Consider the following 57,671-nt stretch of genomic DNA (forward strand, 5'->3'; position numbering starts at 1 on the left):
TCTTTTGGCGGTAGCTTTGGTTAGAATATAAAGAGGATCAGTTCTCCTAATAAACTTCTTTAAAGTTTATTAGGGGTGACCTATTACGTTTTTTAGAAATAAAATCAAAGGGTCATCTTTTTAGTCCTTATAGCAATTTTCTAGACAAATAAAAACCCTTGTCACAAAAACCATTAGATTTTATATAGTTATATGGCAAAGGGCCTGAACTTCTTACTGAGCACCTTATGGGTTCATTTTTCGATCAATATAATCCAAATACGGCCAATAAGGACTGACATTTTACAACGTAACCTATGCCAACTGCAGCCTGCGGCATGGACGTTTACGACTCATAAAGCCTTCATATGCTGCTCATTTAATTGATTACAATTTGCACGAATTTGTGGCTCTTGCCACAAAGTAACAAATAAAACCATAACTAATGGTCCTACAAACAAGCCCAGTAAACCTAAAGTTTCAACACCACCTAATATACCAAATAAAACAGCTAAAAAGGGTAATTCAATCGCACCCCCAATTAGTGCAGGCTTAATAAAATGATCTGCAACAAACATAACTAAGGTTCCCCAAACAAGAACAGCGATTGCACCAAACATACTACCAAATGCAAACAAAATCATAGCTACCGTAATAAAAACTATAGGCACAACAAAGGGAATCATTGCTGCTAGTGCAGTAATAAATCCTACCAAAGTAGGTGCTGGAAAACCAACTAAACCATAACAAACTCCCATTAAAAAACCAACTCCAAGCCCTACAACTATTGTTCCATTTACTGTTGATCTCAAAGCTCTAGGAAGCCTATCCGCATAGCGAAACCATCTTTTACCCAAACAATTCTCTCCTACAAGATAAATTTGTGTGATTAATTGATCGCCGTCGCGGTAAAAGAAAAATAAGCTTAGTAAGGTAAAACCTACTTGGACACTTCGATGGACTAAATTAGAACCAATTTGTTTTACATAGTAACTGGTTGGTGTTAAAGATAAATGAATATTGGACAACAATCCTTTAATCATTCCGGGTTTGCCAATATTATCATCCCAGTAAACGATCAAGTCATTTCCTATCCAGGGAAAATTTTTCAGGAACTCAGGCGCCATACCGCCTTTTTCATTTAAATTTTGTAAAAAATTGATGAATATTTGTAACTCCTTGATAAGAAGCCCAACCAACCAACTTAGAGGCAGTAGAAACAGTAATCCAATTAACGTTGTGAAAAGTAAAGCCGATAAATCGTCTTTATTTCCAAAAAATCGACGCCATCTTTCGTATAAAGGATAAGTAGCAATAACAATAATAGAAGCCCATATCATAGATGGGATAAAGCGATGAATAATAAACAAGCTAAGAACTATAATCCCTATAGTTAAGCCCATACTAATGAGCTCTTTGTGATTCTCATTCATCCAGCAAAACCCCATGCTAAAATTTGCATAATTATCCAAGCAGGAATCGCTGCTAACACATCATCAAGCATAATTCCTAACCCACCACGAACTTTTTGATCTACATATTCTATAGGTTGTGGTTTCCATATATCGAAAATTCGAAACAAAATAAAACCACAGATCATCCATGATAATCCTTTGGGAGCCATAAACATCGTCAATAAATAACCAACAACCTCATCCCAAACAATTCCTTTATAATCATGTACTCCTAACTCTTGAGAAACTTTCTCACAAACCCAAACACCTAAAATAAATGCGATCAATGTAAAAAAAAGATAAGCCGTGCAATGAGTCCCTATAAGTAACAAATAAAGGGGGACAGCAGCTAATGTTCCCCAAGTGCCAGGAGCTGTAGGCATTAATCCGGTGCCAAATCCAAAAGCGATAAAGTAAATAGGGTTTTGAAATACACATCCCGTTAAATTAATTTGTTTCATCATTTTTCTCAACTTCATTTATCGTCAATGTAGATGATTAAAAACTCTACCTAACGAAAAAAATTTAAAAATGTGTGTAACCTACTGGTTTTAATGTATTACACTGATTGTAACCATTTTTTATCCTTACCCCAGGCGCAGACTCTATTACACCTATAGGATAACAAAGCAAATTCGCTGTCTTAAATTCGTTCATCAATGAAGGCAATTTATTTTCTGGCACTGTAAAACATAACTCATAATCATCGCCGCCTGTTAAAGCTAAGTCAACTGCTTTACCGTGTAAATATTTCTTAAGTAAAGAATGTGTTGGAATTGCATCTTCATTTAGGCAAGCCCCTACACCACTGGCAACACAAATATGATTTAAGTCAGCACCAAGTCCATCAGAAATATCTATAGCCGCAGTTGCATACATTCGTAAAAAACGAATTAAATCAATACGAGGTTTAGGGTGTAACAATTTCTGCATTAACTCCTCTTTCTCTTGTTGAGGTATTTCCCTATTAAGTAATTTAATGGCTAATGCTGCGGCACCTAACTTTCCTGAAACCAAAATAATGTCTCCAGGTTTCGCACCTCTTCGTGATATAGCTTGTCCTTCAGGTGCTTGTCCCAAAACAGTAATTGTAATCGATAAAGGGCCTCGAGTTGTATCACCACCAATTAAAGTCATATTTAACTGATTTAGAGAGTCCTTTAAGCCGTGCGCAAACAAAGTCAGCCACTGTGAATCTAATTCAGGCAAAGTTAAGGCAAGTGTAATCCAACATGGTTTTGCAGCCATAGCTGCCATATCACTTACATTGACCATGAGGGCCCGACAAGCAATATCATAAGCATCCCACTCAGACAAAAAATGGACGCCTGAAACTAAAGTATCTGTACTCACCAGCAAATTTATTCCATCAGAGAGACGCAAACAAGCTGCATCATCCCCGATACCTAATAAAACTTCATCACTTTTTAAATCAAGCGGTTTAAAAAACTGAGCAATAAGTGAAAACTCATTCATTGCTATGGCTGATTTCAATTGAACGAACCTGGCGCGCTAAGTTGTTTAATACGCCATTGACATAACGATATCCATCTTGGGAGCCAAACTCTTTGGTTAATGGGATGGCTTCGTCCAGTACAACTTTATAAGGAATTTCAGGACAATAGAGTAATTCAAAAGAACTTAAACGTAAGACTGTATGTTCAATTGGATTAAGCGCGGAAATTTCTCGATCGAGAAAAGGAGTAATACTCGCCTCTAATGAAGTAACATGCTCAGGGACGCCATGCAATAAACGACAAAAATAATCGACATCTACTTTATCCATTTTATTAATGACACGAAACTGTGCTTCTATTTCATACACATCGGTTCCCGACATTAACCATTGATAAAGCGCTTGAAGTGCTAATTTTCTGGCTTTTCTTTTACCACTTATTGACTGCTTTTCCACCTTAACCTCATCAACTTTCTTAAATAAATAACGATATAAATTGATCAATATACTAATTGTATAAACTGACCCTAGTACTCTAAGTGAAAATCTTGGTGAACGTCCTTATTTGACACATCTTGATACAGAGTGAGTGATAACTCTAATCTTTATTCATCTGATCAATAGTTAGCCTGAAATCACTCACATCTTTAAAGCGTTTATATACCGAAGCAAATCGTACATAAGCTACATGATCCAGACTAAATAACTCCTTCATCACAAGCTCACCTATAATTTGAGAATCAATTTCTCGCTCTCCTCTGCGGCGGATTTCTTGAGTTATTGAAATAATTGCAGCTTCCAATGCATCAATACTCACTGGTCTTTTTTCCAAAGCTCGCAACATGCCCGAGCGCAAATTTTCTATATTAAAAAGCTCGCGCCTACCATCACGCTTTACAATTAATGGCATGATTAACTCAGCTGTTTCAAAAGTAGTAAAACGTTCATGGCATACAAGACATTCTCTTCTTCTGCGTACTTGGGCCCCTTCTGCAACTAAACGTGAATCAACTACTTTTGTTTCTTCTGCATGACAAAATGGACAATACATGATTATTTATAAACCGGAAACTCACGACATAAAAGCAAGACTTGTTCTTTCACTTTTGCTATAGTCGCTTCATTGTTAATATCATCAAGAATATCTGCTATCCAATTTGATAAAAGAATAATTTCTTTTTCTTTAAATCCTCGTGTTGTTACAGCTGGGGTTCCTAAACGCAAGCCACTGGTGACAAACGGAGAGCGCGGATCATTAGGAACAGTATTTTTATTCACAGTAATATTTGCTTTATCTAAAGCAGTATCCGCATCTTTACCTGTAATATTCTTATCAATCAAATCGACCAAAAGTAAATGATTGTCTGTACCACCAGAAACAATTTTATAGCCTCTATTCATTAATACAGACGCCATTTTTTTTGCATTTAATAAAATTTGTTGTTGATACACCTTAAATTCTGGGAGCAAGGCTTCTGCAAAAGAAACAGCTTTAGCCGCAATAACATGCATTAACGGTCCGCCTTGAGAACCAGGAAATACAGAAGAATTCAGTTTTTTCTCAATTTCTTCATTAGCACGACATAAAATCATTCCACCTCTTGGTCCTCTTAATGTTTTATGCGTAGTAGTTGTAACGACATCTGCATAAGGTATAGGAGAAGGATACAGACCTACAGCGATTAATCCAGCCACATGCGCCATATCGGCCATTAGATAGGCACCTACTTTATCTGCTATTGACCTAAATTTTTGCCAATCAACCACACGTGAATAAGCAGAAAATCCAGCAATAATTAATTTAGGTTTATGCTCTAAGGCTAAACGCTCAACAGCATCGTAATCAATTAAACCAGTCTGAGCATCTACACCATAAGATACGGATTCATACAGCTTACCCGAGAAGTTAACCTTGGACCCATGGGTTAAATGCCCTCCATGAGGTAAGGCCATTCCTAAAACCACATCGCCAGGAGCGATTAACGCCATCATTACCGCCGCATTGGCTTGGGAACCAGAATGCGGTTGGACATTAACATAATCAGCATCAAAAAGTTTTTTGGCGCGAGCAATCGCTAATTGCTCAGCGACATCAACGTACTCACATCCACCATAATAACGCTTGCCGGGGTAGCCTTCAGCATATTTATTGGTTAATACAGATCCTTGAGCTTGAAGAACACGTGGACTGACATAATTTTCTGATGCGATAAGCTCAATATGCTCTTCCTGTCGCTGTTGCTCATTAACAATCGCTTGAAAGAGTTCATCATCAAAATTTTTTATGGTATAGCTGTCATCAAACATAAGTCATCCTAAAGAAAAAAGTTAAGATCGAACAATGATGTCATTGCGCACCCTTCTCACACCATCTACATTTGCAACAATTGCCCCTGCACGTTGTTTTAATCGTTCAGTAGCCACAAAACCACTAAGTTGTACTTCATCTTTAAAGGTTTTTACTTGTATTGCTAAACCAGTAGTTCCTAATTGATTCACTAACGTGGCTTTTACCTTAGTCGTTGTAGTGGAACTATCGAGAAATTCTCCAGTGCTTTCTCTACCTGGAGAAGCGACGCATGCTATAACTAGTATAGATAAAAGCACTACAACCATCATTTTAAGTGAGTTACGCATCTCAAAACTCCCTAAAGAAAAAACCCCATTAGACTACCACAAAATTTAATGGTATACGAATTGTGAATACACATTACAACGAATCATACTCACGAGGCTCGGGATTGCTCCTGTTTTTGAGTATTTTTAGAATCAGAATTTACTTTTTTAACAGCTGGGGGATGACCATGCTTAGGATTTCGGTAATCATGGGGATGCTCATCAAAACCATATATTTCTGATCGGGGAGGAACAGAATGAAAATAACCAGCATCATAATATTCAGGCTGAGTCATTTTACAAGAAATCAAACTTGAGAGTAGTAAAAAACAAAGCATCAAACGTTTCATGAGCAATTTACCTCATACAAAAAAGGGAAGTTGCACTAAAATGCAACTTCCCCATCGCTAATAAGTAGTCTTAATGCTTACTTATTTTGCTGTTACTTCAACTTTAACATTTTTATCATTTTCGCTCTTATTAAGGCCATTAGCCAAGTAAGGTACGATTCGAACTGTAGAATTTACAGTAGTAAATTGATCATAAATTACTACATTATATGGGAAGCGTATTGACTCAATTGTAACACGCATACCAGAGTGGCAATAGCCATAGTAAAATAAATCAATATAATGAGGTGAATCGAAGCTAGGAACCATAAAAGCAGGTAAACCTATGCCATCATCGAAAATACCATATACGTAAACATCATCATAAGATCTGTTTATCACTTCAATTTGGCAGTAACCTGGAAGCATGGAGGGTCTGCTAACAGAATTTTTATTATTGTCAACTTCATTAGCTTTTGGATGCATATGTTGATTTGCTGCAACAGCATGACCAAACAATCCAAAACAAATAGCAAACAACAAGGACTTCAACTTCATGGTTTCTCCTTTGATTGATGAAAGCCGCATAGTAACAAAGTGTTGAATTTAGTCAATAGGATATTTTTATAACCATGAAATTTATTTTTATAAATCCAAAATCGATGAAATTGAATCACATAAAGACAATTAAGAGTAATAAAATTTATCTTTCGTGTTATATTTGGCAGACTTGAAAATTTGCCGTTTTCTAAAAATTCAGGAGAGCATTGATGAAGTTAGTAAAAAAACGAATGACCATTATGGGAATAATCTTACTGATTGTTTTCGGTGGAATCATTGCGTTTAACTTGATAAAAGCATTCTTGATCAAACGCTTTTTTGCAAACTACCAACCACCGGCTGTTTCTGTAGCTTCAGCTGTTGCAAAAGCAGTAGATTGGCAACCAACAATTAATGCTGTAGGTAATTTCGTAGCGATTAACGGGGTAGATGTAAACTCACAAGCCTCAGGAAATGTTATTAAAATTGATTTTGAGTCTGGACAGTATGTTGATAAAGACGCATCATTGATCACAATTGATGACAGTGTTGATCAAGCGGTACTAAAGTTTAATCAAGCTGAATTAGCCATTAAAAATTTAAATTATCAACGCCAAAGTGATTTATATAAACGTGGCGCATCCCCCATATCTAATGTGGATGAGGCTAAGGCAAATCGCGATCAGGCCCAAGCTAAATTAGAACAAACTGAAGCACAAATAAAACAAAAACACATTACTGCTCCTTTTGCAGGAAAATTAGGCATACGTCAGATCAATTTAGGGCAATTTATTAGCCCCGGACAAACATCAATTGTTTCCTTGCAATCACTGGATCCACTGTATTTGCAATTCTATCTTCCCGAACAGCTTTATAAAAAGATAAAACCACATCAGACCATTACATTTTCTGTGGAGGCATTTCCTAATGCTCTTTTTGAAGCAAAGGTGACGGCAATTAACTCCAAAGTGGATCAAAACACTCATAATGTGCTCGTACAAGGGACTCTTGCCAATTGTCCTACTTCAGCAATTAAAAATCCTGCAAAATCATCCCTAGTAAAAATTCGAAAAGAACATTTGGGAAAGAAATTGATTGTTTCTTGTAATTCTGACCTTAATGCTCAAAATAAAGTCCATAGTTTTACATTTGTTCCAGGGATGTTTGCTTCGATTGAAATAAGCCAACCACCAATACCAAACACAATCATAGTTCCCTCTACCGCAATTTCTTACAGCTTATACGGCAACGCGATCTATATTATCGAAAAGAATGCAGAGGGTAAGAAAAATAAAGATGGATCTGATCTTCTAACCGTTAAACGTGTCTTTGTCACTATAGGTGAACAACAAGGTAATTATACGGTCATTAAAAAAGGGATTAAAGCCGGACAATTAGTAGTGAGCGCAGGAGAAATAAAATTACAAAATGGCACTCCTGTATCGATCAATAATGAAGTCAAACTTGATGAAGTGAGTAATCCAGATATGTTAGGACAATAGACTTAAAATAACTTGTGTTCAATACAAAAGGCATTTTTATGTCTTTTGTATTGAACAGTAATTTTATGCGTGCATCGTCTATTACAGATTTTTTTAATCAGGAAAAGTTATGAAATTTACCGATCTCTTTATCAAACGGCCTGTGCTTGCCATGGTAATTAGTTTGCTTATTTTCCTTTTTGGTATTAACGCCATTTACAATATGCAAATTCGCCAATATCCTCGTATGGATAATACAGTGATTACTATTATGACTGGTTATCCAGGAGCAGATGCGGATCTCATCGCGGGTTTTATTACTTCTCCTATAGAAAAAGCGGTGGCAAGTGCTGAAGGGATCGATTACATGACTTCTTCAAGCACCCAAGGTTTAAGTACAATTACATTAAATGTTAAATTAAATTTCGATCCACAAATTGCCTTTACAGATGTAATGAGTAAAGTGCAACAAACAATCAACCAACTTCCCAAAGAATCTCAGCAGCCCGTTATTCTAAAAACATCTGATGCTTCTACTGCCTTGATGTACATCAGTTTGGACAGTACCCAAATGACACCGCAGCAAATCACTGATTACGCAACTCGTGTGGTACAACCGCAACTGCAAACAGTAGATGGGGTAGCCAAAGCGGACATCCTCGGTGGATCTACTTACTCGATGCGTATTTTTCTTGATCCCAAAAAAATGGCTGCATTGGGTGTTGCCCCTTCTGATGCATCTGAAGTACTTGCTAAAAACAATTTCTTAACTGCAGCAGGGAATACAAAAGGGGAATATGTAGCACTCAGCATTACTGCGAAAACAGATTTAAATAATGCAGCCCAATTCAGTAATCTTATTGTCAAAAGTGATAAAGGCTCTATAGTGCGCTTACGAGATATTGGAAAAATAGAGTTAGGCTCACAAAGTTATGATTCATCAGTAACCTTTAACGGAAAAAAAGCAGTATTCATTTCTATAACCCCCACTCCAACAGCGAATCCTCTAACCGTGATCAGTGCTGTTAGGAAGATGTTGCCTTCTGTAATCAAGGAATTCCCTCCCTCTTTAACAGGAACAATTGTCTATGATGCAACGGCGTTTATCAGGGCCTCTCTGGATGAAGTAACGCATACTATTATTGAAGCTGCTTTAATTGTTATTGTGGTCATCTTTTTATTCCTAGGCTCTATTCGCTCTGTTTTTATTCCTCTTGTAACCATTCCTTTATCATTAGTAGGTGTATGTACTCTAATGCTTATATTGGGATACAGTATTAATTTATTGACCTTACTTGCTTTTGTTTTAGCGATCGGTTTAGTTGTGGATGATGCAATTGTAGTGGTTGAAAACGTACATCGTCACATAGAGGAAGGGAAAACTCCTTTTGATGCTGCAATGATAGGTGCACGAGAGATTGCTACGCCTGTTATTGCGATGACGATAACACTAGCTGCAGTTTATGCACCTATTGGTTTTATGGGGGGGCTGACTGGTGCTTTGTTTAAAGAGTTTGCATTTACCTTAGCAAGCGCAGTAATCATTTCTGGGATCATTGCACTAACTTTATCACCAATGATGTGCTCTAAAGTTTTATCCAAAGACATCGCGAGCGGTAAGTTTGTGCATTTTCTTGACAATTTTTTTAATAAACTTAAATCAAAATATCAAAAAGCATTACATAGTTTACTCGATACTCGCGTGATTATGCTCTATTTTGCTGCAGTTGTGATTCTGATGCTTCCTTACCTCTATACCCATACTTCAGCAGAAACAGCACCCGATGAGGACCAAGGCTTCTTTTTTGTCATGGCAATGATTCCTCAATATGCCACGCTTAATTATGTTGAAGCATTTACCAAACCTTTTGATGAAATTTATAAAAGTTTTCCTGAAACAGAAAATTACTTTACTGTAAATAATAATCAGCCTATATCAGGTATGGTACTTAAGCCCTGGAATGAACGTCAAAAAAGCCAATTTGCCTTGAAACAACCCTTACAAGACAAGTTATCTAATGTCGCAGGATTAAATGCCTTTGCTATTGTTCCTCCTCCTCTTCCTGGTGGAGGGGGGGGGACACCAATACAATTTGTTATCAAAACAACCAATGATTTTCAGAGTTTACTTGATGTATCGAACAAGCTTACTGAAAAGGCTAAAAAAAGTGGCTTATTTATCTATGTAGATAATTCACTTAAATTCAATCAACCTCAAATTGTAATGAACATTAATCGCTCCAAAGCATCAGAAATGGGATTAGACATGCAAGCGGTTGGAAGTAGTTTAACAAGTGCTCTATCAGGTAATTACGTCAACTACTTTAACCTTGAGGGGCGTAGTTATCAGGTAATACCGCAATTAAGCCGCTCGTTTCGCATGAGCCCAGAAGAATTAGGACAAATTTATGTACGAACCATTAATGGCACTATGGTCCCACTTTCAACAGTAGTAACCTTGGTAGAAAAAACGGTACCGAATGCAGCATCACATTTCCAACAAATGAATTCGGCAACCATTCAAGCAGTAATGATGCCAGGAAAAACTTTAGGCGAAGGATTACAATTTTTACAAAAAGAAGCAGATCAAGTATTACCCAAAGGATTTTCTTATGATTATGGCGGCGAATCAAGACAGTTTATGCAAGAAGGTAACGCATTGCTCTTCGCTTTTGTTTTTGCAATCATAATTATTTTCTTAGTACTTTCTGCTCAATACGAAAGTTTTCGTGATCCGCTTATTGTCTTAATTAGTGTCCCTATGTCGATTTGTGGTGCCTTGATTCCTTTAAATTTAGGATTGGCAAGCATTAACATTTATACCCAAGTCGGTTTAATCACCCTCATTGGCTTAATCTCAAAGCATGGAATTTTAATTGTAGACTTTGCCAACCACTTACAACGAGAAAAAAATCTTGATAGGCGAGCCGCAGTAGAAGAAGCTGCTGGAATTAGATTAAGACCAATTCTCATGACTACCGCTGCAATGGTATTTGGAGTTTTGCCACTTTTAATTGCCAGTGGTGCTGGTGCAGTGAGTCGCTTTGACATTGGGCTAGTTATCGCGACGGGATTACTCATTGGAACTGGGTTCACTTTATTTGTGGTTCCTACACTATATACTTATATTGCTGAGGACCATCGCTCAAAAACACCGGAGCCTCAATTTGATGAAGCAAAAATTCCTGATGTACACTTACCTAACCAACATCATTAAATGAGGTCGATTCAGGATAAGGATTTTATGAAATCCAGTATTTCTCTGGTTTCGTTTGAGCTGAAAAGCACTGCATTGACTGAAGAGACACACGACGTCCCGTGGCTTGTCCCTGGAGAGATCCACACAAAATTAAACTACCTACTAGGTGCTGCACTTTATGCGCAGTACTTAGTAATGGGGATAGATTCTAAATCAATGGTAGTGAAGTGATGCACCAGCATCGTCTCGAAGCCGAGCAGGAGCATAGCAAGAAGACTTTGGATGGCGTAAGCCCCCTCAACCCAAACGAACCCGGATAATGATTCGCTTTATCCCATAAAGCGTGCATTTGAGCAACCGTGAAACGCCGATATAACCGCCCCAACTTCACACATCCTTGCTCAACTTATTATGTAATTTGTGATACCATTTCTAGTTTTATCAGTACAGGTTTAATTATGGATAAAATCTATTCCCCAGAAGCAATTGAAAAAGCACGCTATAAGCATTGGGAAAATCATCATTATTTTCAACCTAATGGTGACGGCCAAAAATTTTGTATCATGCTCCCGCCTCCTAATGTCACTGGTAGCTTACATATGGGACATGGTTTTCAGCACACAATTATGGACGCATTAACTCGTTATCATCGAATGTTAGGTGATAAAACGTTGTGGCAACCTGGGACTGATCATGCGGGAATTTCAACCCAACTTGTGGTTGAGCGGCAACTTGAAGCATCAGGCATTTCTCGAAAAGATCTCACTCGTGATCAATTTCTACAACGAGTATGGCAATGGAAAAACGAATCAGGCAATACCATAACCCAACAAATGAGACGTTTAGGTGCATCAGTTGACTGGAGTCGCGAACGATTTACCATGGATGAAGGATTGTCTGCTGCTGTTCAAAAGGTATTTGTACAACTTTATGATGAAGGGTTAATTTATAGAGGTACACGTTTGGTAAATTGGGATCCTAAGTTGGGTACGGCTGTATCCGATCTTGAGGTAATCTCAGAAGAGGAAGATGGCTTTCTTTGGCATATTCGTTATCCAATCGTGAATTCAACAGAGTTTCTGATTGTTGCTACCACTCGACCTGAAACAATGTTAGGTGATACAGCTGTCGCTGTACATCCCGAAGATTCAAGATTTAAACATCTTATTGGACAAGAGGTCCATCTACCTCTTTGCGACAGAACTATTCCCATTATTGCTGATGAATATGTTGATAAAGAATTCGGAAGCGGTTGTGTTAAAATTACACCAGCCCATGATTTTAATGATCATGAGGTAGGTAAACGTCATCAACTACCCCTAATCAATATATTAACTAAAAAAGGCTCTATTAATAAAAATGCGCCAATAAAATATCAAGGCATGGATCGATTTGTCGCGAGAGAGCAAATCATTAAAGATTTAACAGCAACAGGTTTATTACTTAAAACAGAACCACATAAACTAAAAGTCCCCCGCGGCGAAAAATCACATGTCATTATTGAACCGCTTTTAACCGATCAATGGTATGTTAAAACGCAACCTTTGGCTGAACCAGCTATTGCTGCAGTACAAAACGGCGATATTCGTTTTATACCCGAAACATGGACGAAAACTTATTTTCAATGGATGAACAATATTGAAGATTGGTGCATTAGCCGCCAATTATGGTGGGGACATCGAATACCTGCCTGGTATGACAGTAACGGTAATGTATATGTAGGCTATAGTGAAAATGACGTACGCTTTAAGTATAAAATTAAAGATTCCACAGTGCTAAAACAAGATGAAGATGTCCTAGACACCTGGTTTTCCTCAGCGCTTTGGCCTTTTTCAACTCTGGGTTGGCCTGAACGCACCCCTGAGTTGGAACAATTCTACCCAACTTCTGTTCTGGTTACCGGCTTTGATATTATCTTTTTTTGGGTAGCTCGTATGATTATGATGGGCTTAAAATTTACCGGTAAAATTCCTTTTAAAGAAGTGTTCATTACTGGTCTTATCCGCGATAGTGAAGGACATAAAATGTCCAAATCAAAAGGAAACGTACTTGATCCTTTAGATATTGTTGATGGTATTGATCTTGAATCGTTAATTGCCAAACGAACATCTAATTTAATGCTTGAATCAGTTCGCGATAAAATCGTGAAGGCTACGCGTAAAGAATTTCCAGAAGGCATTAGCGCCTATGGAACAGACGCACTTCGCTTTACCTATTGCTCGCTTGCATCAACAGGACGTAATGTACGTTTTGATATAGGTCGTGTTGAAGGATATCGAAACTTTTGTAATAAACTATGGAATGCCGCACGATATGTCTTGTTGAATACCGATGAAGAACAAATCGACTTCGGAGATGGAGCATTTCAGTACAGCCCTGCTGATCAATGGATTTTATCTCGCTTACAACGCACCATAAGCAAAGTCCATCATTATTTTGAAACCTATCGATTTGATTTATTATCAAACACTATTTATGAGTTTGTCTGGCATGAATATTGTGACTGGTACTTAGAATTATCTAAGCCTATATTACAAGATGAGCATGTACTCAGTGCCTTGAAAAGAGGTACACGTGGGACCCTCATTCATGTCTTGGATCAAATTCTAAAAATGCTGCATCCGTTAATGCCATTTATTACCGAAGAAATTTGGCAACGAACTACAAAATTAACCAGTGAAAATGGTGCAAGTATCATGATCAGCGCCTATCCTCAGGTCAATGAAGAGTTTATTGATAATACTATAGAAGAAGAGTTAGAGTGGTTAAAATCAGCTATTCAAGCAGTACGTACCATACGCAGCGAAATGTCGATTTCACCAGCTAAGCAAATTCCACTTTATATTCGTAATATTACACCAATACTCAAAGAGCGTTTAGAAAAATACCAAGATACTTTCAAAGCATTGGGTAAGTTAAGTCATATTCATTGCCTTAATATGGATGAAAAAGCTCCTGTCTCAGCAACAGCAGTATTGAACGAAATTGAATTACTCATTCCTATGGCTGATTTAATTGATAAGGAAGCTGAATTAACGCGACTAGCAAAAGAATTAGCGAAACTGGACAAAGACATTAGCCTTGCCGAAGGTAAATTAAATAATCCTAAATTCACGGATAAAGCACCTGCAGAAATTATTGCCAAGGAACAAGAAAAATTCACTCAGGCGCAGCAAGCTAAAGAAAAATTATTGGAACATAAAGCAAGGATAGAATCGTTGTAAACTGGAGCACGAATAATGATGGTTATAAACAAATTAAATTACGAATATCACCATATGGGCATACCGACTTCTACGCCTATACCCAATGAAAAATATAGTTCTACATTTAAAATGTATACAACAGATGGCAACAATCCGTTCAGGATCCAATGGCATCGTTTTGAAGAAGGTTGTCCATTGCATCCACTTATTCAATCGACGCCACATGTGGCATTTAAAGTAAAGAGCATTGACGAGGCTATTGCAGGAAGAACGGTTTTACTCGAGCCTTATTATCCTTTCGATGGGTTTCGAGTTGCAATGGTTGAAATTGACGGAGCTCCCGTAGAATTCATTGAAACGACATTAAGCGAAGAAGAAATTTGGGGTAATTCTCATAAAGGTTCTGTGATTTATCCTGAAAGAGAGTAAAGACCCCAAGCATAGTGAGCCTTGAGGAAATAATGAGGATAACCAATCAAGCAAGTAAGCATTCGCGAAATATGTATTTTTTAAAATTAAATAAAAAAACGGTTGTCATTGTGAACAAAGTGAAGCAATCCAGCATCTATTGCTAACGCAGCATCGCTTTGACATCACTATAGTTTTGCAAGTATCTGTTCAGGGGAGATGCTTGCCTCTTGGTGAGAGGCTGTTCGGCGTTGGTGTATGTGTGCCCAAAAAAACGCTAAGCTTTTCATTTTCCTCGACATACTCTACGATTAATCCACCATGCCAATAATAGAGTAGATAATATTCCTAGATAAACACCAGTATCTTTCCAATCATTCCCAACCAATTGCAATGCATCTGGACTATGAAAAACTGAAAAGGGTATCGCAAGCAAAACATCCATAATTGCAGAACCTGCAACAAGCCCACAAGCAATAAGAGTGCCTTTTTGCTTTCGAAGCACTACTTCTTCTTTAATAAGATTACTTTTTTTCAAATGCTTATGCACAAAAAAAGCAATCATACCGCCGATAAATAATGGAAAAGAAGAAGAAAGGGGTAGATACATCCCTATAGCAACTCCTAAAATGGACAAGTTTAAATAACGTCTTAACTGAAAAAAATGATTTAAGAAAACAATACTTAAAATAATGCCAGAACCAATTAACATCATTGCCCATGGCAGTGAATTTCTAAATACTGCCTCAGTAATCGCAGCCATCAATGCTGCTGTAGGTGCTGGTAAAGATTGATTTATATCCATATTAGGATGAGGCATTACCCCTGCAATACCATACACTTCAAACAGCAATTGCATTACTGGAGGAATAACCAAAGAAGAGATAACCACTCCAAGCAATAACATCAATTGCTGTTTCCATGGTGTTGCTCCAACTAACTGACCTACTTTCAAATCTTGGGTATTATCATTAGCAATGGCGGCAATCCCCGTGACTACAGAGCCAATCATGATCGTAATCGCTTCTGCTGCTTGAATTTGTTCTGTACTTAATGGAAGAGGTAACATATGATCAATCGCAACTAGCAATAGCCATGCAGCAAAAAGCATTCCTGAAATAACTACAGAACTTCCGGGACTTGCGGTTACACCGACCATACCCGAAAAATAGGCAGTGATAACTGAAAAAATAAATCCTATAAATAAAACATAAAGTACCGCTAAGAAAATTAGGGTAGGCGAGTATTGATTGTCTAATCCTACTTGCCCTAATGGTAAAACAAGTTGAAAAAACAGAAATAATATTGCAGCGAATGCACCAATACCTATTAAAATATAGGGTAAAGGTATATCCTTATCGATACGAGGAAGCTGCTCCATTCGTCCTTTAGAGCTAAAATTATTTAACGAAGCTCGAATGTTCTTAGACAAGGGCTTGATTAACTTTAAAAAAGTCCATACTCCAGCAAACAACATAGCTCCTATCCCCATATAGCGCATCTCACTATTCCATAAAAATGATGCTGCTTGTTCAGGAGGATAATGATTGATAAAATCAGGGTAAATATGACTGACTACAGGTAAGGCAATTAACCAGGAAATTACTGCCCCTAAAAATATGCTGATTGCCATATCATGGCCAACAAGATAACCAGCACCTATCATTGTTGCAGAAAATCCAGCGCCAAAACCAAACAAAGAGCGCTTTACAACAAACCAATATCCCCAGCTATTAGCAATTATCTTAAATCCAGTTTGTAATAATTCAATAAAGCCTCCGATTGCACCGCCAATTAATATATCGTTAATGCCCGATTTTTCAACGGATGATTTTAATACCTCAGCAATGGCTCTACCTTCTGGAAATTTTAAAGATTGGTCATGAACCAAAATACGACGTAATGGGATGGAGAATAATACGCCTAAAATCCCACCACAAACTGCAATGAAAAAATTAGTTAGATAATCAAAATGATTCCAAAAACCAATAATAATTAATGCAGGAATAGTATATACAATTCCACCAGCAACTGCTTCACCCGCTGAAGCGGCTGTTTGTACTGCATTATTTTCGAGAATAGTAGAATTTTTAAAAAAGCGTAAAATCCCCATGGAAATAATTGCGGCTGGAATCGAAGCTGAAGTTAGAATCCCTAACTTCAACGCAAGATAAGCATTAGACATTGCTAACAATACAGTAAGTATTATAGCAAGTAGTATCACTCGGACAGTAAGTTCTGATACTTTTTTGTCTGCGGCTATAAAAGGTGTATCTGCCATTAACGACCCCAAACTCTATGTGCTACTTCAGGCTTTAATAAAGAGGCGATTTGAGAGAAAGGAACGCTCACTGTCTGCGGACCATAGACATAAGCCGCGACTTGATACGTATCGAATATAACATCTATCCCTTCTGGTGAAAAAGACCAGATTTTATAGTTTTTCTCTGTAGGCTTGGTACCTTCTCCAATCCATTTTTTATCTGAGATATTTTTTGCCATTATCTTCTTATAACAAAAATCGGCCATAGGCTTTAAATAATCTGCTTCAGGACGAAATAGCTCGGTTAACTGAACTTGAGATCCATTAATAAAATTTAATGTACCTACTGTATTTGCAGGATGTGCCGCACCTTTATGATAAATAGAAACCATAAAACGTACACTTAAAGCATTTTTCGTTTTATAGGATAATGAATAAGTAATATTCAAACCTGATTTACCTGGCGCATCAGCAGGTACATCAGCATCTGCTCCAACTTCTTTAAAAAAACGTTGTTTTGTTTTTTCAATAAATCCTTGTAAGGTTGCATCAATACGAGGATCTTTAAATCCTTGGGGGTACTTAATATCCAAAATATAAGTGGAAGTTTCTTTTTGAACTGATGCTGGATAAACAGCATACGCAACAAAAGAACATACTAAGAGGCATAAAGATAAAACGATTTTTAATAGTTTTAGCATAGTCTTATTCCCAATCATTTTTCTTAGAGGAAACCCACTCCCCTGCTATCATCATTTGATGAGGCAAAGGATAGGCAAAATAATAACAAAGAGCAGCACTATCATCCGTAGACCAAAGCACTAAATCTGCTATCATACCAGAAGCGATTACTCCTACTTCATGTTGTATTCCTAATGCTTTTGCTGCTTGGCTCGTCACAGCAGCCAAAACTTCAGGAACAGTTAATGAAAAAAATTGGCAGGCCATACTCATCATTAAACGTAATGATGCAGTTGGTGATGAGCCTGGATTACAATCAGAAGCAACAGCGATACTCACAGCAGCTTGACGCAATAAATCAATTGGGGGTTTGTGTTTTTCACGCAGAAAATAATAAGCTCCAGGAAGCAAAACAGCAACTGTATTGGCCTCTGCCATAGCAAATGCTCCTTGGGCATCAAGAAACTCTAAATGATCACAAGATAAGGCACCAAACTCTGCTGCAAGCTTACTTGCACCGAGATTGGAGAGCTGCTCCGCATGACATTTTATAGGAAGATTTAATGCACGAGCAGCACTAAAAATTTGCTCCGTTTGCTCGAGCGAAAAGGCTATAGATTCGCAAAAAACATCCACGGCATCTGCTAAATTTTCTTCAGTTATGGCTGGTAGCATTTCTTGACAAATCATATCAACATATGCCTGACTGTTTCCTTTAAACTCTGGTCCAATTGCATGCGCTCCAAGAAAGGTTTTTCTAACTCTTAAGCCCGTTAACTCACCTAAGCGTTTGGCCACGCGCAACATTTTCACTTCATTGGATAAATCTAATCCATAACCTGATTTAATCTCAACAGTAGTCACTCCATCATCTCGTAGAGCTAGGATTCTTGGTAAAGATTGCTTGAGCAACTCCTCCTCAGACGCTTCTCGGGTCTGTTTGACTGTTGATAATATGCCACCACCTTTTTGAGCAATTTCAGTATAACTCACCCCAGCAAGTTTCATTTGAAATTCAGATGAGCGATTACCCGCATAAACTAAATGAGTATGACAATCAATGAGACCGGGGGTAAGCAATTTCCCATAACAATCTTCTTTTTGCTTTGCTTGATAAAACTGTGTTGGTATTTGTTCTTGTGCGCCACACCACACTATAAGACCATTTTTAATCACAATAGCCTGTTGCAGTAATTGATTTCCCTGTGCATCAATAGTCGATGCATTCAATAATAATTTATCGCAAGCAAACATTAAATATCCCAATGAAGAACTTGGTGAGGAGACTTAAGCCAAGCAGAGTGATGTTCTGTATCATATATGTCCCATTCCTTAGATGCATAAGTTTCCTTATCAACATCTAATAAAAGCCATGTCAAAAACTCAGCAACTGTATCTGGGGAAATCAAGCGATTTTGATCTTTCAAGCTCTGATAAAAATTAATACGTTCATAATCTGGATTAGCGCTACTTCGGGCTATCACCTGCATATGAGTATCAATTATTCCAGGCATAACACTCGCAAAAGCAATATTCTCGGACTCTAACTGCCAACATTGAGTAAGCATTGATAAAGCAGCCTTAGAGACACAATAAGCACCCCAACCTTTAATAGGAAAATAAGCTGCTCCTGAACCAATATTGAGAACTCTTCCGTTAATTAATTTATTATACAGTTTTTGCGTAAGAAAAAGAGCGGCATTCAAATTAGTATTTAAAGTATGCTGCCAATCTTTAAGTTCAACTTCTCTTAAAGGGGCTAAAGGATTCAAAGTACCTGCATTATTGATCAAGCCATCAATGCGCGGCACTTCAAGTAAATAATTTCTAATAGATTCCAACCCTTCAGAAGTTGTAATATCAGCGCACACATATTGAATCTTTGCTGACGTCGCTGCTGTTTCTTGCAATAACTGCTCTCGGCGACCAACAATTAAAACAGATTGATCACGTTTTGCTAAAGAAAAAGCTAGAGACTTCCCAATTCCGCTTCCGCCGCCAGTAATTAGAAACATGATATCCTCTGCGCATTTATTGATGTGTACAAATGATACCAGACATTGAATAAACTTGGCATAATTTTATGCGCTGTTGCTGTAGAAAAGAACATCCACATGATCAGGATTGAATTAATTCAAAAAGTTTCCTGATAGGACTAAAAAGTATACCCTAATGTTATACTACATAACTTTTCTCAAGTTATTGCTATTGATTGTGTGTCAAATTGAGATGACGTAAACATCATCTATCAAAACAGAGGAGGAATTTAATGTTTGAACATCTTTCCAATTATCACCACCCCAATTCTGCACTTTGGCAAGGCAGAAAAGATACAATAAAAGCAGAGCGATTTTTTCAAAAAATTATTTTTCCTAAACAACAAACGGATCTAATCACTAAAGAGAAAAAAACAATCTTCTTAGGGTTTGCTAGTGATGCTGGGGTTAAACGAAATCTAGGACGGCCAGGAGCAAAATTAGGCCCTGATCACATAAAAACTCAACTGGCAAAATTACCTTGCTCTCTGGATAAGGAGTTTTTGGATTTAGGAAATATTACGTGTGAAGAGGATGAATTAGAAAAAGCCCAGTCCCAATTCGCAAATTTAATCAGTTTTTGTCATCAGCAAGGTCATCAAACTATTGCCTTAGGTGGGGGACATGAAATCGCATGGGCACATTATCAAGGATTAGCACCACATTACAGTAAATTAGGTATCATTAATTTTGATGCCCATTTTGATTTAAGACCTTATCAAAAAAATCAACCGGGTACATCGGGTACTCCTTTTTCACAAATTGCTGCTTATTGTAATGAAAACAAACAAAACTTTAATTATTGTTGCCTTGGAATTCAAAAAATGGGAAACACGGATTCTTTATTTCAACAAGCTAATGCACTCAATGTCCATTACCTCACTGCCGAAGAAATCTATGCCAACAGTTTAGCGTGGCATTTAGCTTTTCTTGATGATTTTATGTTGAATCTGGAACATATATATCTAACCATATGCTTAGATGTCTTAGCAGAGTCTTTCGCACCTGGAGTGAGTGCCCCACAACCATTAGGACTAACTCCATGGCAAATTTTACCGCTCTTGAAATACATTATTCAAAGTGGCAAAGTAGTAAGTTTTGATATTGCTGAATTGTCGCCGCCTCTGGATCACGAACAAAAAACTGTTAGACTAGCGGCTCTTATTATTGCAGAATTGATACATACAATTTAAGGAGTCAGTTTCATGAAGAATACGATACTCTGGGGTGCTCTTATCACTTTAATTGGGACTCAGGTACAAGTACATGCTGATGTTACTCAACCAGCATCCCCATCAGCCCAGGCACCTAATGCTCTTGCTAGTCCTCAAACGACACAAACGCCGCCAGCACAGAGCATTCCATCAATTAATCCAGCACAATCTACCCCACCTCCTGTTATCAATTGTGACTACAAGATTCCACCTGAAACAAAAAAAATTGACCAGTCACTTGTGTTAACTTGGTCAGAGAAAGCGGTAACTCAAGCTTTTGACTTTGATCCTAATAACCTAGATGATCAATTACAAAAACTAGAGCCTTGTTTTACAGAGCAAGGATGGACAGGTTTTAATACAGCACTCCAAAAATCAGGGAATCTAGAGGCCATCAAATCCCAAAAACTGACTGTAAGCAGTCAAGTGATGGGACAAGCTATTGTTACTGAAGCTAAAGAAAATCAATGGAAACTTAATTTACCGTTACAAGTTGTTTATCAAAATGATAAAGAAAAAGTAACCCAGCTACTCAGTGTTGACGTGACTGTTGGTCGAAAAATAACCGGGGATTTGGGGATTGTACAAATGATTGCTGCACCAAGAAATACTGAAAAATCGCCAAACTCAAATACACCAAATACTCTCCCAAATAACAACAATGGAGCAACTCCTACAACTGCTCCAGCTACAACCGCACCAGCAGCAACTCCTACTGGACAACCAACAAAGCCGGCATTACCAGCAAACAGTCAATAATTTTTCGACATGAGACAGGCCTTCTTTTCACCAGTGAAGGGAAGGTCAAGCCAGATAATGCTCTATTTAACAAAGGAAAACTGATTCCTATTCTTCTGTAGCCCGGCTTAGGCAAAGCCATAATCAGGAGGAATGTGGCACAAAACTCCCGGATTACAACTATGTCTAATCCGGGCTTGTATCTTTAAATGGTAAGCAAATAATTCCCAAAGGGTTATGCTGCTTGTGTTTTATGAACGCCATTTTCATCAGGATAAGCCAAAACAATTACCTTAGTCCCAATTTGGAAAAAGTTTTCGCTTAACCATTTAGCCGCACTTGGGAAAATACGTACACAGCCATGGCTTGATGGATGTTCAGGAACTTCATATGCTGCATGGATAGTATATCCTTGATAAAAATAGGTACAATAAGGCATTTTCGCGCCGCCTTTTGTATCTACGGGGTATTCCCCTGATCGGCACTCAAATCCTCTTCTATTGTATACCTTAAAAGTTCCCGTCACTGTTCTACAAGATTGATTTGTATTTTCTTCACAAACATCGATCCCAGCTGAACCACCTCCAGTTAATAATCGATTGCCTTCTTCATCATATGCAGCCCATGCAGAGGCTTTCGGATCAAAAATGAATCGTCTTTCTCCTGTTGCACTAATTTTCTTAGGAAAATAGTCACGACCACGTTTATCTTTTGTATAATGAACCGTTCTGTGAACATAACCCGCATCATCTGTAATTAAAGTGGATTCATCATATTCAACACATGCAGTTAATCCCAAGCATAGTAACAATGCCCCAAACAACTTATTCATCTAAATTCTATCTCCAATTAATTTTAATTATGATTCTAATTTTCTGTATTTAATACGTGAGGGTCTATCCGCAGCATCACCCAAGCGACGTTTTCTATCCGCTTCATAATCACTGTAATTTCCTTCAATAAAGGTTATTTGCGAATCCCCTTCAAAAGCCATTAAATGTGTGCATATTCTATCCAAAAACCAACGATCGTGGGAAATTACAATAACACAACCAGGAAAATTGAGAATCGCGTCTTCCAAAGCACGTAAAGTTTCAACATCTAAATCATTACTCGGCTCGTCAAGTAATAATACATTTCCGCCACTTTTCAGTAGCTTAGCCAAATGCACACGATTTCGCTCTCCTCCAGAAAGTTGAGACATTTTCTTTTGCTGATCTGAGCCTTTAAAATTAAAACGCCCTACATAAGCACGTGAAGGCATTTGAAAACTACCTACTTGCATAATATCATGTCCATCAGATATTTCTTGCCATACTGTTTTGTTAGGATCTAATTCATCTCGTAACTGATCCACATAGGCTAATTGCACTGTTTCACCGATACGAATAACACCGTTATCAGGTTCTTCTTGACTCGTGATCATTTTTAAAAAGGTTGATTTACCTGCACCATTTGGACCAATAATACCTAAAACACCTCCTTTGGGAAGCTTGAAATCGAAATTATCAATTAAAATACGATCACCAAATGATTTAGTAATTTTTTCGCCTTCAAGTACAAGATCTCCCAAGCGCTCACCCGGAGGAATATAAATTTCATTGGTTTCATTCCGTTTTTGGAATTCCTTAGAGTTCATTTCTTCAAAACGAGCAAGGCGTGCTTTATTTTTAGCATGTCGTCCTTTAGGCGAAGTACGTACCCACTCTAGCTCTGCTTTAAGAGAACGTTGGTGTGCATCCTCTTGTTTTTGCTCCATCTCTAAACGTGCTTCTTTTTGCTCAAGCCAAGAAGTATAATTGCCTTTATACGGAATCCCTTCGCCTCGATCTAACTCTAAAATCCATTCAGCAGCATTATCCAGAAAATATCTATCATGAGTAATTGCTACTACTGTACCAGGAAAACCTTCAAGATAATGCTCTAGCCAGGCTACAGATTCAGCATCCAAATGGTTTGTTGGTTCATCAAGCAATAACATATCTGGATTGGAAAGCAATAAACGACATAAAGCAACACGCCGCCGCTCACCCCCTGATAATTTTCCAACCACAGCATCCCAATCAGGTAGTCGCAATGCATCAGCAGCAACATCTAGTTTTCTATCTAAATCCCAGCCGCCACCAGCTTCAATTTCATTTTGCAATTCACCTTGCTCTCCAAGCAAAGTATTCATTTCATCATCACTCATTGGCTCAGCAAAACGCATGCTGATTTCATCAAAGCGCGCCAGTTTCTCTTTCATGTCGTTTACGCCTTCTTCAACGACCTCACGCACTGTTTTATCCAAATGAAGCTGCGGTTCTTGTTCAAGATAACCAATTTTAATCCCTGCTTGGGGCCTAGCTTCTCCTTCATATTGTGTATCAACACCCGCCATAATGCGTAATAGAGTTGATTTACCAGAACCATTTAAACCTAAAACACCAATCTTAGCGCCTGGGAAGAAACTTAATGATATATCTTTTAATATAAATCGTTGATTTTCAACAATCTTGCTGACACGATTCATGGTAAAAATATATTGTGACATAACTACTCCGTCTTTCTTTAAACTTGTCTATATAGCCAGGATAATGACTCAATAAATTTACCACTCAAGAATTACTTTACCTGACTGACCTGAAGCCATAATTTGAAACGCATGTTGGTACTCATCAATTGGAAAATGATGCGTTATCACTGGTGAAATATCCAAGCCACTTTGCAGCATGGCAATCATTTTATACCATGTTTCAAACATTTCGCGACCGTAAATTCCTTTAATAACCAGCCCCTTAAAAATAACCTGATTCCAATCAATAGATGTTTCTTGAGGAGGAATACCTAACATCGCCACATGGCCACCATGATTCATTGCTTTCATCATGTCATTTAAAGCCATAGGATTTCCTGACATCTCGAGACCCACATCAAATCCCTCAATCATCCCTAATTCAGCAGCTACATCAGAAAGTTTTTCATATTTGATATTTACTGCTCGTGTCACACCCATTTTTCGTGCTAACTCTAAACGGTGATTATTAACATCAGTAATCACTACATGACGTGCACCTATATGTCTCACTATAGCTGCCGCCATAATACCAATGGGTCCAGCGCCAGTGATCAATACATCCTCTCCAACAACATCAAAAGCCAAAGCACAATGAGTTGCATTACCAAAAGGATCTAAAATCGAGGCCTGCTCTCCAGTAATATTATCGGGAAGCACAATAACATTGGTAGCAGGTAAGGATAAATACTCCGCAAAACAACCTGGTCTATTTACTCCAACACCTAAAGTATTACGACAAAGATGTCGTTTTCCTGCGCGACAGTTACGACAGAAGCCGCAAGTAATGTGCCCTTCTCCTGAAACGCGCTGACCAACACTTAGGCCCCTTACTTCCTGGCCCACAGCAACGATTTCCCCATAAAACTCATGGCCTACAGTCATAGGCACAGGAATCGTTGCTTGTGCCCATTCATCCCAAGAATAAATATGGATATCAGTGCCACAAATTGCTGTTTTTTTGATTTTAATTAATACATCGTTAACGCCATATTCCGGTATAGCAACTTCTTCCATCCAAATTCCAGGTTCCTTTTTCGCTTTGACTAATGATTTCATGAAGTACCTCAAAATAAGATCCTCTCTGCCTTATGAGAGAAGAAAGCGTTACTTATGTGGCTCGATATAAAAATAAGACAATTTTTATATCGAGCGGTTTTAGGGAACTCAATCCCATATCAATGCAACACATCCTTGCTTAGTACATTTTAAGGAATAACGCTTGTTCACAGCAACATAAAACGCATTTTCATGCCTTTCATATGAACTTACGTTACTTAAATAACTGAAAATTCCTTACCTACCGTTTCAAATGCAGCAATCGCTTTATCCAAATGATGTAATTCATGAGCAGCCGACATTTGTGTGCGAATTCGAGCTAGCCCTTTGGGAACCACTGGATATGAAAAACCCACTACATAAATACCCAACTCTAATAAACGATTCGCCATACGCCCTGCTAAACTCGCATCGCCCAGCATTACAGGAATAATTGAATGTTCACCGGGGATAAGTTTAAAACCTAAGCGAGTCATACCTTCACGGAAATATTGACTGTTACGTTTTAATTTCGCAGCCCAATGATTATTTTTCATTAGATTATCTAAAACAATACAAGAAGTATGCGCTATCACAGGAGCTAAAGTATTCGAAAATAAATAGGGTCTAGAACGTTGACGTAGCCATTCGACAATAGTTTTATCAGCTGCCGTATAACCTCCTGAGGCTCCGCCTAAAGCTTTGCCTAAAGTTCCTGTAATGATATCAATTCGTTCACTTACTCCAAAATGCTCTGGGGTTCCACGACCTGTTTCGCCCATAAAACCAACAGCATGAGAGTCATCAACCATAACCATAGCATTATATTTATCTGCTAATTCACAAATTGCAGGGAGATTTGCCAAGATACCATCCATAGAAAAAACGCCATCTGTCGCAATTAATCGAAAGCGTGCATTTTTGGTAGCAATTAGCTGCTCTTCTAATGCCTTCATATCATTATTTGCATATCGATAACGCGCAGCTTTACATAATCGTACACCATCAATAATACTTGCATGATTTAAAGCATCACTAATAATCGCATCATCTTCTCCCAGCAAAGTCTCAAAAAGACCTGTATTTGCATCAAAACAGGAAGAATAGAGTATCGTATCTTCCTTGTTTAAAAATTGGCTGATTTTCTGCTCAAGCTGTTTGTGCGGAGTTTGTGTCCCACAAATAAAACGCACGGATGCCATACCATAACCATATTGAGCCAATGCTTTTTGTCCTTCGGCAATTAATTCAGGATCATTAGCCAATCCCAAATAGTTATTAGCGCAAAGGTTTATTACTTCTTTATGATTTACTGTGACAGCAGCTTGTTGTTGACTGGAAATAACCCGCTCTGACTTATATAAGCCTTCATTCTTAAGTGATTCTATTTCTGTTTGCAAAAAGTCAATAAATTGCTCACGCACAGTATTCTCCTAATATTGAATTTTCGTATGTTATAGCTTGAATATAGTGAAATGAAACCGCGACCTGTTGCGCTGTATTCAAGTTACAAATCATAAGGAAGCAACCCACTTTCAAAATAGGTTACCCCATTAAAAGATGCAGATCATAACAAACTTTAAACAGAGTAACCATGAAATTTAGGATTCAAACATTATTTCTTAGCACATGAGTTGATTTTTTGCTAAGATTGAGTCCAAGTTTTGAAAGTGCATTGGCCATTCGTTTCCGCCGCATTGTTTCGCAGTGAGTCTGCGGAATCCAAAAATCAATCAAAGTATGGATCTCATGCAGGCATGTTAATAGAAACAAAACTCATGGAAACAAACTGGCCAAATATAAAATCTAAATAATCAACACGGTAGAACAAATGAGTTATCAAAGCGCACGCATTAATATGGTCAAGCAACAACTTCGAACTGGCGATGTTTTAAACGAATCCATACTTAATTTGTATGAAGTAATACTCAGGCATGAGTTCGTTCCTGAACAATTTACCCATTTTGCCTACTCAGATATGCAAATTCCTCTGAATCATGAGCAACGAATGCTTACTCCTTTAGAGGAAGGGCTAATTTTGCAAGCACTTCATCTCCAAGGTCATGAAACAGTTTTAGAGGTAGGTACAGGGAGTGGTTTCTTTACCGCCCTACTCAGCAAATTGTGTAAAAAAGTAATTAGTGTAGACTATTACGCTGATTTTACGACTCAAGCAGAAAAAAAATTAAAAGCACATCATTGCAATAATGTAGAATTAATTACAGGCGATGCGAGCCAAGGCTGGCTGGAGAAAGCACCTTATGATGTTGTTATCTTCACCGGTGGATTAGAAAAAATAACTGAAACAGAAAAGCTTCAAATTCTACCTGGCGGTAAGCTGTTTACCATATTAGGTAAATCCCCTGTATTGCAAGGTAGATTATATGAGCTAGACCATAATGAAAATTGGCATGAATCGCTACTTTTTGAAACAAATATTCCTTTATTGATCGATAAATCAAAACCAAAAGAGTTTGTATTTTAGGAATTAGATCAAATGAAAAAATTGCTGTTCTGCTCCCTCATGGCTTTAGGTCTAATACCCCAAGCATTTGCAACAGATCTAATGGATATATATCATCAGGCTCTTGAAAATGATCCTCTGTTCAAGAATGCCTATGATATTTATATGGCTAATGCAGAAGCTCTTCCGCAAGCACGTTCAGCATTACTGCCTCAAGTTGGGATTACAGGCCAAGCAACTCGTAACTTTTTCCATGTGAATGATGGTTTTTTCACCATTCAAGATACCTATTATAACTCCAGAATGTGGCAAGTTTCGGCATCTCAGGCAATTTTCAATTTTCAAGCCTGGGCAAAAGTCCAACAAGCCAAAGCCTCTGTAAAAGCAGCCCAAGCTATTTTTAATGATGCCGCACAAGATTTGATTCTCAGAACTGCAAAAGCATATTTTGATGCGCTGTATGCCCAGGACACGCTCAATTTTGCTGAAGCAAAAAAAAGAGCAAACAAACGCCAATACGATCAAGCCCAGCAACGTTTTCAAGTGGGGCTTGATCCTATTACTTCTGTTTATGAAGCAAAAGCAGCCTATGATCAATCGGTAGCTACCGTTATTGCTTCACGAAATAACCAAATCAATCAAAATGAAAATTTAAGAAAATTAACCAATCATGTTTACGATTCGATAGCGCCTTTACGTAACGCTAAAATTCCCTTAATAAAACCAGAACCTAATTATGCCGATCAATGGGTAGATACAGGACTGAAGCAAAATTATAAGTTATTGTCAGCTAAATACAATCTTGAAGTAGCACGTGAAAACGTAAAAGCTCTTTCTGCAGGGAATTGGCCTGTTATTTCACTTCAAGGGAATACAACAGAAACAACAAATAGCTTAAATACTACAACTGACAATAATCCTTTATTGCCCGTAAATCAAAAACAATCGACCGTTGGACTTGCTTTGAATTTTCCAGTATATCAAGGAGGTCTAGTTCGCTCTCAAACACGCCAAGCAAAACACAATTTTCAAGCAGCCAGCGAACAAGTAGAACAAGCCTATCGAGAAGTAGTCGTAAACAGTCGAATTGCGTTTAATACAATCACCGATGGTATTAGTAAAGTTAAAGCTGACAGGCAATCGGTTATTTCTCAGAGAAATTCATTGGAAAGCACAGAGGCACAATTTGAAATAGGTACACGTACAATGGTAGATGTAGTCAATGCCCAACAACGCTTATTTGAAGCTCAAAACTTACTAGCTAATGACCAATACAACTTAATTAATGCTGTTTTAACGTTAAAATATCAGGCCGGAACATTAAATGCTAATGATCTGGAACTAATAAATTCATGGTTAGAAACAACAAGGGTTAATGGATTCCCCACAACCGGAAATACCAAATAACAATTTTTATTTAACCTCAATAAATGAGTTTTCAATAATGTCCAATCCTTCTCAAGTTGAAAAAAAATTACTTCATTACACAGGTAAAGCCATTGCAGATTTTAATATGATCCAACGTGGCGATCGGGTTATGGTCTGCCTATCAGGAGGTAAAGACTCTTTTACCTTACTTACCATTCTCAATCAATTGCGTCGTCGTTCAGGTAATAAATTTGAACTTTTTTCGTTTACTCTAGATCAAGCGCAACCTGGTTGGAATGATTCTGCTTTGCGCCAATGGCTTGAAGAACGTTCAATTCCTCATGAAATCTTAACTCGTGATACCTATAGTATCGTTAAAGAAAAAATCCCCGAAGGCAAAACCTATTGTTCTTTATGTTCTCGATTACGACGAGGAATTATTTATCGTTATGCCGAAGAAAATGGTTTTAACAAAATTGCTCTGGGCCATCATCGAGATGATCTGGTACGAACCTTAATGATGTCCATTTTATATAATGGGGATATTCGATCTATGCCGCCTAAATTACTCAGTGATAATAAAAAACACATTGTGATTCGCCCATTATGCTACGTCCAAGAAAAAGACATCATCACTTATGCACAAGAACAAGCTTATCCCATTATTCCATGTAATCTTTGCGGTTCTCAAGAAAATTTAATGCGTAAAAAAGTAGCTCGTTTAATTGATCAACTGGCCGAAGAAAACCCTAAAGTTCCTAGTAACATTCTTCATGCTCTGCAAAGCATCAAACCCAGTCAGCTTATGGATCAAAATATGTGGAATTTTAGAAATCTGGAACATGAATTAATGATTAATCCAGTTACTAATGTAAATGAGGTTTTCAGCCCAGAAGAATTTGACATTATAGATGAATAAAATTCTGTGACAATTCGAACAAAAATAAAAAAGCTTCAATACATGTAGAGTTCTATATAAATAAAGAAAATTTTTTATATCGAACTCTTCTCTTACCCTCTCAATATTTTTAAATATTTCTTATATTAAAATAAGCAAATGGATATTTTTGTAAACAAAAAGTTGGAATTAACACATAATCTTAACTAAAAAGAAACATTTTTATAACATTTTTGTAACATTTATGTTTTATTAAATATCACTTTAGTCTAAAATTAGAAAAAATTTTTTAAAATATTAAATTGCTATAATAGGAATTTCTCCATGTTTACAAATACAACGGTTGACTCTCGTATATTTCGAATTTATACAAAGCGTTTTCTTAAATTTGATTTTGTCGCAGCGATAGTCGTATTTCTCGTGGCTATTCCTTTGTGCTTAGGGATTGCTCTCGCCTCTGGTGCCCCTTTGTTTTCAGGAATTTTAAGTGGCGTTATAGGTGGAGTTGTTGTTGGTTGCTTGAGCGGCTCTCATGTCAGTGTTAGTGGGCCCGCAGCAGGGATGGCTGCTGTCGTTGTGGCTGCTATTGCTCATCTTGGCGATTTTAATTCATTTTTACTGGCTTTGGTACTTGCCGGTTTACTGCAGATAATCATAGGCAGTTTTAGAGCTGGATTTATAGCAGATTACGTGCCTTCAAATGTCGTGCAAGGTTTACTTTGTGCTATAGGAATTTTGTTAATTATCAAGCAATTACCTCTTGCATTTACGCTGTCTGCAGATTTTAATGAACTTAAAACCCACTTATTAGAAACAACAGAAGAAATTACATTAAGCCCTATTCTCGCGCTCTATCATCATATCAATTCAGGAGCCATGCTGATTACCATTATTTCTTTAGTCACATTAATCTTTTTTGATGTAACGAAAAATAAAGTGCTTAAAGAAATACCCGCACCGATTATTGTAGTCATCTTGGGTGTACTGCTCAACGAGCTATTCCAATGGACTGACTCCAATCTTGCTCAAAACTCACCGCAATTAGTTAATATTCCCCAAACAAATGATTTTCATGAGCTACTTAGCAAATTTGAATATCCTAACTGGTCTTCCTGGACTAATCCTAAAGTTTATCTGTATGCATTTATTATTGGTATTGTCGCTTCTCTTGAGACTCTACTAAACTTCAAGGCTGGTGAAAAACTTGACAAAAAACGTCGTCATCCCTCTTCGAACCGTGAATTAGTGGCACAAGGTGTAGGAAACATAACTGTAGGTTTAATTGGGGGAATTCCAATTACATCTGTAATCGTTAGAACATCAATTAATATTCAAGCAGGATCTAAAACCAAAGTTTCTGCCATTTTACATGGTATTTTCATCTTATTTGCAGTGATGTTAATCCCAGGTACTCTAAATAAAATACCCCTGTCTTCATTAGCAGCTATCCTGATGTATACTGGCTATAAACTCAATAAACCCTCTATATATAGCTCCATTTATGCACAAGGTTATGATCGCTTTATTCCCTTTATAGCTACTGTTATTGGTATCATTGCATTTAATCTTTTGATGGGTATTTTAATTGGATTAGCAGTAAGTCTGTTTTACATTTTAAAATCAAACAGCCAAGCACGCATCAATATTCTTAAGGAAATTCATACTACCGGGGTCATCAATCGTTTAGTACTCCCGCAACAAATGACTTTCTTAAATAAAGCAGCTTTAGTTGCTGAACTTAATTCTATACCTAAAGAATCACAATTAATTATTGATGCACGTTATTCCCAGTACATCGATAAGGAAATTTTAGAGTTATTAAAAGAATTTCAGGACGAACAAGCTCCGACTAAGAAAATCTCCTTAAATCTTATTGGTTTTAAAAAACATTACAAAATTCATAACCATATTGATTTTATTAATGTAACGACCTATGACGTACAATCACACTTATCTCCTCCTGAAGTATTAAATATTTTAAATGAAGGAAATCATCGATTTTTGAATGGTACTTTAATTCATCGTTCTAACCAATTGGATATTAAACACACCGCAAAAGAACAACATCCTATCGCTATAGTTCTTGGTTGTATTGATTCTAGAGTACCCGTTGAAACTATTTTTGATATGAGTTTTGGCGATATTTTTTGTGTCCGGGTTGCGGGTAATGTGGTCAATAATGACGTGCTTGCCAGTATCGAATATGCGTGCAGCGTGATTGGTGTAAAATTGATCATCGTTCTTGGCCACACTCGTTGTGGTGCGATTCAATCCGCTTGTGATGGGATTGAAAAAGGACATATTACCGAGTTATTGGAGAAAATAAAACCAGCTATTAATGCCGAAAATCAAACATCAGAGGATCGCCATAGTAAAAATGACACTTTCGTTCATCATGTCACAGATTTAAACGTAGCGAATACCATGCAAAATATTTATAAACAAAGCTCCATTTTACATGACATGATAGAAAAAAATGAAATTGCAATGGTTGGTGCAGTCTATGATGTGCAAACAGGCAAAGTCCATTATAAAGACTATGTTTATGAATTAAATCAACTTGATGGCAAAGATAATAACCACTTAGCTTCTAAATTAAATGCCTTATTAAAAGAAGCAAAGATCCATATCTAAATTTATCGCTTAAGCACAAAGCAAAATACTCGTTTTGCTTTGTCGCATTCAAAATTTTTCATATTCAATAGAAGTCCGATGCACTTCTTCCTCTTCATCTGTTTTTGCTCAAAAACTCCTGTATAATGCCTGGAAATCTAAGAATTAAATCAGGAGCTGAAATGCGTGCATCTCAATGGTTTTTAGCAACCCTTAAAGAAACGCCAAACGATGCTGAAATTGTGTCTCATCAATTAATGTTGAGGACAGGAATGATTCGTAAATTGGGTTCAGGACTTTATACCTGGATGCCTCTAGGTTTAAAAGTATTACGTAAAATAGAACAAATAGTTCGCGAAGAAATGAATAACATTAATTCAATAGAAGTACTTATGCCTGCAGTCCAACCCGCTGAGTTATGGCAAGAAACAGGACGATGGGATACCTTTGGCGGTCAACTATTAACTATGAAGGACTCCAATGACAGAGAGTACTGCTTTGGTCCCACCCATGAAGAAGTCATTACAGATATTATGCGCCATGAATTGCAATCTTATAAACAACTTCCTGCGAGTTTTTATCAAATCCAAACAAAATTTCGTGATGAAATCAGGCCTCGTTTTGGCGTCATGCGCGCACGCGAATTCATTATGAAAGATGCTTATTCATTTCATTTAAGTTTGGAAAGTCTACAAGATACTTATAAAGATATGTATCAAGCATATTGTCGTATTTTTGATCGTATGGGACTTAAATATCGTGCCGTAGAAGCGGATACTGGAGCTATAGGCGGTTCTGCCTCTCATGAATTCCAGGTATTAGCTGATTCAGGGGAAGATTTAATCTTTTACAGTGATCAGGGGGATTATGCAGCAAATATTGAACAAGCAACAAGCTTGAAGCCCGCTAAAGCAACACCTACCAGCCAAAAAATAACTCTGGTTGATACACCAGACAAAAAAACTATAACTGAGGTTGCTCAATTCTTACAGGTTTCAAGTAATCAAACCGTCAAGACATTAATTGTCAAAGGCAGAGAACATCCCATGGTAGCGCTTATTTTATGCGGTGATGATGAGCTCAATGAAGTTAAGGCTACAAAACATCCTTTGATTGAGACCCCTTTGCAGTTCATAGATGAAGAAACAATTTTAAAAAACTTAAACGCACCCATTGGCTCACTTGGACCAGTTAACCTGGCAATACCTATAATTGCTGATTATCATGCGCTTGCCATGGATTCCTTTATATGTGGCGCAAATCAAGCAGATAAACATTATCAACATGCTTCCTGGGACAAAGATGTCAAAGAATATCTTGCCTTCGACTTACGCAACGTGAAAGAAGGAGATATTAGTCCTGATGGTAAAGGTACGCTTTATTCATGTCGTGGCATCGAGGTTGGTCATGTTTTCCAACTGGGTGATAAATATGCTAAAGCCATGAATGCTGCTGTTATTAGTGAGCAAGGCCAATTAGAAACCATGCTAATGGGATGTTATGGCTTAGGTATTACTCGAGTCGTTGCTGCAGCCATAGAGCAACATCATGATGAAAAGGGCATTATATGGCCACAAAATATTGCTCCATTTCAGTTAGTGATTATTCCTTTAAATGCCCATCGTTCACCTGAAGTTAAAAAGCAAGCAGATGCTTTATATCAACAATTCAAAAACTTAAACATTGATGTTTTAATTGATGATCGTAACGAACGAGCTGGTGTATTGTTTGCCGATCATGATCTTATTGGTATTCCTCATCGCTTAGTAGTCAGTGAACGAAATATCGAACAAAACTGTGTGGAATATAAAGGCAGAGCTACTGGAGAAATTCAACAATTCGGCTTAGATACAGCAGTTGATTCAGTACTTAAATTAATCGCAAAGAATTGAGGTATTAAGTGCAAAACATAAGTGTGAGACGGCTTGTCAATTCAATGTGAACAAGCCCTCATGCTTTTTTATTGTGGAAATATGAAGTACTAATATTGAAATAATATCAATTAAACATCATGCAAAAGATGACAATCAGTAATAATAAGCAATAAATCTTACCATAAACTTTATCAGGAATGAGATTACTAAAATAGATGCCAAATTTCGCGCCTATAATACTACCTAGAAATATAGTAATTAATGCCGGCCAATATAAATAACCCGTGCTGTATGGTGGTAAATGAGGTATATGAATTCCCGCTACTATAAAAATGATACTGCCTATCAAACCACTCGGCGCAGCCAGTCCATTTGCAAGTGCAGAAGCTTTATTCATGGGCAATCCATAATGCCTAAAAAATGGAACAATAATCACACTTCCTCCTATTCCCAATAAAGCGGCAATTGTTCCTGTAAAATAACTGACAAAATACAAAATTGCATTGGTCGGCTCTTTGTGGGCAGGAGTATTTTCTTTAAAAAACTCTTGCTTTAAATTTCTTAATAAAACAGCAAAAATCAAAATTAAAAATGCATATTTGAGTGAGTTTGCACTTAAAATTGTAGCGATTAAGGCACCACTTACAGCGCCAAAAGCAACAAGTGGTAACATTTTTTTTAATAAGGTCATATCCATATTTTGTTTCAGGTAATGTAACCATGCCGCATATATCATATTGATAAACATCAGCATTAAAGATGTTCCTACAGCCATATGCATGGCCAGTTCTTTTGGAATACCATCAAATGGTAATAACCAGAACAACAATGGAACAACAACAAATCCCCCACCGAAACCAAACAATGTTGCCAGTAGTCCTGTTACTATTCCTGCAAATAAATAAATTCCAATCATAAATTTCCATCATCCTTGACTGTATTTTCATAAGAATCAAGCTGCATTACAAAATCCTCTTCAATTTTATAATGCAGGCAATTATTTTTTAATTTTTCAATATAACCTAATACTTCCAATCTATTGAGTGCAGGGATTATCTCTGCAGATAATTCATAACGTAATCTTGGAGTCGATGAATTCAATATCGCATCTTTATCAACCACAAAAAACTCTCTTATATTTTTGCAATGAGTAGCAGTAAGATCATCTTTAAGGGCATTCATAAAATCAGGATAGTCATTAAAAAGCTTATCTAAGTCAAACTTTTTAGTGTCAACCTGTTTAGAACATCTACGTGGATTGATGAATTTTTGCAAACAATGCTGGCTGATTACGGTAACCAAACACCCAGCAAAAAAACCATATACAAATGAAATACTCATAGATACTGACTGTTTTAAAGTTAGATTTCTTAATTCTTTTAGATAAATCCCATAGGAATTCATCATTTGGCAAATTATATAACAAAATTTCTATAAAAGTTAACCATTACGCAATACTTAAAACACTCAAAAACCAATAGCAATAAATCATTTCCCAAAAAATTTCCCTACTAATACTCACCTTATTGATGATAAATAAGAAACATTCAATCTTGATTTTTCAACCCAGCATTAATACACTGGAACAATGTGACTGACCAATTACTTATCATACTGTATACTAGCAGTATCTAAACGCCCACTTATCATTAAAAAGAGGATATATGCTAAAACATTGCTCTATTTTTTCTGTTATAGCTTTAGTTGTTCTGTTAACTTCTTGTGGCCCTATCTATAATACCGAATACAGTTATATTCCACCTAAATCAGATGTAGCAAAAATGTGTACCGCTCAATGTGTACAGGGAAGAAATGACTGCGAACAAAGTTGTAGAGTAGACCATGAAAATTGTCGACTAAGGGCACAGCAAAGCGCTTTATTTGAATATAAACACTATAAAGAAGAACAAACGCGAATGGGTTTTCCAATGAATAAAACCATTAAAGACTTTGATAGAAGTAGCAGCTGCAATAACTCTTGTCATTGCGAATCTACTTATAGGGAGTGTTACTCCGCTTGCGGTGGAGAAGTTAGAGAGCATCAAGTATGTGTCGCTTTTTGTGACAAAAAAGCATAGTGTTTGTTAACGTTCTCTAAGTATCCTCACTAGATTTAAATGAGGCATAAGGGAGCAGAACGAATTGTCAACACTGCCCTAAAAAATAGAGTCCTCTTTAAAGCGTACACATTCAAAAAAACCAATAATTGTTACGTGTTAATTATTGGTTTTGTTTTTTAAATACAAAAAAATATCAAGGAATCATGGAAGTTATATTTATAGAAAATTTTACAATTTGGAAAATATTTGCCAAACTTTACGTTAAATCCTGAGTATTACGCGAATTAATATGAAGAAAGCAATCCTCTATTTTTTAGCATTCATTGGCGCCTTTGCATTATTAATTATTCTCTATCTTTGGCTTGGAAGAGTATCGGAACCAACGATGTATGGCGCAGCCGGCCCTGTTCCCATGCCGGCAGGAGAAGCAATTCCTACTACTATAGCCATGCAAAGAAATCAATACTCTCAAACTACGAATCAAGCTTCAGAAAATACAATGAGGGGAATGATAATTCGTAATGCAAATATTTCCTTACAAGTAAACAATATTAGCGCCACGATGCAAAAAATTACTCAGCTCGCAGAAAGTTCCGGTGGCTATATTGTAAATTCAAATATAACTCAAGACAGTAACAATGTAGGAAATACCTCTGCCAATATCAAAATAAGAGTACCTGCTCAAGGCTTAAATGATGCATTAACCGCCTTAAAATCACTTGCAACGCAAGTCATACAAGAATCTATAAGTGGTGAGGATATTACGCAACAATATGTTGACCTACAAAGCCAACTGACAAATTTACAAACTGCAAAAGAACAACTTGCAAAAATTATGGCAAATGCCACTAAAACATCCGATGTTTTGAGCGTATTCAAACAATTAACTGAAGTTCAAGGCCAAATTGATGTCATTCAAGGACAAATTAAATATTTTAAAGAATCTGTTGCTTATTCACTAATTAATATTGATTTGAGCATGAATCCAATGATTGAAACAGCTCAGCAAAAGCAATGGAAAATAACGGAAGTATTTATTAATTCCTATCATGCATTAATTGATCAATTACGCCAGTTCACTTATGGTTTAATCGAATTTTTCGTATATTTTTTACCATTGATTCTATTATGGATTTGTATTTGCTTGATTGTTTATTGGATAGGGAAAAAAATTTGGCGAATCCTTTAATAAAGGCAGATCATTCCAACCACTTTATTCCTCATAACTCGATTAGGTACAGCGTCATCCACTAAGTTCTAGACAAGACGCAAGTAAGTGGGGCAAAGGTACAGGACTGAGCCGAACGAACTTGCAACGATGTATAGAGCTTAGTGGGTGGTGCTATATAAACCCTAATCCGGAAGTCCACACATTCTACATCTTATAAGAAATTGGTTCGTCTAAATCAGGACCGACCTTTGTATAAGATGGCATGTTTTTATTTATATCTGTCTTATCTTTGGAGTAAATAATATTTAAATTTCTTTGATCAATTTTTTCACCATCAAAATTAACCAAATGCGCTTCCATATTATATATATGCAAGGTAATACTAATCGTTACGTCCAAACCTTTTCTGCATTTGAGTTGATGCACAAAAATACTCGTTAAATCATCGCTATTACTATGAAATCTATTTCGATCAATACGATTAACAAGCCGCGCTGATTTCTCGCCAGTTGGTTGATAAAATTTCTCGGATATAGGGCCTTCAAGAACGGTTACAGTACCTTTATACTTATGATCATGAATTGTTGTTTTCTGTCTCGATGCAAATGCAAATATCCATATCGATAAAGGATTGACAGAATCATTATCATAGAGAAGGTATCGCCCTACACCTTGAGGTAGATTCGTTAATGGATCCGCTGGGGTATAGACACTATGATCCAACTTTAATGAACCCTCAACGAGTAACCGGGGGAGATATTTTGAAACCGTTTCATAGTTTACAACCTCCAATTCATTCATTACCTTTACTATTTTTTCTCTATTTGCTTCGCTTATAAGCTCATTTTTTTCCTGCATATCGCTTCCTTAAATGATTTTTTTATGTTTGAGTTAATTGCTGTTAAATTCGTAATTTTTCGATTCTGTATATAGCCAATAATAAGCATAAAAATCAATGAATTAATTTCAATTTTTAAAACTTTCACAACATTTCATCATTTTATCTTAAATGGAAAATGAAACGAGAAAAGCACCCCCTCATAAAAATTTAGCAGTGCCTAACGAGAAGCTGGATGATGAGGAAGGATCATGAACAAGATTATTTACTTGTGATCTGGATAATGTACCTGATTCATGCCAATTGAAAAAAAGCATTCTGCTGACAGCCTGTAACTTTACTTCTCTTTTTTCGCCATATAATTCGTCAATTATTTTGACTGCTTCGGTTAAAACATCTGACTGAGATAATGAATCAAAAACGTGATGAGCATTGTTTTGAAGAAGAGAGGCCTGTTCTGTGAATGGAATATCTGAGAGACGTACCCGCAAAGCCTCCCTATAATAATTCTTTAAAGCACGACGGCTTATATCGGTATATAAAACTCTGTTACTATCATAAAACTCTTTTAGAAGAAGCAAATCATCAAGAGGTAACTCTTCTTTTTGCGATCCAGCGATTGCTTCCCAAAGGATTTTATCAGCAGCAATTTTTTCCTGAAATTCCTTACTTATTATCTCCTGTTCTTTTGTTTTTTCCGCAAAAAAATTAGATGTGGACAAATTATGGCTGTTTTTTTCGGAAGAAAACTCCATTTTTTCGTTCAATTTTTCCTGCTCCTCCAACTCGACACTGCATCGGCGTTGCCATTTTCTAAACTCACCCTGTATGTGATTCAAAGTAGTTGCAAGTTTCATCTGAAGAAATTCAGGAAGACTCTCAAAAAGTCGAGTAAGCTCATTAACAACAATTCCTTTTGTAACAAATTGAGTAATTGACGGAAACTCGCCGGCTAAAATTAAAAATTGGGTGAAATCTTTTTGAAATTTATGGAGTTTCGTTATGTGATAAGCAGTTTTCTCTTGATAAAGTATCTCTTGAGATTCTGTTAAAGCTCGATTCATGCGTTCCCAAAGTTTCGAATTTTTTAGCACCATTCCAATCAGTACACTTGAATTCATAAAATCCATTTCCTGAAGGCAAACCCCAGCAAGTTGTGAGTCAGGCATAAAACAAAGAGCATTCTCCAATTCTTTTAATAAGACCTGATAAAGTACACTAAAATCATGTAGATACTTTTTTAAAGCATCAAATAAAAAATGAATGGCGGAAGACTTAGCAAGCATGGCTGAACTTTGGGTATCTTGTAATACGCGGATGGTAACAAGAATATTAAAACTCGTAGTTAACACGGTTTCCGTAAACTGCCAATAATCTTCTGTTGAAGAAGCTTTTATTTCCGCGTGAGAAGAAAGATATGGTTTTAAATCAGCATCAAAAGTAAATAAGTTGCGATAAAAAGAACTCATTGGATGGGGCTGTATCGTTTTATCAGATAATTCGGTAGCACTCACATTATGAGAAAATTGATCTAATTTTTCAACTTGACGCAATAAACCTTCAATAAAGAAATTAAACTGTTTGGCTAATGTAGCACGATCAATACTATTAAAATCAAAGATGCTCCGTTCATCAGATAAAGAAAGTATATTTAGCCAAATATTCATTTGTTCTACAAAAGGAGTAACCTGATTCACAGGTAATATTATTGCTGTTGGCATGCTTTCAAGATACATAATTTGTGGTTCTTCTACATCAGCTATACTGGTGGGAAAGTCTTGTAGTAGGGTCATTTTCTTTAATCGATTTGATAAAATCGCTGCTAAATCATGTGCAAATTGCCGATAATGACCGTCTTCGCCAAAACTGATGTTACTAAAGGACTCCATACATAAATATTTTGTAAGCTCTGTTTTGGTCTTGCTGTCTACTAAATCCGAGGGGAGTTGTTTTAAAACAGTGCTGACCATATCGACAAAAAGCGCATCGTTTACTTTGCTTTGTAACAGCCTTGCCTGTTCTGCAAGAGAAGGAAACAATCCTTTGATTTTTCTGTAATTTAGAAAATAGCCTTTAGTATATCCTTTAGGATTGAACCATCCTTGATATTCAAAGGGGCAAAAAAGATCTTCATTATTTTTTTTGTGACCATAATAACGAAATGCTGCCCCCCAATCGATACGTGCAAATTGAATAAATGTCATTTCCACTGACGACATCACGTCTAAACAGACCACATTGCCGCTATGGACGCTATGATCTCCCAAGAGTAAAGAAAACATTAATGCCACAGCAAGGCCATAATATTGTTTTAATTGGGTGAGCAATAAATAGGATTGAGGTCCGTAAAACATTTCTACGAGTGGATCGCGATCAGAACCATCTCGATAACCAGTTCCAATGATTTTATATAACTCTTTGAATTCTACTTTAGGTTGAATAAGTCCATAACTACCATCTTCAAATTGAATCAATTGAGCACAAATTAAGGATGAATGATATATTTTATCAATCAAACCTCGGTGCTTAAATTCTTGTAATAGTAAACCAGCAAACAACTCTGTGAATAATTCTCGAGGATCCTTAGGTTTTTTTACAAAATATTCCACACCATCCGAATCACGATAAAAACCGTCTGCTTTATTGTGATTTTTACCCCCTTTTTTATTTTTAAACTTAGTGAGTATCTTGCCTTTGTAAGTGAACATCCTTGACTCAAACGCGCTTAATTTACAGATAGTTTTATCATTTTTTAATCGTTTGAGAAAGATTTATAACACTATGATATTAAATAATGAAAAGTAGGATTTATTGGCAATGGGCTCCCAATGTCCACCGCTACGTGGAATACTTTCTGACATTTACTTTGCAAAAAAAGCATAATATTAGGAATGAATTTACAGTTTTGCAAAATAAGTTGACGACAATGAAATAATATCTTAATTTGTAACTATGATTTGTGATTACACAAAATACAAAGATACATACACAGCATGAAAAGGGAGCACTCATGTTAATTAAATTAATGCTTGGAGTACGTCAGTTTCAAGACGAATCATTTAAACAAATGCAGGGGATTTTTGAGCATTTAAGTGAGGGACAAAAGCCCGAAATTTTATTCATTACTTGTTCTGATTCACGCCTTATGCCAAATCTTTTAACCCAAACAAAACCAGGAGAATTATTTGTCATTCGCAATGTAGGCAATATTATTCCCCCTTCCAATGTGCCCTCCAGTGAAGCAGCAGGTATTGTATTTGCTTTAAATGAGCTAGATAGCATTAAAGACATTATTATTTGTGGCCATTCGCACTGCGGTGCCATGAAAGGACTCTTAACACCGGACTTAAAAGATCGCCTCCCTGAAGTAAGTTCGTGGTTACAACATTCGCATTCGGTTTTAAAACAAATGCAGGATACAAACACGCCTCACAGCAGCGACTTTGCTTTGAACGTTCGTCAAGCAACCAAGCTCAACATTTTAACACAACTTGAACATTTAAAATCGTATCCTCTTGTAGCCGAAAAGCTGGCCCGCGGAGAGCTGAATCTACACGGATGGCTCTACGAGTTCGAAAAAGGAGAAGTACTTGTTTATGAACCTCAAGTCGAAGAGTTTGTTTCTTTTGAGAAGGCATTAGCATTGGCTATTTCTGCTCGTAGAGACAAAATTATTGAGCAAGTAGCAATGAACTACCTAGAGTCCTTGGCTCATCCGCGAACAACCAAAGAATATGAAATATTAATTCAGTTATTTTCTCTTCTTGAAAAGAACAATTTACTTACTATCTGGCCTGCAATAAAAACAGAGGCAACACAAAAACTATGGGCAGAATTAGGAGGGTTATACCCAAGTATTGAAGACTTGCAATTCAGTACCTTACTGGATCAAGGATGTCAGTTAAAACTAAAAAATCTCCAAAGCTTTCAAAAAAATATTATGGAATCTCAAGGATATCAGCAATACATAGAGCAAATAATGCGTTACTCACTCTTTACTCCTCCCCCACTTCCTTTAACTGCAAATACGCCACATGAGTCGCTCAACATTCGTTGTTAAATATGATTTTGGAAGGCTAAGCCTTAAATTAATGTTCCAGCATGGAGGCAATACAATATTACATTAAGTCACGCAACGAAATGAGAAACATTAAATTCTATATATTACTTTTGCTTGCAATTTATTTGTATGACCTATAATTATAAATTAATAAATAACAAATTACCTGGGATTTAAAAATGGAAAGCTCATGGAAAGAACAGTTATCTCAACAGGTGATAAACAAACTAGGCACTAAAAAAGGAAAGAAGTTTGTTGAAAAATACTTACCTGTTTTACCGCTGAGTTACTGTGAACAACATTCTGCTGATGAAACATTAAGAGATCTTTTACAAATTGATTCGTTATCGTTGCAAAATCCATTAACGATTGATTTTGTAGAATCACCACGTACCGAATTCCCTTTACATATTATGCTCTATCGCTATGGTAGCCCCATACCCTTATCTGATATTTTACCCATACTTGAAAACATGGGACTGCGCACTTATACGGAACGACCTTATAGAATAGAGGTTGATCAAAATGAAGTGATTTGGATCAGTGATTTTAATGTCACATATACTCGAGCTAATTTACTTACCCTCGATAAAGTAAAAACCATTTTTAATGAAGCCTTGATAAAAATTAGCACAGGTGTTTGTGAAAATGATGGCTTCAATAAACTGATTTTAGGGGCAGGATTATCTTGGCGTGAAATTATTATCATTCGCGCTTATGCAAAATACATGCAACAAACTGGATTTCGTTTTAGCAAGCAATATATTGAAAAAACAGTGGATGCCTATGCCGTAATCGCCAAAAAACTCATTCAACTTTTTTATTTAAAATTTAGTTCGAAACAAAATTCCACCATTCAAAAAGAAAAGATTGCTCTGGAACAAGAAATTCAAACGGATATTGATGCAATCAACAGCTTAGACGAAGATCATATTATTCGCTATTTTTGGTCTTTAATAAAAGCCACTTTACGTACGAATTATTTTCAGCTTAATGCTGAAGGACAACTCAAAGAATACTTATCATTTAAGCTTGATTCAACAAAAGTCCCTGACTTACCCCCAGGACAACCTATCTATGAAATTTTTGTCTATTCTGCACGCTTTGAGGGCATTCATTTACGTAGTGCCAAAGTAGCTCGTGGCGGTATTCGTTGGTCGGATCGTCCTGAAGATTTTCGTACTGAAGTGCTAGGGCTAATGAAAGCTCAAAAAGTAAAAAATGCAGTAATTGTACCTTCAGGAGCAAAAGGTGGTTTTGTCTTAAAAAAACCATTGCTTTTACTTGATCGCGAACAAATAAAACACGAAGTAATTTATTGTTATCAATCTTTTATTCGAGGTTTGCTTGATCTGACCGACAATCTTATCGACGATCGTGTTGTTTCTCCCCCAAATACTCTCTGTTATGATGATGCAGATCCTTATCTTGTTGTTGCTGCGGATAAAGGGACTGCAACATTTTCTGATATTGCTAATGGAATTGCCAAAGAATACAACTTCTGGCTTGGAGATGCTTTTGCCTCAGGAGGATCTGCAGGATATGATCATAAAAAAATAGGCATTACCGCTCGCGGTGCATGGGAATCAATCAAGCGGCATTTTCGTGAATTGGATATCAACATTCAGCAGCAAGACTTTACTGTAGTTGGTGTAGGGGATATGAGTGGCGATGTATTCGGTAATGGTCTAACGTACACTAATCATTGTCTTTTAATCGCAGCCTTTGATCATCGTCATATTTTTCTTGACCCGACACCAAACGCACTGCAATCCTTTGAAGAGCGTATGCGCTTGTTTCAATTACCTACTTCCTCATGGGAAGACTACAATCCAAAGCTTGTTTCAAAAGGTGGTGGTATTTACAAACGAACCGTCAAATCGATCACGATTACTCCTGAAGTAAAAAAAGTTCTTGCGATTACAAATGACTCACTTACGCCCAATGAATTGATTCGAGCCATATTAAAGGCGCCTGTTGATTTATTATTTAATGGTGGTATTGGTACCTATGTTAAAGCATCAAACGAATCACATGCTGATGTGGGAGATAAAACCAATGAATTTTGCCGCGTTAATGGAAATGAATTACGTTGCAAAATTGCAGGTGAAGGAGGAAACCTTGGTTTTACTCAACTAGGAAGAGTGGAATTTGCACTTAATGGCGGTTTAATTAATACAGATTCAATTGATAATTCAGCAGGTGTCAGCTGTTCTGATCATGAAGTCAATATTAAAATTCTACTCAATAAAGAAATGAATCAAGGGAAACTTACCGAAAAAAAACGCAATCAACTTCTTACTAAAATGACTGAAGAAGTCGCTCAACTCGTTTTACAGGACAATTATAATCAAGCACTAGTCTTAAGCTTCTCTGCGATAAATACCATATCTTATAGTGGTTTATATCAAACATATCTTAAAGAACTAGAAGTAGCAGTCCATTTAGACAGGAGTGTTGAATTTCTTCCTGATGATAAACGACTTTTGGAACGTAAAGCCTCTGGGCAAGGGTTAACACGCCCAGAACTATCTATTATTATGGCCTATACAAAAATTTATATTACCAGTGAACTATTAAAATCTAATTTACCTGATGACCCCTATTTTACCACCATACTTGAAACTGGATTTCCTTCATTACTTAAAAAAAATTATGCAGAGCCAATGACGAAACATCGATTACGTCGTGAAATTATCGCAACACAATTAAGCAATCAAATTGTGAATACTGTAGGCATCACATTTATGTACCGTTTACACATCGAAACAGGGCAATCAATAGCGGATATTGCTCGTGCCTATACTGTTGCCGCCAAAGCCTATCAAGTAGATAATTTGCACCACTTGGTTGATTCACTTAATTATAAGTTACCCGTACAAACTCAATATGAATTGCTTCACCACGTCAGGCAATTAATGAATTTGGCAACCCGCTGGTTTTTACACCATAAACGTCTTGAAGGTGAGATAGCTCACAATATAGCTCATTACAGTCAATCAATTAGCAAACTTGAGCTATTAATCCCTGATTTAATGGCTGGGGTTACTCGAGATTATCTTGATAAAATGGTGGCACAATTTTTAGGTATAGGTTTACCTGAGGACGCTGCGCGAAAAATTGCGACCACTCGTGCAATGTATACCTTACTCAATATCATAGAAGTTGCTACACAAAATAAATTCGATTTAAGAAGAACCGCAGAGGTTTATTTTAAAGTAGGTAGTAAATTTAGTTTAGTTTGGTTTCGTGATCAAATAGGGAACGATTCTCGTGAGGGTCATTGGAATAATCTTGCTCGTCTATCCTTGCGTGATGAATTAGATAACCTTCAACGTCGATTAACCATTGTCATTTTAATTCATGATCAAAAGAAGCTTGATGCAGAAGAACTAATTTCCTACTGGTTTACCAAAAACAGCTTCATTCAACAACGTTGGGAACAATTGCTGGAAATGCTATTAGATAGTCCTAGCATTGACTATACTATATTCTTCATCGCCTTACGTGAATTATCCACATTAATTAGTGTAGAAAAATAAAAACGCTTTTCTTTTGAAGAGAATCATCAAACAAAGTAAGAGAGCATTGTTTTTTTTTAGGCATATATGTTACTTTGTTCTCACAAATAATAGTTGATGGTTCAAGGAGTTTATGATGGATGAAGAAAAGAGAAGAAATGCTAGCCAGAAAATCGCCAATGCTAAAAAAATTGAACGTACTCTTCTCAAACAAGAAGTAATTGATGATTATCAAAAACGTAATTTTATCAAACAACAAGCAATTGGTGAGTATCAAGAAGGAATTAATTTATTTTTACAAATTTCCAATAAAAGTGTTGCAGATATTAAAGCAATCGTTAGTGCTTACTATGATCTGGCCACTCTTTATTTTAATTCAAAAGATTATGCAAATGCAGGTGCATGTTATGAAGCAGCGATAAACCAACTCGTACAAACTTCATTAGATGATGATTCTTATCGAAACTTAACTGAATTATATATTGATTTGGCTGATGCTTGTTATGAAATGATGCATCAAGTTGCCGGAGATCAGGCAATGACTAATGCAATAAAAGCATTTGGATTAATTCAGTATAAAACACTTGAAGAACACCGAATTGGTGATCCTGTGACTCATTTCAGAGAGTTTCATGCTTATTATGAAAAAAAATTATCCACAAAATCATACTTAAAATCTGCCAATTTTATAAATCATGAACATTTGTTGGGTGAAAGACAAGTTGAAAGACAACAAGAACAAGCACTTTTCGATCAATTTGAAAGCATATCTCTTAGTGAAATACAACAATTTGATCGCAGTCTTGAAAAGATGTTATCGCAATTGTCTTTGTCTGCAGAACAACCGATTTTTAGTCCGATTTCATTAAATAAAACTCCCAGCGATAGTGCTTATCGCGGAATGGCAATGCAATTTTTAAATTTAGCCAAATCCCATATTCAAAATCAACAAATTTCGGATGCAATTACCACCTATCAACAGGCAATTAGAACACTCAATGCAATCCAATTACCCAACGAAAGCGACCTGCAAATTATTCAAAGTCTGCTGCAACAAATAGAATACTTGCAAAAGAAGCCTAGCTCGTCGCACTCTCATTCTGTTACATCCACATATCAGGCCGAACAACCATCCGTATCGGTAACTACTCAAAGAATGGGCTTTTTTGATCGTAGATTTAGAGACAGCACTAATGAACCTACTCCACAGTTTGATTCTTTTAATGAAACAAGCGAGGAAGAAGAAGATGAGAATAGAATGTCTCTATAAAACCTAAGCCATACCACTAAATTCAATACCCCGGTACAATGATAAGATGCCGGGATATATAAACATCTATCATCTGATTATGAGTCTCCCGTTAATGATTTAATTTCAGAGCTTCTACCTCAAAGATCAACGCATTTATTAATTCACTCGCACTTAGCTTTCTGCATAATTGTGCTGATTGTCCGGACCACATGGACATAAAATCAATGTTTTGTTCTTCCTTTGCTTTTTTTCGCATCGTTGTCGTTAGAACATTTTGAATAGGATAGTTAAGAATATTCGTTTTCTTTTCATTCATACGTTCAATAAATTTATTACGTATTCCTCGTGCTAATTTCCCAGAAAAAGCGCGTGTTAATACGGTATTGTCTTGATACTGCATTAATAATGTATTTTTATATCCATCAGCTATTCCTGATTCAGAACACGTAAGAAATGCCGTACCCATTTGCACTCCATCCGCACCTAAATCTGTAGCAGCAATAATTCCCCTTCCATCCATAATGCCACCTGCCGCAATAATAGGAATTTTTAGTTTATCAACTAATTGAGGCAATAAACTGAATAAACCAATTAATGAATCTTCAGCCTTACCTAAAAAAGTACCTCTATGTCCACCAGCTTCGCTTCCTTGGGCAACCAGAGCATCAACACCATTTTTTTCAAGCTCATACGCTTCTTCAAGATTCGTAGCAGTACCCATTAAAAAGGTATGATTCATTTTAAATTGTGAAATCCATCCTAAATCCAATAAACCGAAGGCATAACTAAAAACTGGAATCTTTTCTTCGATAAGCACTTTTATTTGTTCTGCAAAAGATGGTGCATAAGGCGCTGTAACTGGTTTAATTTCCAAATCGAGCTCGATGCACGATTGTTGAATATCACGACATGCTCTTTGCATTTGATTTGATGTAGCTTGATTGTGTTCCGGAATAAACAGATTCACGGCGAAAGGTTTATTCGTTAATTCACGAATTTTTCTTATCGCCGACCTAATTTCCGTTGGTGACATATATCCTGCGCCCAACGAGCCTAAGCCACCTGCATTGCTTACTCCAGCAACTAACTCTGGTGTAGTCGCACCACCCGCCATAGGTGCTTGGATAATTGGAAACGTTACACCTATTTTCTCCGCTAATTTCCTACACCACATCGTTCTTCCTTAACGTGAGACACATAAAAATATTTTACTCCATAAACATACAAGTGGTAACCTTGAATCTACTGGAATTTATTCAATGAATTTTTTAAAATACTGCAATGTCTATATTGAGTTAGGAGAACACTATGAAAGCACAAGCGATATCCTCTTTTGGTGATTGTTCCGTTTTCGAAACGATTGAACTTCCCAAACCTACAATTAAACCCGGATATGTTTTAATTCGTGTTGAAGCAACTAGTGTTAATCCTGTTGACTGCAAGGTACGTTCTGGTAAACATAGTCAAATCGCTCCTCACTTTCCTGCGATTCTACATGGTGATGTAGCTGGGATTGTTGAAGAAGTAGGAGCTAACGTCACTGAATTTTCAGTAGGCGATGAAGTTTATGGATGTGCTGGAGGATTTAAAGAGGAAAGTGGTGCATTAGCCGAGTATATGCTTGCAGATGCACGATTAATTGCTAAAAAGCCTAAGTCCCTAAGCATGGTAGAAGCCGCTGCATTACCCTTAGTAACTATTACAGCGTGGGAAGCATTGTTTGAAAAAGTAAAAATTAAACCAGGACAAAAAGTATTAATCCATGCTGGAATTGGTGGAGTGGGTCATATTGCAATTCAATTAGCAAAATGGGCTGGCGCAGAAGTATACACCACTGTATCTTCTCAAGATAAAGCAGAAATTGCAAAATCACTTGGAGCAAAAGAAGCCATTAATTACCGAGATGAATCAGTGCAAGACTATGTCGCTCGATTAACGCATGGTGCAGGATTTGATGTGGTATTAGATACTGTTGGCGGGGACAACCTTAACCAATCATTGGCCGCAGTTTCTCTATATGGCAATGTTATTAGTATTCAGGCTGCAGCCACGTATGATCTTACACCTTTGCATGCAAAATCTGCCAGCCTCCATGTTGTGTTTATGTTATTACCTTTACTTCATAATCTACAACGTGAACGTCATGGGATGATATTAAAACAAGTTGCCAGCCTTGTGGATGATGGTTATTTGAAACCACTTATCGATCCACATCTTTTTTATTTTGAAAATGTTGATAAAGCTCATGCTTTACTTGAGTCAGGGAAGGCAATGGGAAAAATTGTTGTCCAAGCATACTAAATAACGTGAGTTCGATATAAAAAATGATAATTTTTTATATCGAACTGCTTTGAGAACTGGAGTCAGTCTCAATATGATTCATTTTAAGAGATAAAGTTCGTGTTTCACAGTAAAGAATAGTACTTGCAATTACTGCAGCAGGCATGACCAGAATGTTAATAACGGGTATAAGACTGGCCAGATTAATAGAACACCCTAATCCTAATGAACGCATTTTATTACGAGTAACCTCCCGCCGCATTTCTTTAAAACCCACTAAATTATTGTCCATCGCAAAATCTTGGTATTGAATGCTCAGCATCCACGCATTAAAAATAAACCATATCAAAGGATAAATCGGTTGTAATAAAGGGACAAAAAATAAAATACCAATCCCCAAAAATCGAGGGAGAAAATAACGAAGAAATTCCATTTGGCGTTGCAAACTACGCAGCACCATTTGATAAAATGATGTGATCGGAATAAAACTTTCATAAAGGATGTTTTGTGTTTTCTCGGCCAATAAACCATTTAAAGGAGCTGCTATCACATTAAAAACTACTGTAAACAGAGATAGAAACATTAAGAAAAAACCAAGGATAAAAATTATAAAAAACAAAGTACTTAGAAAACTTAACCAAGAAGGCAATTGATTCAGATAATGATATGAGTAAGGAAGTAAATAATGAGAAATTAAATAAAATAGCCCAGCAAACATTAAACAATTTAATACTAAAGGCAATATAATAAAACGTTTTAATCCTTTGGTAAAAAGATGACGAATACCGCGTAACAAATAAAATGTACCCTGCCAAAAACTCTTCATTTTTACCCTTATTTTTATACTGTACTTTTTAGTAGCTTATTTTCAACGAGTTAAGACTTCCAACTGACTTTGTAACATCTTTGTTACAATTTAAAAGCACCTTGTTATAATTCTGTTACATTCCTTATTTAGACTGGGCATCGAATAACAATCAAAGAGGTATAAGAAATGATTATAAAAAGAATATTGCTGCTGGGAATCATAAGCGCTGCTGCGTTTTTTTCCACTTCAGCGTTTGCTGATCATCATTTTCATCGCCATCATCCACGATTTAAATTTTTCTCTCATCACCGCCACCATCACCAAAACTCCTGGAGAAACGTTCACCGATGGACACCCCCTGGAAATTATATTGTCGTGCCAAACAGAACACCATATTCACAATATCATCATCATTACTAATTAATGAGTGCGACATAAAAGGCATAGGAATCTTTTATGTCGCTAACGAACACAATGTTTTTTCAGATGTCAATAACCCCTAATTGCGAGCCATAATATATTAAAATTTCTTGTATTTTAATTAGGATATGTTAGTTATTCATTCTCAGTTGCCTACTTCTCAGACTGGATGTATGCGCTAATTGCCCCTATTATAATAAATTATTAGAGATATTTTGATGAAACCTTTTATGCAAGCATGTATTTTTTTTCTTATTTTATCTGCGGGTATTTATTTTTCTCTAGCCTTATATATTATAAAAAACGCGGAAAAAGACGAAAAAAAGTATGCAGATGTCATTTTAGTTCTCGGAACAAAAGCTTACCATGACGATCAATACAATCCTTGTCTTGTAGCTCGAGTGCAACATGCAGTTGATTTATACAAAAAAAACTATGCACCTAAACTTCTTTTTTCCGGGGGAGATGATACAAAAAATGGAGCTAATGAAGCTCAAGTAATGAAAGAAATTGCCCTATATTTAGGTGTTTCAGAGGAAGACATTCTGCTTGAATCCACATCGATTTCTACCTATGAAAATCTTTTATTTTCTAAAAAAATAGTAACCGCGAAACAATTTAACTCCATTCTTTTAGTTACTGAACCTTTTCATTTACCTAGAGCAATTCTTGTAGCACAAAAAATAGGGCTTCAGATTTCTAGTTCTCCCGCAATACAAAGCATTTGTTGGCAAAAAAACAGATATTTTTCCCGAAATTTTCTTAGAGAACCACTCGCTATTATTTACTATAAAATGAAAAACCAACTATAAATAGATCAAATAATAGACAACAAAATAATTAAAGACTCAAAATGATTTTTTATTGATCTATAATTGGTGCATAGGTATAGTTCAAAAACGCTTAGTCAGCCATATTGGTTATAATGCCATCGTTTTCTGTTCCTAAAAAGACCATCAAAAACTCGCATCAATGGACTTACCTTTATGCTCTGTATCTGGGCATAGATAATGGCAAACTTTCTATGAGCATGATCAAATACGGGTTTGACATAGTTCTAGCCAATAGTGATTTAGCTACAAAAGCAATGCAAGAATGGATAAAGTCACCAATGGGCGCATCAATAACCACCTTAATTATTTTAAGCACAATTAGCGCCTCTTTAGTAACACACTATACAATTCAAGAAGATAAAAAACCTTTTAGAATAGTCATTATACTTTGGCCTTACATCCGTGACTCTATGAAAAGCTTACGCAACGCGTTACGCGGGATAAACAGTACTTTAAACTTAATCTTTATTCTTGAGTTTCAAGACATAAGGCACTTAATTATTCCAATTGGGATTTTTGTAGGTGGTCTCTCTGTATTAAATCGTATTTGGATACGTTACAAATCGGATCAATATCATAAGATGTTAGAAGTAAATGCACAATTGCTTGTAGATCTTGAAAAATTAAATACATTATCTCCGAAGCAGATTGATCGCATACGTAGAAAAATAGCAAAGCAATCTAATACGCTTAAAACATGCCCTTTATTAGCCTCGGTTTTATCTGGCCTAATTGATGGAATAAATCCCTACATAGGATCACTCGTTTTAGTGACATGTTCACCTTCCATGCTCCTATTAATTACCAGTTTTTGTGGTATTTATTTTTTTGCAACCTTAGCAATGCGTGTTCATGAAGAAATGAACTTACAACAGGAATTTTTAATTACTCAAAAAAAAGTTGAATTAACTTTATTGGAAAAAGAAATTGTTCTTCTGACCCATTCTATCACACAGTTAAGTGAATACTTAATTCTTTATTCGCGTCACAAAGAGCTATTTTTAGATGAATACACTACTCTCTCTATTTATCTTAACTCTAAACTTAAAGAGCAAGAAAAGGAAAGGAAAGCATTATCACAAATAACTCACAGAACTCCAAAATGTCTACAAGGAACTCAACTCGGATTAAATGCCTATAAATATATGATGCTTACCATTAGCACGTGCATTTTTTTATCCCCTATTAAACTTCCTTCTCTGTCTTCTGAACATCGTTCTTTATTGGGAATGTGCTCACTAAGTGCTGGAATTATCTACGCTTTTTCCTCATCTTTTTTACGGCAATGGCTGGAAACCATGAGGTCTTATTTTAAACCAAATAACTCACAAAAAAATAACGATTTAACGCTTAGCAATAAAGTAACCTCATCATTCCAAAATTCAAATCGTTTTTTTTCATATTCAAAACAACAAGAGCCACCCTACTTACCTTCCGAAGAATGCAGAATAAACTACTAGAGTATTTATTGATGAAGTACCTTATGAACTTTCTACATAAAAAACAAAGTAAGAGTCCTAATTAAGAACTCTTACTGAACATCTCTGGGCTAAAAAATATTATTTATTTGGTTTTAGTACACGATTCAGAGCCGAGCTTGTTGTCTGATTGTAATGTCCAATTACCTTGTAATGAACCATCTGACTTCAACTCAAACACTTCGATTCCAAGTGCGTCAGGCTTTTTAGGATCCCAAAATGAGACTGAAATAGCATTCGGTAAACTTCCTACCATAACCCCAGTACCATAAAGAATAGGATCCCCATTACTATCATCCCATTCAAAAGTATACGTATCATTTCCTTTTGTTACTGAGAGAGTAGAAGCGCTTGTGTTATTGGCTGAGTCTGCTCGTTGGCATTGGTAATCTCCTTCAGCATTAGGAGTCGCAGTATTACTTGTATTCGTTGTAGAACTACCACCATTGGTTGATGTATTGGTATTAGCCGGAGTGTTTGTAGTATCTGCATAGGCTGTTATAGTGGATAGCGATAATGCGGTAACTAAATAAACACTCTTCATTACAGTTTTCATAATAAATTCCTTTTTTCATATCTTATCTATATGAGCATCTTCGTTATTTGGCTTTAGTGCACGTCTCGGTGCCCCCTTTATCTTTGTTACTTTCTGAAAAATAACCATCTAAAGTACCATCAGGTTTAATATTAAAAATTTGAACTGTAGTAACCGTTGGAGATTTAGGCTGCCAAAATATATAACCAATAGCATTGTTTACATTTTTATTGATTACGCCCTTACCGATATAATATGGAAATACATTACCTGTGGGAATTCCTGAAATTTTGTACACCTCTCCATTTTTTTTGAAAACTATAGTTTCTGTTCCATCATTAGGGGTAGAAAATGGATCATGATAGGAACATTGGTACGATCCTGAAATGTCAGGTGTATCAGCAGAATATACACTCGTTGAGACTGCCAAGATCCCCACTAAGCTTGCAAGCGAAATCTTACTAATAACTCTCATAAGAACTCCTTTTTCTTATCGTCATTCAAATCCATAAGGCTATAATAAATATATGTTACGACATAGAGAAAAGCAAATTTAACTCCCTCAATGCTATTTAAAATCTGATGAACCCCTTAACTCCTTCTCGTGTTCCTCTAATGACTCAATGAGATGTTTCAAGCGCCCTTGATTTAAAGCCATCTTTTCAAAAAAACCTATGTGCACAGGCATACCACGAATAGAGTTTTTCCATTTTTCTGCTGCTTGACATTTTGTCCTCCCAGAAAGAGACAAAAAAGAATATTTGGAACGAGTATCCTCTTGACGTTGTTTTATATATTTTTCTAAAGAAAATAAAGTAATTGCCGTATGAACCAGTTTTGCTTCTCTGCTGGTTAGAGTACGCATCTGTTTTTGAGCTACCGCGGTAAAATCTAAAGCCGCGGTATAAGATTTATCCTTTTGGGTATCAAAATCAAGCTCTAACAATCGAAGTGTCTCATCTAATAAAACATCATCATTCGTCATTGAATCTATTCTACTTTTCTGAATAAAAGGATAAATCCATCGACGCTCATGAGTTATCTGAAGAAAATCTCCGCGACGATTGGGGATTAAATGAGCAACATTCGATAAAGCATCAACCATTTTTAAGGATCGAGTGTCTACATAATCTTCTTGATCATGAAAAAACTTAATACATTCTGCCGTTTTTTCAGTTAGCGTTTTAAAAATTGCGAGCTCAGAACGTCGCTCTTCGTCAGTAGTATGCTGACGAAAATAAATCAGATAAGGGGCCATACGGAGTTGTGCAACAGTACAATATTTATAAAGTAAATAAAAACTAGATTGCAGTAAAAAGACTATGTCTTTTAATTTTTGAGTTTCTTGTGAGCGCTTTGCAGAAAAACTCTCATTCAAACGTAACAATGGATAATTATTATCAAGCTCATCCGGTCGTGCATAACCGGACATACGACTCGCAGAAGTCAATAAAGAGAGAAGCTCAGTACTTTTTAATTCATTATCAGACACACTGTCATAGCGATTTTTTAACTCTTGAAATAAAAGAGGATGATGAAAATCTCTTTCTAACAAACCTGCTTTAACCAATTGTTTTTGAAACGCGAGCCAGGGAATAACAAGAACATCATTCCTCCATTGCTCATAAGATAAATAATGAGCACTCCAACTCCAAAATTCATGAATAATTTTTTGGACAGAAACCATCATCTCAGATGGAACATCATTTTCCTCATCATATATTTCAGCAATTTCTTTGATAAGTGCGACTAATCTAATGACTTCATTAGCGCTTTTTTCCAGTAGAATTTTTTCTTCTAATTCATCAATTAGCTTTTTAAATTCACCGACCTTCATCCTTTCACTCCATGTCTTTTATAATATAGTTAAAAGAAAAAAATATGAACCAAAACCTAAGCATCTAATATTATTTGTTCAACAAAAAAATCAATTAATTAACATTTTATCCAAACATATAACAGAATATTTGTTTTAAATCTAGGGTACTCAAAGATGTCATTTCCAATGATTGAGAACAATGCTTCTAATGAGGACAAGCAACAAATCCACCATAAATAACTAAAAATATAGGAAAAATCACTCTGGACGAAGCGTATTGCAACAACTATCATGGCAGTATAACTCTCTTTTTATAAATGATTATTTCGTTTATAAGGATATTGACATCAATGTTTGATTTTACTGGAAGTTATACTGACCAATACCAACTCACCATGGCCCAAGTTTATTTTTTAAAAGGTCATGAAAACTCTACTGCAATTTTTGATTATTTTTTCAGAAAACTTCCATTCGGCTCTGGATATGCCATTTTTGCTGGCCTTACTGATTTACTCAAAATATTAGAAAACTATCATTTTAATGAGCAAGATATTCATTTTTTAAAACGCACAGGAATGCATCCCAAGTTTCTTGATTATTTAAAAAATTTTCGTTTTCAAGGAACTGTTTATGCTTCTTATGAAGGAGATTTAATTTTTCCTACCCGCCCCGTGGTTTCTATAGAAGCCAATATTATTGAAGCCCAACTCATTGAAACAATTTTATTAAATTTATTAAATTTTCAAACCCTTATCGCAACAAAAGCCAGTCGGATCCGGGAAGTAGCTGGTCAATGTAAGTTAATTGATTTTGGTTTGCGCAGAGCCCAAGGTCCTGGAGGCTATTATGCGAGCCGAGCAGCAATTATTGGTGGCTTTGATTCTACGAGTAATGTATGTGTAGGACGTGACTATAATATTCCTATTTCAGGAACTATGGCACATTCATACATACAAAGTTATGACAGTGAATTGTCCGCATTTCGTGATTTTGCGGAGATCTGGCCTGATAATTGCTCACTACTTGTTGATACCTACAGTACATTAGAAAGTGGGGTTCCCAATGCCATTCGTATAGGCAAAGAAATGGAACAACGTGGACACCGTTTACAAGGAATACGATTAGATAGTGGTGACCTGGGAGACTTAGCGAAAAAATCGCGCCAAATGCTTGATGAGGCTGGGTTACATTATGTAAAAATTATCGCATCCAATCAGCTTGATGAAGAAAGAATAAAAGATCTGCGTGACCAAAATGCACCTATCGATGCTTTTGGTGTTGGAACAAGTTTGGTTATTGGGGCACCTGACGCTGCGTTAGATGGGGTATATAAATTAGCTTTTATGGATGAAAAACCACGAATTAAACTTTCAGAAACAATAGGTAAAATTACTTTGCCTTACAAAAAACAAGTGTACAGACTATTAAATGATGATACTTTCATAGGAGGAGATGTTGTTGCACTTATGAATGAAACTGATTTTGGGAACATTCATTCCCCTTTTGAACACGGAAAATTATTCGCATTTAAACATAATAAGCAAGAGCCTTTACTTCATAAAGTCATGGAAAAAGGTAAATGCACATTATCCTTACAAACACTCCAGCAAATTGCACAATACAGCAAAAAGCGTTTACAAAAACTTCCTGAAGAATTTAAACGATTTGAGAAACCAAGCATTTATCGAGTAGGCTTAAGCAATCAACTGCATGAAAAGCGCAATCACTTAATTAAAGGATATCAAAAATATTCCAATGAAAAAAATAAATAAGGCCTTAATCATCATTGATGTGCAAAATGATTTTATGCCGGGTGGTTCACTTGCGGTACCACATGGGGATGACATTATTCCAATTATTAATCAATTACTCCCTAAATTTGATTTAATTGTAGCGACTCAAGATTGGCATCCTCAAAATCACAAAAGTTTTGCATCTAATTATCCAGGTAAAAAACCTCTCGATAAAGTAATATTACACGGAATGGAACAAATACTATGGCCTGATCACTGTATTCAAGGAACTTTTGGCGCAGAACTTCATCCTATGCTTGAAATAAAACCTATAGCAACTATTTTTCGTAAAGGTATGAACCCTGAAGTAGATAGTTATAGTGGTTTTTACGATAACCAACATCAAATCAACACCGGATTAGCCAGTTATCTCAATGGAAAAGGCACTAAGAAA

48 protein-coding genes (1 of these 48 running past the window's edge) are annotated in these 57,671 nt (G+C 36.5%); 21 read left to right on the forward strand and 27 right to left on the reverse strand.

Annotated features, from left to right (window positions below; all coding sequences use genetic code 11):
- Positions 1-332: 332 nt before the first annotated feature.
- The 9 genes from Lsan_RS10245 to Lsan_RS10285 all read right to left on the reverse strand — a co-directional run bounded on the left by Lsan_RS10245 (position 333) and on the right by Lsan_RS10285 (position 6,392).
- Positions 333-1,412, reverse strand: a complete 1,080-nt coding sequence (locus Lsan_RS10245; protein ID WP_058514302.1) for an AI-2E family transporter — start codon at positions 1,410-1,412, stop codon at positions 333-335.
- Positions 1,409-1,894, reverse strand: coding sequence for a phosphatidylglycerophosphatase A family protein (locus Lsan_RS10250; protein ID WP_058514303.1), 486 nt, complete (start codon positions 1,892-1,894; stop codon positions 1,409-1,411). Before Lsan_RS10250 ends, Lsan_RS10245 begins: the two co-directional genes overlap by 4 nt.
- A 64-nt stretch (positions 1,895-1,958) precedes the next feature.
- Positions 1,959-2,909 (reverse strand): thiamine-phosphate kinase, encoded by a 951-nt coding sequence (gene thiL, locus Lsan_RS10255; protein ID WP_058514304.1) that lies wholly within the window; start codon positions 2,907-2,909, stop codon positions 1,959-1,961.
- Positions 2,902-3,345, reverse strand: coding sequence for a transcription antitermination factor NusB (gene nusB, locus Lsan_RS10260; RefSeq protein WP_058514305.1), 444 nt, complete (start codon positions 3,343-3,345; stop codon positions 2,902-2,904). Before nusB ends, thiL begins: the two co-directional genes overlap by 8 nt.
- Positions 3,346-3,487: 142 nt before the next feature.
- Positions 3,488-3,940, reverse strand: a complete 453-nt coding sequence (gene nrdR / locus Lsan_RS10265) for a transcriptional regulator NrdR (RefSeq protein ID WP_058514306.1) — start codon at positions 3,938-3,940, stop codon at positions 3,488-3,490.
- 2 nt (positions 3,941-3,942) lie between these two features.
- Positions 3,943-5,196, reverse strand: coding sequence for a serine hydroxymethyltransferase (gene glyA / locus Lsan_RS10270; protein WP_058514307.1), 1,254 nt, complete (start codon positions 5,194-5,196; stop codon positions 3,943-3,945).
- A gap of 21 nt (positions 5,197-5,217) precedes the next feature.
- Complete coding sequence (locus tag Lsan_RS10275; protein WP_058514308.1) at positions 5,218-5,526, reverse strand: BON domain-containing protein; 309 nt, start codon at positions 5,524-5,526, stop codon at positions 5,218-5,220.
- A gap of 89 nt (positions 5,527-5,615) precedes the next feature.
- Positions 5,616-5,855 (reverse strand): hypothetical protein, encoded by a 240-nt coding sequence (locus tag Lsan_RS10280; RefSeq protein ID WP_058514309.1) that lies wholly within the window; start codon positions 5,853-5,855, stop codon positions 5,616-5,618.
- An 81-nt stretch (positions 5,856-5,936) separates the two neighbouring features.
- Positions 5,937-6,392 (reverse strand): hypothetical protein, encoded by a 456-nt coding sequence (locus tag Lsan_RS10285; protein ID WP_058514310.1) that lies wholly within the window; start codon positions 6,390-6,392, stop codon positions 5,937-5,939.
- Between the two features lie 212 nt (positions 6,393-6,604).
- Here Lsan_RS10285 and Lsan_RS10290 point away from each other — a divergent pair, with 212 nt between their 5' ends.
- From Lsan_RS10290 to Lsan_RS10310, 4 genes are all read left to right on the forward strand, one after another.
- Positions 6,605-7,876 (forward strand): efflux RND transporter periplasmic adaptor subunit, encoded by a 1,272-nt coding sequence (locus Lsan_RS10290; RefSeq protein WP_058514311.1) that lies wholly within the window; start codon positions 6,605-6,607, stop codon positions 7,874-7,876.
- A gap of 109 nt (positions 7,877-7,985) precedes the next feature.
- Positions 7,986-11,072 (forward strand): efflux RND transporter permease subunit, encoded by a 3,087-nt coding sequence (locus Lsan_RS10295; protein WP_058514312.1) that lies wholly within the window; start codon positions 7,986-7,988, stop codon positions 11,070-11,072.
- A 440-nt stretch (positions 11,073-11,512) separates the two neighbouring features.
- Positions 11,513-14,278: a valine--tRNA ligase gene (locus tag Lsan_RS10305; protein WP_058514314.1), complete on the forward strand. Its 2,766-nt coding sequence runs from the start codon at positions 11,513-11,515 to the stop codon at positions 14,276-14,278.
- A gap of 15 nt (positions 14,279-14,293) precedes the next feature.
- Positions 14,294-14,689: a VOC family protein gene (locus Lsan_RS10310; protein ID WP_065236299.1), complete on the forward strand. Its 396-nt coding sequence runs from the start codon at positions 14,294-14,296 to the stop codon at positions 14,687-14,689.
- A gap of 265 nt (positions 14,690-14,954) precedes the next feature.
- Here the strand turns inward: Lsan_RS10310 and Lsan_RS10315 are convergent, their stop codons facing one another.
- Genes Lsan_RS10315 through Lsan_RS10330 form a run of 4 tightly spaced genes read right to left on the reverse strand, consistent with a single transcriptional unit; the run spans position 14,955 to position 19,627 of the window.
- Positions 14,955-16,949 (reverse strand): OPT family oligopeptide transporter, encoded by a 1,995-nt coding sequence (locus Lsan_RS10315; protein ID WP_058514315.1) that lies wholly within the window; start codon positions 16,947-16,949, stop codon positions 14,955-14,957.
- Positions 16,949-17,632, reverse strand: coding sequence for a DUF3298 and DUF4163 domain-containing protein (locus Lsan_RS10320; RefSeq protein ID WP_058514392.1), 684 nt, complete (start codon positions 17,630-17,632; stop codon positions 16,949-16,951). The genes Lsan_RS10315 and Lsan_RS10320 overlap by 1 nt, the downstream gene beginning before the upstream one ends.
- A gap of 4 nt (positions 17,633-17,636) precedes the next feature.
- Complete coding sequence (gene hutI, locus Lsan_RS10325) at positions 17,637-18,866, reverse strand: imidazolonepropionase (protein ID WP_058514316.1); 1,230 nt, start codon at positions 18,864-18,866, stop codon at positions 17,637-17,639.
- Positions 18,866-19,627: an SDR family NAD(P)-dependent oxidoreductase gene (locus Lsan_RS10330; RefSeq protein ID WP_058514317.1), complete on the reverse strand. Its 762-nt coding sequence runs from the start codon at positions 19,625-19,627 to the stop codon at positions 18,866-18,868. The genes hutI and Lsan_RS10330 overlap by 1 nt, the downstream gene beginning before the upstream one ends.
- Before the next feature lie 254 nt (positions 19,628-19,881).
- Between Lsan_RS10330 and hutG the strand changes: the two genes are divergently transcribed.
- Together hutG and Lsan_RS10340 are read left to right on the forward strand one after the other, a co-directional pair.
- The gene (gene hutG, locus Lsan_RS10335; RefSeq protein WP_058514318.1) at positions 19,882-20,841 is read left to right on the forward strand and encodes a formimidoylglutamase; all 960 of its coding nucleotides are present in this window, start codon (positions 19,882-19,884) and stop codon (positions 20,839-20,841) included.
- A 12-nt stretch (positions 20,842-20,853) separates the two neighbouring features.
- Positions 20,854-21,621: a DotI/IcmL family type IV secretion protein gene (locus Lsan_RS10340; protein WP_058514319.1), complete on the forward strand. Its 768-nt coding sequence runs from the start codon at positions 20,854-20,856 to the stop codon at positions 21,619-21,621.
- Positions 21,622-21,835: 214 nt separating this feature from the next.
- Here the strand turns inward: Lsan_RS10340 and Lsan_RS10345 are convergent, their stop codons facing one another.
- The 4 genes from Lsan_RS10345 to Lsan_RS10360 form a co-directional block, all read right to left on the reverse strand.
- Positions 21,836-22,432, reverse strand: coding sequence for a L,D-transpeptidase (locus Lsan_RS10345; protein ID WP_058514320.1), 597 nt, complete (start codon positions 22,430-22,432; stop codon positions 21,836-21,838).
- A 27-nt stretch (positions 22,433-22,459) separates the two neighbouring features.
- Positions 22,460-24,133: an energy-dependent translational throttle protein EttA gene (gene ettA, locus Lsan_RS10350; RefSeq protein WP_058514321.1), complete on the reverse strand. Its 1,674-nt coding sequence runs from the start codon at positions 24,131-24,133 to the stop codon at positions 22,460-22,462.
- 57 nt (positions 24,134-24,190) lie between these two features.
- Positions 24,191-25,213 carry an L-threonine 3-dehydrogenase gene (tdh, locus tag Lsan_RS10355; RefSeq protein ID WP_058514322.1) on the reverse strand — a complete coding sequence of 341 codons (1,023 nt, stop codon included), beginning with the start codon at positions 25,211-25,213 and terminating at the stop codon, positions 24,191-24,193.
- Between the two features lie 218 nt (positions 25,214-25,431).
- On the reverse strand, positions 25,432-26,616 hold the full coding sequence (locus Lsan_RS10360; protein WP_058514323.1) for a glycine C-acetyltransferase: 1,185 nt from the start codon (positions 26,614-26,616) through the stop codon (positions 25,432-25,434).
- A gap of 407 nt (positions 26,617-27,023) precedes the next feature.
- Here Lsan_RS10360 and Lsan_RS10365 point away from each other — a divergent pair, with 407 nt between their 5' ends.
- The 5 genes from Lsan_RS10365 (at position 27,024) to Lsan_RS10385 (ending at position 34,427) form a co-directional block, all read left to right on the forward strand.
- Positions 27,024-27,677: a protein-L-isoaspartate O-methyltransferase family protein gene (locus Lsan_RS10365; RefSeq protein ID WP_058514324.1), complete on the forward strand. Its 654-nt coding sequence runs from the start codon at positions 27,024-27,026 to the stop codon at positions 27,675-27,677.
- Positions 27,678-27,689: 12 nt separating this feature from the next.
- Complete coding sequence (locus tag Lsan_RS10370) at positions 27,690-29,063, forward strand: TolC family outer membrane protein (protein WP_058514325.1); 1,374 nt, start codon at positions 27,690-27,692, stop codon at positions 29,061-29,063.
- A gap of 37 nt (positions 29,064-29,100) precedes the next feature.
- Entirely contained in the window at positions 29,101-29,943 is an 843-nt protein-coding gene (gene ttcA, locus Lsan_RS10375; protein WP_058514326.1) for a tRNA 2-thiocytidine(32) synthetase TtcA, read from the forward strand.
- A gap of 303 nt (positions 29,944-30,246) precedes the next feature.
- Positions 30,247-32,556 (forward strand): SulP family inorganic anion transporter, encoded by a 2,310-nt coding sequence (locus Lsan_RS10380; RefSeq protein ID WP_058514327.1) that lies wholly within the window; start codon positions 30,247-30,249, stop codon positions 32,554-32,556.
- A 161-nt stretch (positions 32,557-32,717) separates the two neighbouring features.
- Entirely contained in the window at positions 32,718-34,427 is a 1,710-nt protein-coding gene (locus Lsan_RS10385; RefSeq protein WP_058514328.1) for a proline--tRNA ligase, read from the forward strand.
- 106 nt (positions 34,428-34,533) lie between these two features.
- Here the strand turns inward: Lsan_RS10385 and Lsan_RS10390 are convergent, their stop codons facing one another.
- Both Lsan_RS10390 and Lsan_RS10395 read right to left on the reverse strand, forming a co-directional pair.
- On the reverse strand, positions 34,534-35,325 hold the full coding sequence (locus Lsan_RS10390; RefSeq protein ID WP_058514329.1) for a sulfite exporter TauE/SafE family protein: 792 nt from the start codon (positions 35,323-35,325) through the stop codon (positions 34,534-34,536).
- Entirely contained in the window at positions 35,322-35,750 is a 429-nt protein-coding gene (locus Lsan_RS10395) for a hypothetical protein (RefSeq protein WP_058514393.1), read from the reverse strand. The genes Lsan_RS10390 and Lsan_RS10395 overlap by 4 nt, the downstream gene beginning before the upstream one ends.
- A 323-nt stretch (positions 35,751-36,073) precedes the next feature.
- Between Lsan_RS10395 and Lsan_RS10400 the strand changes: the two genes are divergently transcribed.
- Entirely contained in the window at positions 36,074-36,487 is a 414-nt protein-coding gene (locus tag Lsan_RS10400; RefSeq protein ID WP_058514330.1) for a hypothetical protein, read from the forward strand.
- A 271-nt stretch (positions 36,488-36,758) separates the two neighbouring features.
- Complete coding sequence (locus tag Lsan_RS10405) at positions 36,759-37,658, forward strand: DUF4349 domain-containing protein (RefSeq protein WP_058514331.1); 900 nt, start codon at positions 36,759-36,761, stop codon at positions 37,656-37,658.
- A gap of 186 nt (positions 37,659-37,844) precedes the next feature.
- Here the strand turns inward: Lsan_RS10405 and Lsan_RS10410 are convergent, their stop codons facing one another.
- Positions 37,845-38,498 (reverse strand): cupin domain-containing protein, encoded by a 654-nt coding sequence (locus Lsan_RS10410; protein ID WP_058514332.1) that lies wholly within the window; start codon positions 38,496-38,498, stop codon positions 37,845-37,847.
- A 180-nt stretch (positions 38,499-38,678) separates the two neighbouring features.
- Positions 38,679-41,186, reverse strand: a complete 2,508-nt coding sequence (locus tag Lsan_RS10415; protein WP_058514333.1) for a LepB GTPase-activating domain-containing protein — start codon at positions 41,184-41,186, stop codon at positions 38,679-38,681.
- Positions 41,187-41,488: 302 nt separating this feature from the next.
- Here Lsan_RS10415 and Lsan_RS10420 point away from each other — a divergent pair, with 302 nt between their 5' ends.
- The 3 genes from Lsan_RS10420 to Lsan_RS10430 all read left to right on the forward strand — a co-directional run bounded on the left by Lsan_RS10420 (position 41,489) and on the right by Lsan_RS10430 (position 47,329).
- On the forward strand, positions 41,489-42,538 hold the full coding sequence (locus Lsan_RS10420; RefSeq protein WP_058514334.1) for a carbonic anhydrase: 1,050 nt from the start codon (positions 41,489-41,491) through the stop codon (positions 42,536-42,538).
- A gap of 179 nt (positions 42,539-42,717) precedes the next feature.
- Positions 42,718-46,080, forward strand: coding sequence for an NAD-glutamate dehydrogenase (locus tag Lsan_RS10425; RefSeq protein WP_058514335.1), 3,363 nt, complete (start codon positions 42,718-42,720; stop codon positions 46,078-46,080).
- Positions 46,081-46,195: 115 nt separating this feature from the next.
- On the forward strand, positions 46,196-47,329 hold the full coding sequence (locus Lsan_RS10430; protein WP_058514336.1) for a hypothetical protein: 1,134 nt from the start codon (positions 46,196-46,198) through the stop codon (positions 47,327-47,329).
- Between the two features lie 91 nt (positions 47,330-47,420).
- Here Lsan_RS10430 and Lsan_RS10435 read toward each other — a convergent pair whose 3' ends face one another.
- Positions 47,421-48,485: an NAD(P)H-dependent flavin oxidoreductase gene (locus Lsan_RS10435; RefSeq protein WP_058514337.1), complete on the reverse strand. Its 1,065-nt coding sequence runs from the start codon at positions 48,483-48,485 to the stop codon at positions 47,421-47,423.
- 134 nt (positions 48,486-48,619) lie between these two features.
- Here Lsan_RS10435 and Lsan_RS10440 point away from each other — a divergent pair, with 134 nt between their 5' ends.
- Positions 48,620-49,612, forward strand: coding sequence for a zinc-dependent alcohol dehydrogenase family protein (locus Lsan_RS10440; protein WP_058514338.1), 993 nt, complete (start codon positions 48,620-48,622; stop codon positions 49,610-49,612).
- Positions 49,613-49,646: 34 nt separating this feature from the next.
- On the opposite strand, the gene cysZ is transcribed toward Lsan_RS10440, so the two are convergent.
- Together cysZ and Lsan_RS22080 are read right to left on the reverse strand one after the other, a co-directional pair.
- Entirely contained in the window at positions 49,647-50,417 is a 771-nt protein-coding gene (gene cysZ, locus Lsan_RS10445; protein ID WP_058514339.1) for a sulfate transporter CysZ, read from the reverse strand.
- 271 nt (positions 50,418-50,688) lie between these two features.
- Positions 50,689-50,844, reverse strand: a complete 156-nt coding sequence (locus Lsan_RS22080; protein WP_157068300.1) for a hypothetical protein — start codon at positions 50,842-50,844, stop codon at positions 50,689-50,691.
- 193 nt (positions 50,845-51,037) lie between these two features.
- On the opposite strand from Lsan_RS22080, the gene Lsan_RS10450 reads away from it, so the two are divergent.
- Positions 51,038-51,631 carry a YdcF family protein gene (locus Lsan_RS10450; protein WP_058514340.1) on the forward strand — a complete coding sequence of 198 codons (594 nt, stop codon included), beginning with the start codon at positions 51,038-51,040 and terminating at the stop codon, positions 51,629-51,631.
- Between the two features lie 113 nt (positions 51,632-51,744).
- Complete coding sequence (locus tag Lsan_RS10455; RefSeq protein WP_237762100.1) at positions 51,745-53,112, forward strand: hypothetical protein; 1,368 nt, start codon at positions 51,745-51,747, stop codon at positions 53,110-53,112.
- A gap of 103 nt (positions 53,113-53,215) precedes the next feature.
- Here Lsan_RS10455 and Lsan_RS10460 read toward each other — a convergent pair whose 3' ends face one another.
- The 3 genes from Lsan_RS10460 to Lsan_RS10470 form a co-directional block, all read right to left on the reverse strand.
- Complete coding sequence (locus Lsan_RS10460) at positions 53,216-53,686, reverse strand: hypothetical protein (protein ID WP_058514341.1); 471 nt, start codon at positions 53,684-53,686, stop codon at positions 53,216-53,218.
- Between the two features lie 43 nt (positions 53,687-53,729).
- On the reverse strand, positions 53,730-54,140 hold the full coding sequence (locus Lsan_RS10465; RefSeq protein ID WP_058514342.1) for a hypothetical protein: 411 nt from the start codon (positions 54,138-54,140) through the stop codon (positions 53,730-53,732).
- Positions 54,141-54,233: 93 nt separating this feature from the next.
- Positions 54,234-55,502, reverse strand: coding sequence for a hypothetical protein (locus Lsan_RS10470; protein ID WP_058514343.1), 1,269 nt, complete (start codon positions 55,500-55,502; stop codon positions 54,234-54,236).
- A gap of 332 nt (positions 55,503-55,834) precedes the next feature.
- Here Lsan_RS10470 and Lsan_RS10475 point away from each other — a divergent pair, with 332 nt between their 5' ends.
- Positions 55,835-57,256 carry a nicotinate phosphoribosyltransferase gene (locus tag Lsan_RS10475; protein ID WP_058514344.1) on the forward strand — a complete coding sequence of 474 codons (1,422 nt, stop codon included), beginning with the start codon at positions 55,835-55,837 and terminating at the stop codon, positions 57,254-57,256.
- A protein-coding gene (gene pncA / locus Lsan_RS10480; RefSeq protein WP_058514345.1) for a bifunctional nicotinamidase/pyrazinamidase crosses the window boundary here: on the forward strand, positions 57,240-57,671 show its 5' portion. The gene runs 189 nt beyond the window's last position; only the first 432 of its 621 coding nucleotides appear in the window; its start codon is at positions 57,240-57,242; its stop codon lies beyond the right edge, outside the window. Before Lsan_RS10475 ends, pncA begins: the two co-directional genes overlap by 17 nt.

The sequence above is a fragment of the Legionella santicrucis genome (assembly GCF_001468135.1).
GTDB lineage: Bacteria > Pseudomonadota > Gammaproteobacteria > Legionellales > Legionellaceae > Legionella > Legionella santicrucis.

Excerpts from the sequence above, each read along its gene's own strand:
- Lsan_RS10245 (WP_058514302.1), bottom strand. The coding sequence starts at position 1,412 with ATGAATGAGAATCACAAAGAGCTCATTAGTATGGGCTTAACTATAGGG.
- Lsan_RS10250 (WP_058514303.1), bottom strand. The coding sequence starts at position 1,894 with ATGAAACAAATTAATTTAACGGGATGTGTATTTCAAAACCCTATTTAC.
- thiL (WP_058514304.1), bottom strand. The coding sequence starts at position 2,909 with ATGAATGAGTTTTCACTTATTGCTCAGTTTTTTAAACCGCTTGATTTA.
- nrdR (WP_058514306.1), bottom strand. The coding sequence starts at position 3,940 with ATGTATTGTCCATTTTGTCATGCAGAAGAAACAAAAGTAGTTGATTCA.
- glyA (WP_058514307.1), bottom strand. The coding sequence starts at position 5,196 with ATGTTTGATGACAGCTATACCATAAAAAATTTTGATGATGAACTCTTT.
- Lsan_RS10275 (WP_058514308.1), bottom strand. The coding sequence starts at position 5,526 with ATGCGTAACTCACTTAAAATGATGGTTGTAGTGCTTTTATCTATACTA.
- Lsan_RS10280 (WP_058514309.1), bottom strand. The coding sequence starts at position 5,855 with ATGAAACGTTTGATGCTTTGTTTTTTACTACTCTCAAGTTTGATTTCT.
- Lsan_RS10285 (WP_058514310.1), bottom strand. The coding sequence starts at position 6,392 with ATGAAGTTGAAGTCCTTGTTGTTTGCTATTTGTTTTGGATTGTTTGGT.
- Lsan_RS10290 (WP_058514311.1), top strand. The coding sequence starts at position 6,605 with ATGAAGTTAGTAAAAAAACGAATGACCATTATGGGAATAATCTTACTG.
- Lsan_RS10295 (WP_058514312.1), top strand. The coding sequence starts at position 7,986 with ATGAAATTTACCGATCTCTTTATCAAACGGCCTGTGCTTGCCATGGTA.
- Lsan_RS10305 (WP_058514314.1), top strand. The coding sequence starts at position 11,513 with ATGGATAAAATCTATTCCCCAGAAGCAATTGAAAAAGCACGCTATAAG.
- Lsan_RS10310 (WP_065236299.1), top strand. The coding sequence starts at position 14,294 with ATGATGGTTATAAACAAATTAAATTACGAATATCACCATATGGGCATA.
- Lsan_RS10315 (WP_058514315.1), bottom strand. The coding sequence starts at position 16,949 with ATGGCAGATACACCTTTTATAGCCGCAGACAAAAAAGTATCAGAACTT.
- Lsan_RS10320 (WP_058514392.1), bottom strand. The coding sequence starts at position 17,632 with ATGCTAAAACTATTAAAAATCGTTTTATCTTTATGCCTCTTAGTATGT.
- hutI (WP_058514316.1), bottom strand. The coding sequence starts at position 18,866 with ATGTTTGCTTGCGATAAATTATTATTGAATGCATCGACTATTGATGCA.
- Lsan_RS10330 (WP_058514317.1), bottom strand. The coding sequence starts at position 19,627 with ATGTTTCTAATTACTGGCGGCGGAAGCGGAATTGGGAAGTCTCTAGCT.
- hutG (WP_058514318.1), top strand. The coding sequence starts at position 19,882 with ATGTTTGAACATCTTTCCAATTATCACCACCCCAATTCTGCACTTTGG.
- Lsan_RS10340 (WP_058514319.1), top strand. The coding sequence starts at position 20,854 with ATGAAGAATACGATACTCTGGGGTGCTCTTATCACTTTAATTGGGACT.
- Lsan_RS10345 (WP_058514320.1), bottom strand. The coding sequence starts at position 22,432 with ATGAATAAGTTGTTTGGGGCATTGTTACTATGCTTGGGATTAACTGCA.
- ettA (WP_058514321.1), bottom strand. The coding sequence starts at position 24,133 with ATGTCACAATATATTTTTACCATGAATCGTGTCAGCAAGATTGTTGAA.
- tdh (WP_058514322.1), bottom strand. The coding sequence starts at position 25,213 with ATGAAATCATTAGTCAAAGCGAAAAAGGAACCTGGAATTTGGATGGAA.
- Lsan_RS10365 (WP_058514324.1), top strand. The coding sequence starts at position 27,024 with ATGAGTTATCAAAGCGCACGCATTAATATGGTCAAGCAACAACTTCGA.
- Lsan_RS10370 (WP_058514325.1), top strand. The coding sequence starts at position 27,690 with ATGAAAAAATTGCTGTTCTGCTCCCTCATGGCTTTAGGTCTAATACCC.
- ttcA (WP_058514326.1), top strand. The coding sequence starts at position 29,101 with ATGTCCAATCCTTCTCAAGTTGAAAAAAAATTACTTCATTACACAGGT.
- Lsan_RS10380 (WP_058514327.1), top strand. The coding sequence starts at position 30,247 with ATGTTTACAAATACAACGGTTGACTCTCGTATATTTCGAATTTATACA.
- Lsan_RS10385 (WP_058514328.1), top strand. The coding sequence starts at position 32,718 with ATGCGTGCATCTCAATGGTTTTTAGCAACCCTTAAAGAAACGCCAAAC.
- Lsan_RS10390 (WP_058514329.1), bottom strand. The coding sequence starts at position 35,325 with ATGATTGGAATTTATTTATTTGCAGGAATAGTAACAGGACTACTGGCA.
- Lsan_RS10395 (WP_058514393.1), bottom strand. The coding sequence starts at position 35,750 with ATGAGTATTTCATTTGTATATGGTTTTTTTGCTGGGTGTTTGGTTACC.
- Lsan_RS10400 (WP_058514330.1), top strand. The coding sequence starts at position 36,074 with ATGCTAAAACATTGCTCTATTTTTTCTGTTATAGCTTTAGTTGTTCTG.
- Lsan_RS10405 (WP_058514331.1), top strand. The coding sequence starts at position 36,759 with ATGAAGAAAGCAATCCTCTATTTTTTAGCATTCATTGGCGCCTTTGCA.
- Lsan_RS10410 (WP_058514332.1), bottom strand. The coding sequence starts at position 38,498 with ATGCAGGAAAAAAATGAGCTTATAAGCGAAGCAAATAGAGAAAAAATA.
- Lsan_RS10415 (WP_058514333.1), bottom strand. The coding sequence starts at position 41,186 with ATGTTCACTTACAAAGGCAAGATACTCACTAAGTTTAAAAATAAAAAA.
- Lsan_RS10420 (WP_058514334.1), top strand. The coding sequence starts at position 41,489 with ATGTTAATTAAATTAATGCTTGGAGTACGTCAGTTTCAAGACGAATCA.
- Lsan_RS10425 (WP_058514335.1), top strand. The coding sequence starts at position 42,718 with ATGGAAAGCTCATGGAAAGAACAGTTATCTCAACAGGTGATAAACAAA.
- Lsan_RS10430 (WP_058514336.1), top strand. The coding sequence starts at position 46,196 with ATGGATGAAGAAAAGAGAAGAAATGCTAGCCAGAAAATCGCCAATGCT.
- Lsan_RS10435 (WP_058514337.1), bottom strand. The coding sequence starts at position 48,485 with ATGTGGTGTAGGAAATTAGCGGAGAAAATAGGTGTAACGTTTCCAATT.
- Lsan_RS10440 (WP_058514338.1), top strand. The coding sequence starts at position 48,620 with ATGAAAGCACAAGCGATATCCTCTTTTGGTGATTGTTCCGTTTTCGAA.
- cysZ (WP_058514339.1), bottom strand. The coding sequence starts at position 50,417 with ATGAAGAGTTTTTGGCAGGGTACATTTTATTTGTTACGCGGTATTCGT.
- Lsan_RS22080 (WP_157068300.1), bottom strand. The coding sequence starts at position 50,844 with ATGCCTTTTATGTCGCACTCATTAATTAGTAATGATGATGATATTGTG.
- Lsan_RS10450 (WP_058514340.1), top strand. The coding sequence starts at position 51,038 with ATGAAACCTTTTATGCAAGCATGTATTTTTTTTCTTATTTTATCTGCG.
- Lsan_RS10455 (WP_237762100.1), top strand. The coding sequence starts at position 51,745 with ATGCCATCGTTTTCTGTTCCTAAAAAGACCATCAAAAACTCGCATCAA.
- Lsan_RS10460 (WP_058514341.1), bottom strand. The coding sequence starts at position 53,686 with ATGAAAACTGTAATGAAGAGTGTTTATTTAGTTACCGCATTATCGCTA.
- Lsan_RS10465 (WP_058514342.1), bottom strand. The coding sequence starts at position 54,140 with ATGAGAGTTATTAGTAAGATTTCGCTTGCAAGCTTAGTGGGGATCTTG.
- Lsan_RS10470 (WP_058514343.1), bottom strand. The coding sequence starts at position 55,502 with ATGAAGGTCGGTGAATTTAAAAAGCTAATTGATGAATTAGAAGAAAAA.
- Lsan_RS10475 (WP_058514344.1), top strand. The coding sequence starts at position 55,835 with ATGTTTGATTTTACTGGAAGTTATACTGACCAATACCAACTCACCATG.